Here is a 57,671-nt window from a genome sequence, read left to right as displayed (position 1 = left end):
CGACCCTTCATGACATGGTCGAGGGCCGCCTGAATATGACGCTCGGACTCGGTATCGAGGGCCGAAGTGGCTTCGTCGAGAATCAATAACGGTGCGTTTTTAAGCAATGCTCGCGCAATCGCCAAACGCTGGCGCTGACCACCGGAAAGCAGAACACCGTTCTCACCCACCTGAGTATCCAGGCCATGGGGCAGTTGCTCGATAAAGTCCATCGCATAGGCATCGCGCGCAGCTTTCTCGATCGCTTCACGCGGCGCTCCCGCCAGGTCACCATAAGCAATGTTGTTGGCCACCGTGTCACTGAACAGGGTCACGTTCTGGGTGACCTGGGCAATATGACGACGCAGGTTAAGCAAGCGATAGTCTTCGATCTCCACACCGTCGAGCAGGATTTCACCTGAAGTATGGTGGTAGAAACGCGGGATCAGGTTCGCCAGTGTCGATTTGCCGCTACCGGAGCGACCCACCAACGCCACCATTTGCCCAGGCTCAACCGAGAACGTTACATCCTTGAGTACCTGACGCTCGGTGTCGGGGTAAGTGAAGTTCAAGTTACGCACATCAAGACGACCACTCACCTGGTCACGCTCGATAGTGCCCTTGTCGACTTCCGGTTCTTCGTCCAATTGCTCGAAAATGCTTTCTGCGCCTGCCACCCCTTTCTGGATCGTCGAGCTGACCTCCGACAACTGGCGAATCGGCTTGGGCAGCAAGCCGGCCAAGGTGATGTAGGCAATCATGTCGCCCGCCGAAGCGTCACCACGCAGGTACAGCACCAGAAACATCAAGATGCCCATGGCGACGTAAATCACCAATTGCAGCATGGGCGTATAAATCGCTCCAGTGCGGGTCATGCGCAGCTGCTTTTCGGTGTTGCTGAGGCTGGCCTGAAGGAAGCGCTTTTCTTCGTAAGTCTCGCCACCAAAGCTGCGAACCACGCGATAGCCCTGAATGGTTTCAGAGGCCACGTGGGTTACATCGCCCATCGCGACCTGAATTTTCTTGCTCTGCTTGCGGAATTTCTTGCTGGCCGTGCTCACCATCACTGCAATCAGCGGCAAGATAGCGATCATCACCAGCGTGAGACGCCAGTTCATCCACAGCAAGGATGCAAACAGGAAGATCACCGTCATGCCTTCACGGATAACCACCTTGATGGCATCGGTTGCAGCACCGGTGACCATGGTGACGTTGAAGGTGATTCGCGAAATCAGATGACCCGAGTTGTGCTTGTCGAAATAGCGGTTGGGCAACGTCAGCATGTTATTGAACAACTGAACCCGCAGATCATGCACCAGCCCCAACGACACCTTGGCCAGGAAATAGTTACCCAGAAACGACCCAAAACCTTGCCATGCCGCGATCAGGACGATCAATATCGGCACGGCCTGCAACAAACGCAGATCACGCAGGTAGGGAATAGTCGGGAACAACACCGCATCGGGATTGGACAGGCCGTCGACGAAATACTTGAGGATGTAGCCAAGCATTGGCTGGGTCGAAGCGAAAATCAGAAACCCGACAATACTCAGCAGGAATAGGCCGATGTAGGGTTTGACATAGCCCAAGAGCCGAAAATAAATTTTCAGACTTGAACTCTGTTCCGCTGGTACATCACTCATCGTGGAGCTCACTGAATTAAGGAAAACGCGAAATTTTATCACAGGCGCCACTGCACGCCTTATTCACCGACAAAAGACTCGCAAGGGCTATCGGCAGCCACGTGATGAACCATTCGGCACGCGGAGTTCCCAACAAACTGGCCGCATCAAACTGCATCGCCAGCATTGAAAACACCCAAGCGCCTAGAACACCTTGACCCAGCAAGGTGGCGCGGGCACGCCACGCATAGAAGAACACCGAGAACCAGGCGATGCACCAGAACAACAACCCTGGCAGCCCTAGCTCAATCGCCACACTGGTGAACAGATTATGAGAATGATCAAAGGTTATCCCGACCGCCGTGACGGTGAAGTCAGCGCCCAGGCCCAGCCCAGTCCAGGGGTGCTCCCGGATCATCTGCAGGCTGCCCATGAATATTTCCGGGCGGTAGGAGGCGCCGCGCTCCAACACCAGCGCCTGCATATACCAGAACACGGCCATTGCACAGAGCATCGCCAACACTGAAATGATCACAGTGCGTCGGTCAGGTCGCCACAACGGCATGCAAAGCACAGTGAGCAGCAGCGCCAAGGCCGCGCCACGGCTTTGAGTCAATACAACAAAAAGCCCCAACAAGCCCAACGCAACCAACCACAACGCCTGCATAGCGCGCTGCTGAGGCACCCAGTGCAGCATCAAAATACCTACGATGCCGATCGCGTAAGCGCCCAAAATCGGGTGAGACAACTGGCCGAGCCCCTCGAGGCGGGCTACCCAGGCGTGTCCATCAATAAGGTAAAAGCGAACGATGGCAATCAATGCACTGGCGGCGAGCCCAAGGCCAGCCCACTGCATCAGACGCACAATGCGTTCTGGTCGACCATTGGCCAGAATTGGAAATGACAGAACGAAGACCGCGATATAGGCAAGCGGCTTAGCCTCATTCAGCGGCTGATCACTCCAACTCAAGCTGATCACAGCCCAGGCTGCCAACCCCAAAAGCCCAATACATAAAGCCCGCTGGCCTTGCCAGACCTCGACGATACGCTCTCGCGCCGACCATGCTACCAGCAGCGTCGGCAACCATAGAAAAGCCACCAATCCCTGCTGATACAGCTTATTGGTGGGCGCAAAAGCAATCGCCAACATAAACCACAATACACCTATGGTCATAAGGACTTGCGCCCAGCGACGTTCGTACATAATCCCGCTCCTAAAATCGATCGCCTGCCACCCTGGCATGGTTAAAACCTGTTTTTTTCGGCATCATTGCCGGTCTGACTGCTCGCTAGGGTTTAACGATGCAATGCTCACGGCTTCCACAAGCCGCCTTGAATCAAATGATTGAAGGCGCCAAAGTTCTTGAGGCCGACAGTTACGGCGCGAAAGTCTACCTGCTGAATGACGGAAATATCGTGAAAGTGTTCCGTCGCAAGCGCCTTTTCTCCTCTGCTTTGTTACGGCCTTATTCAAAACGCTTTATCGATAACGCCGCCCAGCTCAAGAAACTGGGCATTCCAACGCTTACCGTGCTGGCCTTTTATCAGCTCGACGAGCCGGGCAAGACGGCGGTGCTGTATGAACCGTTGCCTGGCGAAACCCTGCGTCAAATTGCAGAAAAAAATGGCTTTGACTGGAAAGACAACCTGCCCAAGCTCATCGAGCTGATACGCAGGCTGCACAAAGCCGGCGTTTACTTCCGCTCGTTGCACTTGGGCAATATCGTGATTACCCCGCAAAATGAGTGGGGGTTGATCGACGTCGCTGACATGCGCTTTTTCAAGGGGCCACTCTCCAAGAAACTGGCCCAACGCAACCTGCAACACTTCTTGCGCTACATCCAGAGAGAAAACCTGAGCCACAAATTTCCGGCTCAGGCTCTTGAAAGCGCGTTATTGAACGGCTGAAAGCTCATCAGCGCATGCCAGCCTAAAACGCTGCCATGCGCTTTGCGGATCCAGCTCTGCATACTGGCTTTCTGCCACCTCTTCAGCCACCAGTGAGGAGGTCATATCAATAGCTTTGGCCCAGGCCCCAACATCATCAACGGGTATGTAATAACCCGCGTCGCCTAACTGCTCATGGAACACTGTCAGATTGCTGGCCAGCACCGGTACTCCCGCAATAACCGCCTCTTGTACAACCAGGCCCAAACCTTCTGCTTGCGAAGGAATCACGACCCAATCGAATGCACGATACAAGCTAGCCACGTTCGCCATGTGCCCCGGCAGCAACACCTTATCTTGCAAGCCCAAGGCGCTCACCGTGGCTTCCAGTGCTGAACGGGCGGGACCTTCACCGATGATCAGCAACAACCGATCAGGGCGGGTCTGCAGGCTTTGAGCAAACGCCCTGATCAAGGTGTCAAAACCCTTGGACTCAACCAGTCGGCCAATGGCGCCGAACACCTGTTGATCGAGGGCGTGAGTTCCGAGCTGCTGGCGCGCCTGTTCCCGCGACACCAGTTGCTCCTTGAAGGCTTGCGGGTCCAGCATGCAGCGCAGAGGCACGACCGCGAGCCCCATTCCGGCTTCAATCGAGGACGCCAGTGTCTGCGACACGGCACATAGCGTGAGTTGCTCGGGTGCAAACTGACGAAACAGGTTCACATCCTTGCGGTCAAGCCGCGTTGATCCATGAAACACCACCACGACACGCACCTGCGGCAATGCACGCAAGGCGGGTAACAGCGCACGCGCCACGCCCAAACCATCCAGCAAGACCAGTCGGGCCTGATGCTTGAGTAAAGCATTGTAAAAAAGCCGGTTACGTAGAGGACGGGACGCCATCCAGACCCCACGGCCCTTCAAAAATCGAGACGCTAAATGCCAAGCTTTGACCTCGCCCAGCACGCCCAGGCATGCCGTCGCCTTGTCCTGCAGCAGCCAGGTTTTGATCAATGTTCCAGGAGCTGCCTGAGCGAGAATCTGTAGGTGAACCTTATGTACAGATGCGTAGGCAGGACCTCCAGACCACATCACATTGATGACACTTTTCATACACTTCCTCGCGGCTTCGACATCAAGGCCTTACCCCCACAGGCTTAGCTGATCAGAACACCAATCACCACACCCAACAGCACGGCACCGAACAGTTTTATGCGCTCTCGACGGCTTCGTCGGGCTTTGCGCAGGCGTTCTTCAGGCACCTCGACATGGGTTCCAAACCCTGTGTGCAAGACCGCGTCGGCCTCCAGCGCCATTGCGATCAGATTCAGTTCTGCATAGCGCTTGGATAACGCTTTTTCGCCACCATGGCCGCTAAAGGGCGCACACAATAGGTAATCTTTGTAACGACGTAATCCCGGATTCAGTGAAAAGCTCTGCCATTCAGGCTTATCGGACAACACCGGATAACACGCCACACCGTCGACCACTTCACGTTTGCCGTAGTGCAGATAGGGACTGTGAATACGCAAGTCGTGGGCATAACTGCGCAACCAGACCTGCAAAACGTTCGGTTTGTGCTCAAGGATGACAATTGAATCCTCGACAAAGCCCGGACGGTAGAACTCCCAGTCGTCCTCGCAATGAAAAATATAAGCAGTGCTTACTTTAGAGTAGGCCAGATCAATCGAAGCCAGCTGCCCCAATTTCGGCTTGTTGACCAAGACCGTACAATGCCCGGCCCAGCTGGGCGGAACAACCGCATGCACAGCCTCGTCGCCAGAGTCTTCAGTGATGATGACTTCACGAATCGGCGCAGTGTTGAAGCGGTCAAAACTGTCGAGCGTCAGCTTTAGCAGATCAAAACGACCGCAACTGGTCACGACCAGGGTGACATCACTTTCTTGGCTGAACTGCACGCCCTTCTCCTGTAATAATTGGTAAATCCCTTTCAGGCTATGCTCAAACCCTTGTTAGGCGGGTCTTAAATACCTGATTTCAAACGCACACGGTCCCACCAGGACAGCGGTGGATGAGGCCGTAAAGGCGGCTGCAATGCCTCAACGATACGTTGGCCAATGCGTGCAAAGCTGTAACCTGAAACAGCCAAATCACGCCCTCGACGAGCAATGGCCTCGGCTAACTGCGGATCACTGCGCAAACGGGCGAGTTTTTCCTGCAGCTGGGGAATGGTTCGGTAAAAAACCACGTTTTGCATATCTTCGAAACCCAGCGCGCGGTTTTCTTCTTCGCCCTGATCAAAGGCCAGCAGCACACAACCGCAGGCCATCGCTTCAAAATTCTTGATCATGTATTCACCCATGCCTACATCCGCACTGACAAAAAAGCGGATTCGGTTAAGGGTGTCACGGTATTCATCGCCGGACTTGGTGCGTGTCACCACTAGCGGCTCAACACTGGCCAATTCGTCAAGCAAGGCTTTGCGACCACTGTAGGCCACGCTGTTAGTGCTGCCGACAAAAGCCAGTTCAATGTCGCGTTCGCGCCCGAAGTCCTGCAGCAACGTCTGATCGTACCCTTTAGACACGAAAACAGCGTCAAAGCCTTCCTTGCGCAGGCGCTGAGTGACCATAAAGCCCGAACTGATGACACGAGCCCAGGGCAACTGCCGGTAATGCGCACTGAATTTGCCGGTGTACTTGCATTCGATGTAATTCTGGTAAGCGTCGTGCTCAAGAATCACCAGATTCGGCAACGTACGGATAAAGCCCACCTGACGGATCTCCTGCTTGAAGCGCAGAAAAAAAACAATCCGGTCATAACGGGTGACATCGACCTCACGATGGAAATAGCGGCGCAGATGGCGCTGCTCATCACTGCTCAGCCAGCGGATATCGCAGTCGCAATGCGCCGCAACACCTTCATACAAGCGATCCAGAATGGCCCGCTGGTCTTTCTGTACTAGAAATAGAACTTTCATGGTTTTCCTTGCGGCGCCGCAAGGCGCCAAAACAGCTCATGGCGGCGCACGGCTTTACGAAAGAATTCATTTTCGCCGTAAGGCGAGGGCTTTCTGCCCGCCAAGAGCGTTTGTATCAGACGCCGAAGCCGCCGTTTGAACGGCGCGCGAGGTTGCAGGTCGTGCATCATGCCCAGCGCCATCGCTTTGTCGCGTTGTTGGGCGAGGTTCAGCGACACGCTGTAGGGCTGCAGCTCCTGTTCAGGATCGAAAACCGGGGGCAAGGCGATCCCATCCCCGCTATTGCCCATCGGCCAGCGGTCATTGTCGTGCAAGTGATTGGCATACCCCAGAACAGTGAGCGGCTGCCACTCAAGCCCTTGAAGCGCTTCAAATACTGCCATCTGTGCGCAGACATGATCCGGGTGCGGGTCCAGTGTCGGGTGCGGTAAAACGATCACCTCGGGGCGAGCCTGCGCGATGAGTGCACGCAAGTCCGCCAACAGATTGTTCCAGGTAGGCGCACCATCCCTATCACCGGGCAGCGGGAACGCGTTGAACTGGCGGAACAGACGCGTATCGCACAGATCAGCTTCGCGAGAAGCGATCGGTTCGTCTGGCGCTGCCTGCATGGCCTGCAGTTGCATGCAAAAGTAGCCCAGCTGCGCGCAGTGGGTTTCGGGTACGCCCGCCCAACGCGGTACAGCCAAACTGTCCCATGCGCGCAGACGCCCTTTTAGACGCGCAGCTTCCACATGCCCCAGCCCCATGTCCTGATAATGCTCAGTTTCGATTTCGCCTGCCGTCAGTGTGACAATCCAGGCGTCTTTAGCCTGGCTGTATAACCCATAGGCCGCCAATTCGGCATCGTCGGCGTGAGGCGCAATGACCATGACCCGCTGCTGACGGTAATCAGGTTCGCGAAAAACCCACAGCTGCGGGGTGTGAAAACGACAACAATGTCCGCGAAGACGCAGTGCTCCAGCGCTCAGCGCTGAAGCATTGCCACTCAAATTCAGATAACGCAGGCCATTGACCCCACGTTCGAAGGTCTGCCGATCGCTTGTCTCGCCGCCCGCAAGGTTTACAGACGGGTCGATAAAGCGCCCCAGCCAACCACTTTTAACCTTGAGCGCAAGAATGATCGTTTCGTCGCCGACCAGACAGAGCGGCTGATCCGTATGCAATCGGCCCTTTTCCAGTCTGACCCCGGGTCGCTGGCTGCCCGCAGGAAACTGATACTGGTAATCACCCTTCGGGGAGTAAAACAGATGGTCGGCAAACCAGGCTTCATGGGCCACCCAGCACAGAACCACCACCGCAACGGTTACCCACCAAGGCAACAGCACGGCACAGGCGACTAACACCAATAAGGCCACCAGCAGGCCAAACCGTTTGTTTCGCCGATGACGTTTAAGGAGTTGTTGCTTGCGACTGACAGGTTGGCTCATGAAATGGCTCTTGTAATGTGTCCCGTAGCAGGCGCTGACTGCCGGCGCCTGCCAGTTTTACGTTGCCTCGACTCACACTCGATAGACGGGCACCGGGTTGCACCAACGCTCCTTGTACTCTCGGTCGGCACGGCCGAACGAGAAACGCAGAGGTTTATTAACGTTGCGCGCCTGCTCCCAAGCGGATTGGGTGTTGAGAAAGCTCAACACGCTACCGGGGCTGAAGGCTCGTGTTTCGGGGTCTACACCACCATTGACGTACTCGACGCTGATCCATTGAGGCGACTCGACCCGATACACCAACTGAATGGCAATCGGCGCATCATTGAGGTAAATCACCGAACCGATCAACAGTTCGCGCAGTAACTCGATCACCTCGGCCATACGCTCGGCCCCGGTCGCTACAAACCCCCAACGGCGCAGAAACAGATCGCAGTAGATCGTTGCCAGTTCGGCGCTGGACAGCTCGCTAACAGGACGAATCACGCCGCCGGCCTCTTCCAGCAAACGCAATTCACGCCTTTGGTTGTAACGGAATTTCTTCGACAGCTCTTCCGGAGTGCGTGACATCGCCAATTGCTCGGCTTGCAGCACCAGGTGGCTGAAGCGTCCTTCATTGAGCTGCGACAAATAACGGCCACGATGACGTAACGGCGCGGCTGCATCAGCCGCCGCAGGCAAGATAATCTCGGCATTACCGAGGTCAAACAGGCCTTTTTTGCCCTGACGTTTGAGCACGTCCTTGGACAAGGCCAAATCCCGCCCCCAGGTCGGGATAGCCGCTTTTAGATCGCCGCCTTGCTCCCACGCCAGATAGCGCACCGGGATCCCGGCCAACTGCGCCAAGCGCTCAACAACCATAGGGTGGGTCGCGACGCTGCCGCCAAAACGCTGCCAGGCATCGGCGTAAGCTGAAGCGTCAATCACGCTCCAGCCACGCTCACGCCAGCTTTGAAAACGATTGAGCATCAAGACTCCGCAGTCAGGTCGGTGACTTGCGGCAAGCGCCAAAACGCATCGCGAACGGCTTCATCACTGAATCGCTCATGCAGACGGCCCAGCATGCGCTCGGCGCAGTCTTCACGCTGCTCTTCGGTGAGCATGGCCAGATGTTGCAGGCCTTGGGCCAAACGTTCGGCATCGCCCAACGGGAACAGAATACCCACGCCTTCAACCACTTCGATGGCTCCGCCGCAGGCAGTCGCCAGTAAAGGCACGCCAGCCGCCATGGCTTCAAGCAGCACCATGCCAAAGGGTTCATGATCGGAACTGAGGGCAAATACGTCAAACGCACGGAAATAACGACGAGCCTCGGGAATCTGGCCCAGGAATTTAACCTGATCGCCAATGCCCAGTTCGTTCGCCAGCTCTTTGAGGTCTTGCTCCAGACGGCCCTTGCCGAGAATCGCCAGTAAGCTGCCTTCAGGTAAAGTCGGCAAAGCCTTGGCAAAGCCCTGAATCAGCGTGGCCTGGTCTTTGTCCGGATGCAGGCGCCCAACGTTGCCCACGATAAAGGCATCATCAGGCAGGCCTAATGTTTCACGAGCCTCCAGACGAGGCAGCTGCGCGTCTTGAACGGCATCGATATCGATACGGTTATACAGCGTGTTGATGCGGCCTTTCGGCCACTTGGGCAAGCTTTTACGCATATCGTCGCGCACGGCATTGGACACACCGAGCAGGCTCAAGCGCTTGCGGAACAGGTGCGCCAGCAGCTTGCGGCTGCGACGCTGATAGTCGCCAAAGGCATGATGCACACCAATCACCGGCAACCGCGTCGCCAACAACGCGACATACACCGGCTTGAAGCGATGGGCGATGCAAAAGCTGAAATCGCGTGAAGCTGCGATGTTTCGCAGCTTGCGGATGGCACCCAGCTTCAGGCCACGGATGTCCCTGGAGCTGAATTCCATAAACAGCACTTCGTCAGAAGCGCAGCCCTCGGCCACCTCGGGATCGGCCGCCCCAGTCAGAAAGACCGTAGTGACGCGATACCCGCTGCCTGCAAACAGGCTGGCGTACTGGCGCGCACAGTCCAGAAACGGCCCGTCATAGCCGTGACAGAACTGCAGCACATGACGCTCAGTCGAGCGATTCATAAGTCGGCGCACCTTCTTTAACGACCAGAATGTCTTCCATGATCAGGTACTGAAGATCGGAACCGAAGAACATGTTCAACGCGTCGGTCGGCGAGCAAACCATCGGCTCGCCGCGACGGTTGAGCGAGGTGTTGAGCGACACACCGTTGCCGGTCAAGACTTCAAGCGCCTTCATCATGTCGTAGTAACGCGGGTTATATTCGCGCTTGAGCACTTGGGCGCGGGACGTACCGTCCTCATGCACAACCTCAGGCACGCGGGTCTTCCACTCTTCAGCCACTTCAAAGGTGAAGGTCATGAACGGCGCCGGATGATCGACCTTGATCATCTGCGGGGCCACGGTGTCGAGCATCGACGGGCAGAAAGGCCTCCAACGCTCGCGGAACTTGATCTGCTCGTTGATCCGGTCAGCCACGCCCGAGCTGCTTGGGCAGCCAATGATCGAACGCCCGCCCAACGCACGAGGACCGAACTCCATACGGCCTTGGAACCACGCCACTGGATTGCCGTCGACCATGATCTTGGCGATGTTCTCAGGGGTGTTGTTGATTTTGCGCCAGGCAGGCTTGCCCGGATGACGGGCACACGCTGCGATCACATCTTCGTTGCTGTACGCAGGGCCGAGGTAGACATGCTCCATCTTCTCGACCGGCACGCCACGTGCGTGTGACACATAGGCCGCCGCGCCGACCGCCGTGCCGGCATCACCGGATGCAGGCTGAACGAACAGCTCTTTCACGTCAGGACGGGCAATGATCTTCTGGTTCAGCTTCACGTTCAACGCGCAGCCACCGGCAAAAGCCAACTTGCCGGTCTCTTTGAGAATGTCGCCCAGATAGTAATCAATCATTTGCAGCGACAGCTTTTCAAACAGCGCTTGCATGCTGGCCGCGTAGTGGATGTAAGGCTCGTCGGCGATATCGCCTTCGCGCTTTGGCCCCAGCCACTCGATCAGTTTTGGCGAGAAGTAGAACCCCTTGCCGTTCTCTTTGTAGCGGCGCAGGCCGATGACGTTGGCGTACTCGGTGTTGATCACCAGTTCGCCGTTTTCAAACGAAGCCAGACGCGAGAAATCGTATTTGCTGGCGTCGCCGTACGGCGCCATGCCCATGACCTTGAACTCACCGTCGAGCATCTCGAAACCGAGGAACTCGGTAATCGCGCCATACAGGCCACCCAATGAGTCAGGATCGAAGAACTCCTTGAGCTTGGTGATCTTGCCGTTTTCGCCATAACCGAAGAACGTCGTGGCGTATTCGCCCTTGCCATCGATACCCAGAATCGCGGTTTTCTCTTTGAAACCGGAGCAGTGGTAAGCGCTGGAGGCGTGAGCCAAGTGGTGTTCAACGGGTTCGATCTTGATTTTCTTCGGATCAAAACCCAGTTGCTCAAGGCAGAACACAATCTTGTTGCGATAGCGCTTGTAGCGACGGTTACCCATCAGAATCGCGTCAAGAGCGCGATCCGGGGCGTACCAGTAACGCTTGGCATAGTGCCAGCGTGCCTTGCCGAACAAGCTGATCGGCGCGAACGGAATCGCTACCACGTCAACGTCGGAAGGTTTGATACCGGCTTGCTCAAGGCAAAACTTTGCGGACTCATAAGGCATGCGGTTCTTTGCATGCTTATCGCGTACGAAGCGCTCTTCTTCAGCCGCCGCTACCAGCTTGCCGTCGATATAGAGGGCTGCTGAGGGATCATGGCTAAGGGCGCCGGACAGGCCAAGAATCGTCAATGCCACTGGATTAGCCTCTTAAAAATGCAGGCAGGCGGCGGGCGCCTGAAAAAAGGGTGTGCTGCGCGCAAAGCGCAGAAACAACTAAAGGGCGGGATTATAGCGTAAAGCGCGCGCAAATGACTGTGTGCGATTTTCCGCGCCCTGCCTTCACGACTGGGGCATTCACTCTTTTAACAACAGACATATATAGGCCCAACTCGAAGAGGTATTGCGATTTCCTGTGACAACGCCTTGGCGTGCAGTCAGCACGCGGCAACCCATAGGAGACTGCGTATGTCCGATCATTTGGCAACGTTTAAACGTCTCAGTCACGATTTTCTGAAACTGGCACTCAATACTCCAGACCTCGAACTGTCGCTGGATCATCGACTGCAGGTATTTTTCCCGAAGCTTGCCCAAGACAGTTGCATCCATTTTCTGCATGTCAATCAAGAACTGAGTTCCGCGCGCGGTCAGGCACCCGTCATCACCAGTCAAAGCCTGTACGCGCTCATTGATCAGTGCTGCGTCACACGCCAGGTGCCGACATTCGTTCAGGGATCAACTCATGTTTACAACCTGGATTTCACGCTAGATGAGCGGCATCGAGTCGCGGAAATAAGCCTGCCAGCACTCGAAAAATACCTTGAGTTTGTTATGCACAACATGGATCGGTGCGTTGAAGAGGCTTTGACAGCATTTTGGCAAACACCCAGTGATGATTTTGACCAGCTCACGCCCAAAAACTGGCTGTCTCACTTCACTCAACAGCTGATTTTGGCCGAAGCGGCTCTGCGCCTTGAAGACAAAACGCTCGACTCGCAGACCAAGGACGTCATCGACCAAGCATTCGCCCCGGCCACCGGGCAAGCCCGGCCAATCGGCTTTTATACCGTGTCTCTGACGGATGAATCCGGCCTGCCCGACGTCGCCCTCAATGGCGTGTTTGTCGTCACGGACAACAACCTGCCAATGGCTTTGCCTGATGAAGATGAAACGGCACGTAGGGTCGTGCTTTACACACCCGCCAACGGCCTGGAAGCCTTTGACTCATTGAAAGCCCTGATTCAAGAGTTGAGTGAGCGGCTTGACGATCGCTACCACGGCCAAACATTGCTCGCCTACACGTTTAACCAAGACAGAGCGAACGCCCTGTCGCTTAAAAATGTTCAACTTCAACCTGCCAATCCAGATTTCGCGACGTTCTACAGTTCAGCATTAATTGAGAAACAAATGCGGGATGTAAACACGGCACTGACTCGCGAACGCCCACAAACGATGACCCTGGAGCAGTTGAGTGGTGACATCGACGATGCCCTGACCACGGGCTGCATTCTGGATCCTGGTAGCATTCTGCGATCACGCAATACCCGACTATTGGAAAGCCAACTGCCGACCTGGCTCAAGACAGCGTCCGACACCGACAAGACCCAATGGCGTCTGGCGGTGGAGCGCATGCATCATGAATGGCAAGGTTCGCAGATGGCCGACAGTCAGCCAATCACCGAGGCCGGGCAAAGAAACACCTTGCTCGGCTATGCAAGGCTTAAGCTCAAGCAAAGCATCAAAGCGGATCACGGTCTTGACGTCGACCCCGACGACCTCTTTATTGTGACCACTGAAGCCCTTAAAACCGGCCCATTAATCCTGCCAGGCGGATCCGGGTTTGCCGCAGGGGTCAGCCTGGATAGAACCGGACCACCTATTACCTATCACACTACCCGGCGCACCCTGAGCGAACTCGCGTTGGCCAATGTCGGCGTCTGGGATACCACCTTCGCCCTGACGGCCCGGGTTACGAACGCTGCAGGTGTTAACCATCCGATTCTGACCAGCAGCTACGTAAAAGCACTGGTGCGCGAACTGGACATTGGCGCGCATTACCAAAATCACCTCAAACATTTGCTGATCGATTCCGAACAAGCCAAATGGCGCAAGGACCGCTATATCGCTTTTTATGAGGCCCAACTTCGACTGGATCTGTTGGAAGCCACGCTGGCCGGGACACTGACTGGCGATCAGGCGGCATGGATTCAGGCAGCGCTGGCCCCTCACTCGAACCCCTTGAGCCACAGCGAGCGCATCACCGTCAATTTGTTGATGCTGCGCTACAAGCCATTGCCAGGTGTGCTGGTGTTCAGCTCATCAGCGTCGAAAACCTTGCTGTGCTACACCCCCTGCGCGCCGGAAAACCTATGGTTCTTAGTTGCCCACTCACACAACGAATTGGGCGAGATCTTATCGCGCCCCTCTTTACGCCAGTATGTTTTAAACCGGGTGACCGCCCTGCAGCAGGCTTATATCAAACCGCTGCTGGAGCAAGGGTTGACTGACGCCAACTTGCAACTACAACCCATCAGGCAAAACGTGTTCGAGGATGCATATTTATCTGAAGCGCTATATGCCATCAGGGATGCGGATGAACAGTCAACGTCAACATGGGAAAGCAACCTCAATACCGCAAAAGAAACAGCGCTGTTCGCACTCGATGTCATCTCTTTTGTCTTGCCGTTCAAGGTGCTGCTGCCCATCGTACTGGTGCGTTTTGTCTATCACATCCTGCAAGGTATCGATGCCCTGCAGCGAGATGAACAAAACGAAGCCTTGTTGCAGTTCATGGAGTCCATCACTCATCTCACCGACGCCGCCTCGGATTTTGCCGGTTCCAGCGTGTTCACTCGCTCTATTCGCCAACGTGCCAGGCAACCTCATACCCGCTTGAATCCAAGCGCCGTAAGCCCTCGTTCAAAAGCAGAGCTCACTCTGGTCAAAGGGGAACGCTATGACGCAGGTGTGTACGAGTACACCTCAATGGGCCACACATCACATTACCTTGCAGACAGCAGAGGCAATCTGTACCGCGCCCAGTACGACCACGTGGATCAACTGTGGAGAGTCCTCGACATGCGTAATCCTGCAGCGCCGCACCGCTGGCCCGTCAGTCAGATTTCGCAAGGGCTTTGGGATGTTGTCCCTGCGACGACACCGGCCAACTTTAAACCCGGCATCGACCGCATTGTGCAAAACGCCATAGTCGATGACTTCAACCTCACCCATCAGACCCCGGATATCCGGGGTGTTTACCACGTCAATCAAAGGCATTACATCACGCAAAACAATGTGGTTTTCGAGGTTGTCAGTAATGAGCTGGAATTTGAGTGGTTTTTACAGGTGCCAGGTCAATCAAGTCGAAACCGATTCCTTTACAAGGTCCGATTCGAAGAAGGCCAGTGGAAAATCAAACACCGTCTGCAGGGCGTAAAAAAATGGGAGCCGTTGATCAACAACATCACGCAGCCCTCTGTAAACACATCGTCCGTGCATTACAGCCCCTACGACATACCCAACGAACACAAAAGCGCGCTGCAATATTTGATCAGTAAACGTGCTTTCGACAACACCACTTTCGCCGGGAACCCAGTCATCGACGAGGCCGGTAATGTGTTCATGGCGCTCAAAAACAAACTCTATAAACAAGCACAGGACTTCTTGGCTACAGCACCTGTAAGGCCACGCTTCATGCCTTCTGACATCCCCGCGGATGTCACGCCCGGCACCCTGCTCGACCGTTTCTACGAGCACTCTCAGGGTGTTGTCATCGGCGAAATGCACGCCCACATATCACCTAAAAAATTCCTGATAGATCAAATGCCGGAGCTCGCCCGCCGAGACGTCAAAGTCCTCTACCTTGAGCATTTGCAAACAGATATGCATCAAGCGTATCTGGACGATTTTTTCAGTACCGGCATTCTGCATCCCGAGCTTGATCTGTTTTTGCAAAGGCTCGACAGGGGTCAACAACTGCCCCCTGACACACCCTATACCTATAGTCGCTTGGTGCGTGAAGCCAGAGCACGGGGCGTACAAGTCAAAGCCATCGACTGTGCTGCTTCAGCCTACCCTCAGGGTATTGAAAGCTCGACATACGAACTTATTCGCCAGCAAGTATTCAGTTATTTCGCGACACACACCATCCGCGCACATCAGGCCCAAACCGGTGGGCACAAATGGATAGCACTCACCGGTAACGCTCACTCCAACACCCATGACAGCATTCTGGGCCTGGCCGAGCTTGAAGGTGCCATAGGTCTGCATGTTCGTGACGTAGCCCCGGGGTTCAATCCAGGCTTACGTAAAGAGGTTGGCATGGTCTTGACCCCGGATAAGGAAAACCCTAAATACACGCTGCTAAAAAGCGATTATTGGCTAGAAGTTGCGACTCCTGGCGCCCCCCCTAAAAGACCCGTTCTTAGCGAAATCCAACTGCAAACCAAACTCGGCAAGATAGGCGCCTATACATTTGAGAGCGCCGCGGAGCATGAAGCGCTGCTAATCCACCGCTCAAATAACAACCAACTAATGCGCACGCCAATAAAGACGGACTACGACGGAAAAATCTTTATCGAACGTGACAACTGGCCGCAAGTACACAACAAGCGTTACCCGTTTCTGCATCATTTGATGCAGGACTTGCGCAGGCTGAAGGGGTTGGTATTCATCCCCTGATGTGCGCACTCTCGTCACTGTGGCGCCAGCGTCAACTGTCGCTGTCGCAGCGAAGGTGTTAGATCTCCGGCACAGCCTCGCCACGCTCCGGATTGTTTCGGGCGTAGACCCATCAAATGCTCCACGCGCCAGGTCTGTTCAGGTTTGAAACACTCGCCCAGCAAGCGCCTCATGGCCAAACATGCGCTATAGCGCCTTTGGCAGCCTGTTGCGCTGGCAATAAATATGTAAGCCCAACCCGTAGAGGTTCTGCGATTACCTGTGGGCATACCGTCGCACGCTCTCCCGCGTGTGCTTGCTCACAGGAACCGCTGTATGACCCATCACCTTGAACGGCTCAAAGGGGCAGAGCGCGAATTGCGCACCCTGAGCGACAACATGCCCAACCTGGATTTGTCTCTGGATCATCGGTTACGGGTGTTTTTCCCGCAGTTGCCCGATGACAGCTGCGTCGACTATTTATACGTCAGCTACGAAGCCCCGGCAGAACCCGGCCAATCGCCCGTTATCATCAGTCGCTCCATCAGTTCGTTGATTGACGAATGCTATCTGACACACCAGATACCTACCTTCGTACAAGGCGCAACTAACGTTTACACCTACGCCTATTCTCTGGACACACAAGATCTTGCGACCGGCATCACCTTGGCCGGGCTGGAAAAATACCTGGATTTCGTAATTAAGAACCTGGACCTCTGTGTAAAAGATGCCCTGACCGAATTCTGGCGCACGCCCAACAGTGATTTCAGAGGCGCGACGCCCAACGATTGGCTGAGTACCTATTCACGCAACTTGATCCTGAGCGAAGCCGAACTGCGACACGAAGACAACACGTTGAGCAGCCCTGCCAAAGAGGCAATCACGCAGATGTTGAGCCCAAGCGAGGGTTCGCCTGCGCCGGTTGCCAGTCCTTATGGCTTTTATACCCTGGCCTTGAAAGCCCAGCCTCAGGTCCGCAGGGTGGCCTTCAACGGCGTATTTATCATCACCGATAAAAGCCTGCTCACCCCGCACCTCGACCAAGACGACACCGCCCGCACACTGGTGCTCTTCACGCCCAGCAGCGGCCTGGAAGTTTTCGGGTCATTCAAGGCCCTTTCCCAGGAGTTGGGTGCACGCCTCAAAGACGCCCCCCAACGCCAGACGCTGCTCAGTTACATACTGGCCGAAGATCAGGGCCGTGCCCTTGAGCTTGATCAACTTGAGTACCTGCCCGTCACTGAAGACTTCAACACCTTCTACAGCGCACAACTGATCAATAAACAACAGCGCGATATGGCCTATGACTGGATATACGCGCGCAGCCATCGCGATGACTTTACTGTCGAGCAACTGTCCGAACGGGTGGACGCTTGCCTGTTGGCCAGTGGGGTCCTCAAGCCCGAGCTCATCTTGAGCGCGCGCTATACCCGACTGCTGGAAAGCCAATTGCCCACTTGGCTCAAAGCCGCCTCTGACGACGATAAAAGCCAATGGCGACTGGCGGTGGAGCGCCTGACGCTGGAGCGCCGGGCTTCACAGGTGCCCGACGGCCGTCTGCTGGCAGAGAGCGGGCACCGAAACACCCTCTTGGGCTACGCCAGAATCCAGCTCAAGCACGCAATCAAAAAGGATCATGGGCTGGATATCGACCCCGACAGCGTTTACATCGCCACCACAGAAGCTTTGCAATCCGGCCCGGTGATTAATCCCCTGTCAGGCTCAGGGTTTGCCGCAGGCGCCAGCATCAATACCACCGGCCCGACCATCACCTACCGCACCACCCGCCGTAGCCTCTGTGAACTGGCGCTGGCCAATGTCGGGAGCTGGGACGTGACATTTGCCCTGACGGCCCAGGTCACAGACGCTAACGGCAATCGCCATCCTGTGCTCACCCGCGCCTACCTCAAAGCCCTCGTTCGCCGTTTGGATATAGGGCAAAACTACAAAAGCTTATTGAACACCCTGCTGGTCAACTCCGCACAGGCACGCTGGCGTAAAGAACGCTATGTCGCCGTGAGTGATGCACAACTCAAGCTGGACCTGATAGAAGCCCGTCTGGCCGGAACTTTGGCCGCAGAACATGTGGCATGGATTGAAGCAGCACTGGATCACCCGATTGAAAAAAACCGGCCAAAGGTCAACGGTGCCGATATCAAAGTCCATTTACTGATGCTGCGTTACAAACCGTTGCCAGGGTTGCTGGTGTTCAGTTCGACCGGCTCAACACGGCTGATCTGCTACCTGCCGGGAGCCCCCGACCAGAGATGGTTCATCAACGTCAGCTCACGCAACGACTTGGGCCGAGTGTTGTCATTGGCCTATTTGCGTAATTACGTATTGCGCCGCGTGACCAATGCGCAACAGGCCTACATCACGCCCTTGCTCGACGAAAGGCTCACCGACAAAAACGTACAACTGCAACTCATCCCCCATCACATGCTGCAAGCGTCGTACGACACCGAAGCCTTGCATGCCATTCGTGACGCCGATGAACAATCAACCTCCACCTGGGAAAGTAATCTGAACACGGCCAAAGAGACTGCCTTGAACATCATTGATGTGGTGTCCTTTGTTCTGCCGGTCAAAGTGTTGCTTCCCGTGGCCCTCTCGCGTTTTATCTACACCCTGCTGCAAGGGGTGGATGCCCTGCAACGTGAAGAAAAACACGAAGCGATGCTGCATTTTCTGCAATCGATCACCCACCTCACCGACGGCGCTTCTGATTTCGCCGGATCGGCGGTGTTCGGTGCTGCCATCCGCCAACGCATCAAACTACCCGCCGCAGCGCTGAGTCCCGGCGCGGCGAGCAACCGCCCCAGAGCAGACCTGACACTGCGCCGCAGCGAGCAATTGGGCGCAGGCATTTATGAATCCAGGCCCACAGGTAATGGCCAACCCGACCATTACGTCAAAGACAGCAACGATCATCTCTACCGTTCGCACTATGACAACCTCGATGACGTGTGGCGGGTGAAAGATGAACGTAGACCCGATGCGCTATATGCCACGCCCGTGCGCGAAACATCGGCCGGGTTGTGGGATGTCGATATCACCAGCCCGCTGCTCGGCCAAAAAACCGGCATTGAACGACTCATAGAAAGCGCTCACGTCAGCGATATTGACCTGAGCCGTCATACACCCGATACAGACGGTATTTATAGCCTCAACAACAAGCGCTATATCAATCAGGATGGCAACGTGTTTGAGGTCTATAGCGGCTGGCTAGGGCGTAATTGGTACTTGCAAGTGCCAGGGAGCAGCGGCGCTGGGGGGGCCTATAAGGTCAGGTTTGAATCGGGTCTTTGGAAAATCAAGCATCGCTTGGCCAGCGGAACAAAACGCTGGGAGCCGTTGCTGCGCGATAGCACCCAGATACCGGAGCAGGTGCCGGGCATCACCTACAGCGCTTACGATGTGCCGGCCGAACACAAGGCCAACGTTCAAGACCTGATCAAACATCAACCCGGGTTGCTGGACCCCAACTGGATCGTAGCCGACCCGAACATCACCCGAACGGGGCAGTACTTCGCAACTTTTCGCCAAAAATTACTGACCGACGCCCGTGCTTTTTTTAAAACAGAGGTGATTAGATCCAGGAACACACGCCCCGAAATACCGGTGAACACCTCCCCGAAAGAACTGTTAAAACGCCTTCATGAAGAATCGCCCGGCATCGTCATCGGCGAAAAGCACTCGGAACAAGGAGGCAAAAAAATCCTCATTGACGAAATGGGTGACTTAGCTAAAAACAAGGTGAAAGCTCTGTACCTGGAGCATCTGCAAACCGATGCCCACCAAGCCTTGCTGGACGACTTTTTCAAAACGGGCAAGATGCCCATCATTCTGGATGAGTTTCTGAAAGCTCAGGATGCCGGCCATCAAATGTTGACGTCGAGTACCTACACCTACAGCAAGCTGGTGCGTGAAGCCAGACGGCACGGTATTCAAATCAGGGCCCTTGATTGCATGGCCAGCTACAACACTAAAGGCCTGCGCGGCGAGAACAAACACCTCATTCGCTATGAAATTTTCAGTTACTTCGCATCCAAAATCATTCGTGCTCATCAGGACAGCATCGGCGGCGGCAAGTGGATTGCCCTCACGGGGAACACCCACATCAATACCTTCCAAGGCGTGCCGGGTCTGGCAGAACTGGAAGGTGTCATCGGCCTGCGCATTTCCGACAGCGCGCCCGGCACCAGTCACGGGGTTCGGCAGAACACGCGGGTGGTGGTTGCACCTGAAGGCACGCAGCCGCACGCCACCCTGCTCAACGCTGACTATTGGCTACAAATCGACATTCCCGGCACCCCACCTAAAGCCCAAGCCATGACCCCGGCACACACCAGTCAACGGCTGAACCAGCCCGGTATGTTCAGGCTTGAAAATGCGGCTGAAGGGCGTGTGCATCTGGTCCATCGTGCTTCAAACGATGAAATTGTCCGAACCCCCGTGCAAAGCGACCCCAGCGGTCAGTTTTTTATCGAGCGGGCAAGTTGGGGGCCGATTCACGCCAAGCGCTACGATCACTTGAAAGACCTGATAAGTGACTTGAAGAACCAAGGCATGACTCAAATGATGTAAGCACACCGCCAGGGCAGTCAGGTATCTCCCTGGCTGCCAGCGCTCGCGCAATACAAGGCTGCCGTCGGTCGTTTGTCGATTAATCGTGAAAGGGCCACACCCACATAGCGACAACCGCAGAGGCGATCACATCCCTAAAAAATCTCGAGCATAAAGCCGATTGTTCCGTCATCTCCGGTTGCCCTTCACAAGGGTCAGGCACGCTAGCATTTAGCCTCGCGGTGCCCAATAACATGGCTGCCCACGTGATCGTCAGGCATCCACTTCCTAAAGTGAGCCAAGCAATCCCACGACTCACCCGCTAAACTGCGCGCCCTCTGCTAGCCTGATACCCGTCGCCCAAGACGGGTCGCGTCACACGGAACCCCGATACCCCTCATGAAATATTTTGCACCCGCTCGCCTAGCCGTTTTACTGCCCGGACTCTTCCTGACGCCCTGGAGCCTTGCCGAACCGCTGGAACTCGACCCCAGCGTAATTACCGGCTCACGCAGCGCCAGCCCAAGCTTCGATTTGCCGTATTCGGTAGACAGCATCGACCAGACGCAAATCCAGGACGGTCAACTGGGCATCAACGCCTCTGAAGTGCTGTCCCGTGTACCGGGACTGGTGGTGCAAAACCGTCAGAACTACGCGCAGGATTTGCAAATTTCATCCCGTGGTTTTGGCGCTCGCTCGGCGTTTGGCGTGCGCGGGATCAAGCTGATTGCCGATGGCATTCCGGCCAGCACCCCGGATGGTCAGGGCCAGGCGGCCACCTTTAACCTCGACACCGCCGAGCGCATCGAAGTACTGCGTGGCCCGGCGGCCACGCTGTATGGCAGCAATGCGGGCGGGGTGATTCAAATGTTTTCGCGCGATGGCGAAGGGCCTCCGCGTATTGGCGCCGAAACCCTGGTGGGCAGCGACGGCATGAGCAAAAACCACCTGACGGCCGAAGGTGCGGTTGATGACGTGGGCTTTGTGCTCGACGCTTCGCGCATGGACACCGATGGCTATCGCGACCACAGCGCCGCCCGCCGCGATCAGACCTTTGCCAAGCTCAATCTGAAGCCCGACGAAGACAGCAAACTGGCGCTCATTTACAGCAGCCTTGAACAGAACGGCACCCAAGACCCCTTGGGCCAAAGTTGGGCCGCCTACAAGGCCGACCCGCGCTCCGTGACGCCCAACGCGCTGACCTACAACACGCGCAAAAGCATCGATCACCAGCAAGTGGGCCTGAACTACGAACGCTACATCGGCGACGCGACCTTGCAGGTCAACGCGTACACCGGCACCCGCAGCGTGATTCAGTATTTGGCTATTCCCAAAGGAACGCCGGGTAATGAACAAGGCGGGGGCGTCGTTCAATTCGACCGTAAATTCTACGGCGGCAGCCTGCGCTGGATGCAGCCGGTGTATGGCGTACCGGGTAACCTAACCTTGATCGGCGGCCTAGATTTCGACCAAAGCCAGGATAGCCGCCACGGCTACAACAACTACATTGGCGATCAACTGGGTGTTAAAGGCGCAATGGTTCGTGACGAAGTCGATACCGCCCGCAGCCTAGACCCATACGTGCAAGCAAACTGGGAGCTGGACAACTGGACGGTGCAGACGGGCTTGCGCTACAGCACCATGGAAATGGATGTCGATGATCAGTTCATAACGGCCACCAATGGCGACGACAGCGGCACCAAACGCTACGAAAAAGCCACGCCGTCGATAAGCGTGATGTATGCCTTCACACCTGAACTACATGGTTATGTCAGCGCAGGTAAAGGCTTTGAAACGCCGACTCAGGCCGAGCTGGCGTACTCGCCAAGCGGACAGGGTTTTAACTTCGGCCTCAAGCCGTCTGAAAGCACACAATACGAAATGGGGTTGAAAGCCCAGCTCAACAACACACGAATCAATGCAGCGGTGTTCCAGATCACCACTGAAGATGAACTGGTGGTTTTAGACAACAAGTTTGGACGCACCACCTACCAAAACGCTGGCCGCACACTGCGTCGTGGCTTTGAACTGGGGATCGAAAGCCAGCTTAGCGAGCATTGGACCACTTCCCTGGCTTACACCCGCCTGCAAGCGACCTACGATAGCGATTTTGTTAGCGGTAGCGGAACTTCAAGAAAAGAAGTCGCCAAGGGCAACTACCTGCCGGGCGTGCCGCAGACTACGTTGTTTGCTGAAGTGAACTGGAAACCGGCCGACTGGGTCAGCACGGCGATCGAGGGCATGTACCGCAGCAAAGTCTATGTCGAAGACACCAACACTGCCAAGGCGGCCCCAGCATATAGCGTGTTCAACTGGCGGGCGAAGTTTGAGCAGAAGGTCGAGCACTGGACCTTCCACCAGACGTTACGCTTGGACAACTTGCTGGACCGTCAGTATGTGGGCTCGGTGATTGTGGCGGACGGCAATAGCCGCTTCTACGAAGCCGCACCGGGCCGTTCGTGGTACGCCGGTGCCGGAGCGCAGTACAGCTTTTAATCGCAAAGATAAACAGATCGCAGCCTGCGGCAGCGAACGTGTTCTCGGTCTTTTTGATCTGTTGCTTCACACGTCTTTCGGCAAGCGCTGATCAATCACCTGATACAAGGCACTGCCCGCCGGCCAGTTGCGCATAAAGCGCGCACGGTCACGGGCATACGCCGGGGCGAAGCTGCTCTGTGAGGCGTGCTGGCACATCGAGTCCAAATCAATCAGCGCCCAGCGCCCCTCGTCCCAGAACACGTTATAGCCCTTGAGATCACCGTGACTGATGCGCTCGCGGATCAAGTCGGCAAACAGACGATCCAGCGCCTGTAACTCAGCCTCAGGGGCATCGCCGTTCTCGGTATACGGGGCAAAACGCTCAATGATGTCCGGCCCCGGCAGGTACTCGGTCACCAGATACGCTTTGGCGCGCAACCACAAAAATCGGGTTTCAAGCAGTGCCAGCGGCTTGGGCGTGGCGATGCCAAGGAAGGCCAGCCGATTGCCTTCACGCCACGAATGCCAAGCCCGGCTCGGCCGCCAAAAGCGCGTCAGCCAGTGAGCAAAACTTTTGATGTTGTAGCGTTTGATCACCAGCGAGCGGTCCGCCACCTCAACCTTGCCCACCGTGGCTGTGCCACCGGTTTTGTACAGATGACTGTTATCGAGCAAAGCATCGGCATGCACCAGTACTGGCATCATCGCCGCCTCTTCCTCACGGCGCACGGCGCGCAAGGCAAACGGCCCACGCTGCACACTGAACAAGGTGCAATCACGGCCCGTCTTGTTTAGAAAATTATTCAAGCGCCAACTGCGCACTTTTTCGACCTGTTTTAGCAGGGCTTCAAGTGGCAACGCGTTTTCGCCGTTGCTCAGCAGGTAATGCACGAGCAATTCTTCAGTAAACGGTTCAAGGGATTTGGGCAGCTGCGCAAAAAACACCCCGAGGTTTTCCAAGACTTTGTCACGAGACAGCGGTTTGCCTGCCTGCTCGACATGGATACCGGCCCCATCAATCAGGTACAACTGACCGTTGTGACGCAGCAGGTTGTCCAGGTGCAAATCTTCCTGCCACACGCCCTTGAGGTGCATCTGGCCTATCGCCGCCAAGGCTTGCCCCAGCACCGCTTGCTGTTCATCCGCCAGCACCGGTAAATCCTGCACCGCCTTCCAGGCTTCATCGAGGCTTTGCGCGCCATCCAGAAACTCGAACAACAGCCAGCCGCCCTCGCCGTCCAACAAGCCATCGGCCAGCAATTGAGGGGTGGTCAGACCTTGCTCGGCCAGCAGTTGCACACCGGCCAGCTCACGCCCGAACTCACGTGCGGCTTTGCTGCCGACCATCAACTTGGCCAGCACCGTACGTCCGCGCCACACACCCGCACCCACATAACGCTGACCCGGCAGCACACGCAGCAAGGTCAGCATTTGCAACTGCGCAGGCCCGGCTGCGTCTGCCAGTTCAATGCTCAGCGGCAAGCCCGGCGTACGCCCGGCGTGTTGCAGTTCGGATAAGCGCATCAGCGAGTTTCCTTATGTGTGCGACGACCGTTCAAACGCTCAAGCCAGGTGTTCACCAGAGCGCTGTCATGCGGCTGATCGAGATAGGCGGCCAGCAGGGCGCGCACATCGGACTCATTCCAGGCATGGGCGCGGCGCAGTAACGGCTCGAGGTCTTTGACACGGTCGCGCTGGCCCAGCAGCAATGGCCGGGTTTTCTCCAGGTCGATCAATTGCGCGCGGTAGGCGTCGCCGTCAGCCTGCAAGAAAATATGCTTGGGATAGAAACAACCGTGAACCTGACGCAACGCGTGCAACTGACGCGCCAGTTGGCCACAGGCCAACACAATGGCCCGCTGCTGTTGCTCGGTCAGCTGCGGCCATTGGGCCAACAATGAATCGAGGTCTTTCCAGCCATCCAGCGCACGGGTCATCAGAATGGCCCGACGTTCGCCCGGCACTTTTCGCTCGCCAAAAAAGACCGCTTCAAGCGCAGGAATCCCCAACTGCTGATACCGGCGGATATTACGAAACTCGCGGGCAAAACTGGGCTCGCCCAGTGGGCTGTGCAACGTACGGGTCAAGTAGTTGCTCTGGCGCTTGAGGTAGAAGCCCTGGCCTTCGCAATCCAGTCGGAACACACGGCTCCAGCCATCGCCACGGGTGTTGGGTTCGTCCACTGCATCCAGCTGCACGTTCCACAAGGCGTCAAAATCGGCCAGCCCATTGCGCTCAAGCAAAGCGCGGTCAGCGGGCGCCACAAAGTCAGTCATTCCCGGCCCTCAAAAAAACGCACGATATGGCGGACTCGTTCCTTGTCTGCGGCGTTGAGCGTCGTACGCCCGGTGTATTGGAAATAAAAGCGTAAACGCTGAGTGTAAGAAAGGTGGTATTTAGCCACTTTGTCCAGGCACGCCAGGTCTTTGGTAATGCGGTACTTGAGCCAGAAGCCGCGCCAGAAATCACCGTTCGGGCAATCGATAAAGTACAACGTGGGCTGGTCGTCGATCAGCAGGTTGCGCCACTTCAAGTCATTATGCGTAAAGCGGTGGTCATGCATGGTCTTGGTGCAATGCGCCAATTGGCGACTCACGCAATCGACCCAGGCACGGTCCTTGAGCAACGGATCGTGGTTGTCCGCCAAGTCCGACAGGTCTCGGGTGTTGGGCAATTCGCGGGTGATCAGGGCACCACGAGCGTAGGCAAAGCCACTGCGTTCAAGCCCCCACGCCACCACTTCAGCCGTGGGAATCCCCCACTTGGCGAAGCGTTTGAGGTTCTGCCACTCCGACTTCACCCGTGGGCGGCCCACGTAGCGGCGCAAGCCTTTGCCTGCGCCGGTGTAGCGTTTGACGTAGTAATTGACCCCGCCAAGCTTGACCCGAATCACTTCAGACAAGGGGTCACGGGTCAGGTGCTCGCCCTTTAAGGCAAACACCGCATCCAGGCTGCCAAAGTCTGCGGCCAACTCACTGTAAGCAGGGTTCAGATTCCATCCCGCCATTACAGTGCATCTCCGTGACGCAGCTTACGGGCGTACAGCTTGCTCGCCTTGCCTTCCAGCCACGTCAGCAGGCTGGCTTCATCACGCAGAATCTGACGCAACGGCTGCTGGAAGTAACCCCGCAGGAAGCGCAACTTGTCACGCTGCGTCAGGCCAATGTCCAGTGCCGAGAAATACAGCGCAGCCAGATCCTTGTTGCGCCAGCGGTTGCTGATCACTGTGTGGATTTGCGCACGGTGCAGATCAATGATCGACACGCGCAGATTATTGACTGTGACCGGCGTGTCGGTGTGCAGCAAAAAGTGGCAGATGTAACAGTCGCGATGGTTCACACCTGCGCGGTGCATCATGCCGGTCATGCGGGCCACTTCAGCAATCAGCGCGCGCTTGAGCGGCGGCTGCGGCGGTTGCTTGACCCAATTGAGGGTGAAGTCTTCCAGACTGATCGTAGGCGCCAGTTCTTCGGTGACAATGAACGAATGCTGGGTCGCCGGGTTGCTGCCTTTTTCGCCATACGCGACGGCAGTCATGGTGGGCACGCCGACTTCAGTCAAGCGCTTGATTGCCCGCCATTCCTGGCCAGCTCCCAGAACGGGCAGCTTGGCCGACAGCAGGTTTTTGAACACCTCACCCCAGCCAATGCCACGGTGAATCTTTACAAAATAACCATGCCCGTCGACGACGGTACGCAAGGTACGACGCCCTTCCAGCTCGCGGTACACGTCGCCCTCCAGGCGCTCGACTTCGGCAAACGCATCGCGCCCGGCCCACAGGCTCTTGAACGGTTCTGCCAGTATCAGTTTCATCAGTGTTGCTCCGCCAGAATCACATCCGCAGCATGTTGCGGCATGCTATAGAGGTCGGCCGTCTGCGCGTAGGCCAGGCCATTACGGCTCCAGGCTGCGCGCGCAGCATCATCGGACAACATGTGAGTCAAATAATCGTTGAGTTGCGACTGTTCGAACGGTTCGCCCAGCACACGGCCTGCGTCTGCATCGGCGATGTAATGGGCATAGCCGCACACTGCACTGACCAGCACAGGCAAGCCCGCCACCAACGCTTCCAAGAGTACGGTGCCGGTGTTTTCGTTATAGGCCGGGTGAATCAGCACGTCCGCACCCAACAGGAAGCGCGGAATATCGCTGCGCCCTTTGAGAAACTGCACATGCTCGCCCAGCCCCAGCGTCGCGCTTTGCAGTTGGAAAACCTTGGGGTCGTCCTGACCAATCACAAACAAACGCGTACGCTTTTTCAGCTCCCCAGGCAGCGCCGCCAGTGCTTTTAGGCTGCGGTCGACCCCCTTGGTCTTGAACCCCGAGCCGATCTGCACCAGCAGCAGATCGTCGTCTGCCAGCTTGAATTCGCGGCGAAACTCGGCACGAACCTCGGCCGCATTGGGCGGCGCACGCCGGTCCAGCGCAATACCCGGCGGCAGCAAGTGAAAGCGCTCCGGCGGGGTGTGGTAATGCTTGATGAACAGCGGTTGCTGGACTTCGGAAATCATCAGGATTTGCGTCTTGGCGTCCTTGTCGAACACCGCACGCTCGTACTCGGCAAAATGCTTGTAGCGCTTGAAATAGCGGTAGAACGAATGACGCAGGTTCTGCGCCTTGTCTTCAAAACAACCATCGGCGGCGTAGTACACGTCCAGCCCCGGCATTTTATTAAAGCCAATCAGGCGGTCGACCGGGCGTTTGGCCAGATCGGCCTGCATCCAGGCGAGCATTTTCTCGTTGCGGGTGTGATTGTGGAACGCCTTCACCGGCGCGACCAACACTTCAAAACCGGGCGGAATGTCACCTTCCCAAATCATCGTGTACACACGAATTTGATGGCCACGCTGCTGGCATTCCAGCGCGATGCGCATGAAATCGCGTTGCAGCCCGCCAAACGGGAAATATTTGTACAGTACAAAAGCCAGTTGCATCAGCGCAGTTCCTCAGCCAGTAACAACGTGCTTAATCGACTCGCGACACGCTCAGGGTTCAAACGGGTGAAGCACAAAGGCCACTCGTTTTTCAGATCAAACCGCTGCTGGTCCTGGGCAGTCGGCGTGTAGGTGCATTTTTTTTGCAGGCACGGCGCACACGGAAAATCGCTGGCCAAATGGATTTGCGCCTTGCCATAGGCCCCGGTCAGGCCGGGGTTGGTCGGGCCAAACAGGGAAATGGTGGGCACATCCAGTGCCGCCGCCAAATGCCCCAACCCGGTATCCACCGCCACACACGCGCTGGCACTGGCCAGCACTTTGGCAACGCCCGCCAGGTTCAGCTTGGGCAACACCACGGCATGCGGCATGCCGCTGGCAATGCGCTCGGCGCGAGCTTTTTCAGCCGGGTTGCCCCAAGGCAAACGCACTTCGACGCCCAGATGACCCATGCGAAGGGTTAAATCGCGCCAATACACCTCAGGCCAGTGCTTGGTGTCCCACGTAGTGCCGTGCAGAAACAATACGTAGGGCTTTTTGCGCGGTAATTCAACCAAGCGATCAACGTCGAGGCCGTAATCACCCAGCCCTTTGGGCAGGTCGTAACCCAGCGCAACGGCAAATAACTGACGCAAACGCTCAACCGCGTGCTGCCCGCGAGCCACGGCCAGGCGACGCTGATAAAAACGGCTGGCCAAGGGTTCGCGGGCCGAGTTTTTGTCCAACCCGGCCACCGGTGCGTTGACGTATCGGGTCAGCCACGCGCTTTTTACCAGGCCTTGGGCGTCAATCACGAGGTCGTATTTTTCGGCGCGCAGGCTTTGTTTAAACCGCTTCCACTCACCGCTCTTGAGGGTTTGCCAGATATTTTTGCGCCAGCGACGAATGGCCACCGGGATTACCTTATCCACCGCCGGGTGCCAGGTCGGGATCTCGGCAAAGCCTTCTTCCACCACCCAGTCAAAGGTAATGCCCGGAATCGCCCGCGCCGCATCGGTCAACGCCGGCAGCGCATGAATCACATCCCCAAGGGATGAGGTTTTCACCAACAGAACGCGCACCTAGTTGACCTCGACCACTGAACCCTGCAACCGCTGCAAGGCTTCAAGCACAGGCGCAGGCATCAGTTCACGCAGGCAGTTGTAGTGCCCGAAACGGCAGGTGCGATCAAAACACGGGCTGCATTCGAGCCCCAGACGCACAATCTCGACCTTGTCGGCTAAAGGCGGGGTGAAGCCCGGCGAGGTCGAACCATACACCGCCACCAGTGGGCGATTAAGCGCCGCAGCCACGTGCATCAGCCCGGAATCGTTGGACACCACGGCATCAGCGCACGACAGCAAGTCGATGGCTTCAGCCAGCGAAGTCTCGCCACTGAGGTTGACGGACTCTTCACGCAGGCCGGGAATCAAGCGTGCGCGAATGTCTTCACCCACGCCATGATCGTTTTTGGAGCCAAACAGCCAGACTTGCCAGCCTTCGCGGATCTTTTGCTCAGCCACGGCAGCGTAGTGCTCGGACGGCCAGCGCTTGGACTCACCGAACTCGGCGCCGGGGCACAGCGCCAGCACGGGCCGGTCCATCGTCAGACCAAACTTGTTCAGCGCGCCATCGCGGCTTACCGGGTCAATTTGTAAATCAGGGCGCGGGTACGGCCGGGGCAGGTCTGCGCCCGGCTCATACGCCAGCGCCATGAAACGCTCGATCATCAGCGGGTAACGCGCTTTATCGAGCGTTCGCACATCGTTGAGCAGCCCGTAACGGAACTCGCCGCGCCAGCCGGTGCGTTTGGGGATGCCGGCGAAAAAAGGCACCAGGGCCGATTTCAACGAGTTAGGCAGCAGGATGGCCTGATCGTACTGGCCCTTGAGGGACTTGCCGATCTTGCGCCGCGTAGCCAGTTCCAGCGCGCCGTGGCCGAGCGGAAAGCTCAAGGCCTGGCGCACTTCAGGCATGCGCTCAAGGATGGGCCGGCTCCACTCGGGGGCCAGCACATCGATTGCACACTCTGGGTGACGCTGTTTCAGGCACTGGAACAGTGTCTGCGCCATCACCATGTCACCGACCCAGCTGGGCCCAACGATCAAAATATTCATAAGTTTCCATAAACAAGCAAGGGAGGCATTCGCCTCCCCGCTGTGATGCCATATCGCTTTATTTGACCAGTGTACGCCACTCTGGGTGGTTCGATGTTTTGCCGGTCACTAGATCAAAGTAGGCTTTTTGCAGTTTTTCAGTAATCGGGCCACGACGGCCGATACCAATTTGACGACCGTCCACTTCGCGAATCGGCGTTACTTCAGCGGCGGTGCCGGTAAAGAACGCTTCGTCGGCGATGTACACCTCATCGCGTGTAATCCGTTTTTCAACAAACTTGTACCCGTGCTCAGTGGCCAGCGTCAGGATCGTGCTGCGCGTGATGCCGTTCAGGCACGCCGTCACGTCCGGGGTGTAAATCACACCGTCTTTGACCAAAAACACGTTTTCGCCCGAACCTTCAGCCACAAAGCCTTCCGGGTCCAGCAACAGCGCTTCGTCAGCACCGCCAGAAATCGCTTCCTGCAAGGCCAGCATCGAGTTGATGTAGTGACCGTTGGCCTTGGCGCGGGTCATGGAAATGTTCACGTGGTGACGGGTAAAGGAGCTGGTGCGCACCTTGATCCCGACTTCCAGCGCTTCGGCGCCCATGTAGGCACCCCAGCTCCACGGCGCAATGATCACATGAACCTTCAGACCGGTGGCGCGCAGGCCCATGGCTTCAGATCCGTAGAACACCATCGGACGGATGTAGGCGCTGTCGAGGTTGTTTTCACGCACCGCCAGGCGGGTCGCTTCATTAATTTCGTCTTTGCTGAACGGGATCTTCATGCCCATGATGTGGGCCGAATCGAACAGGCGGTCAGTGTGCGCCTGCAAACGGAAAATCGCCGCACCTTGCGGGGTTTCGTAAGCGCGCACACCTTCAAACACGCCCATGCCGTAGTGCAATGTATGGGTCAGCACGTGGGTTGTGGCATCGCGCCACGGCACCAGCTTGCCGTCATACCAGATCACACCATCACGATCAGCCATCGACATCATTAAGATCCTCATAAGAGCAGCTTCAAGCTGCAAGTTTTAAGCGGCAAGAAGCAGCTTCAAGCGGCAAGCTTAGAGCAGCTTCAAGCCATCGGCAGCAAGCTTTTACTTGCCGCTTGTAGCTTGATTCTTGCCGCTGCTTTCCCACAACCCCAATTGTTGCCAGATACGCCGCACATGGCGACGCTCCATGACAAACTGATCTCCGCCGACCACCCCGGCCTCCTTCTGCAAGGCTTGCCGGTGGGCGACGGCGCGAAAGGCTTTGTAAGCCTCGCGCAACAGACTGGCATCAGCAGCAGGCATCAGCCCGGCGTCTTCCAGCCCTTCCAGAATGCGGATGTTATCGGTGTAGCGCAGTAACGCCGGGTGTTCCCTGGACCACGCCAGGGCCGCGTATTGCACCATAAATTCAATATCGACGATACCTCCAGCGTCTTGCTTGAGATCGAAGGGCACCGTGGGCTGGAAGGCATTTTCCGCCGTACCGGCAACCGTGATGCGAGTGCCCAGGTTGTCACGCATTTTGGCGCGCATCTCGCTGACTTCCTGACGCAGCTTCGGCAGGTCACGCTCACGCTCCAGCACATGGGCGCGCACCTTCTCGAACGCTGCCCCGACCTGTTTACACCCAACTAACACGCGCGCCCGTACCAACGCCTGATGTTCCCAGGTCCAGGCTTCGTTTTCCTGATAACGCTCAAAGGCGCCCAGCGAGCTGACCAACAAGCCCGAAGCCCCTGAAGGACGCAAGCGCATATCAACTTCATACAGCTGGCCGGAGTTGGTTTGCGCGGTCAGTAAATGAATGATTCGCTGCCCCAGACGCGTGAAAAACTGCGACCCGTCGATCGGCTTGGCGCCATCGGTTTCGGCATTGGGGTCACCGTCATGAATAAACACCAGGTCCAGATCCGAGCCATGCCCCAATTCGATCCCGCCGACTTTGCCGTAGCCGACAATAATAAAGCCGGGGTCGCACAAGCTGCCGTCGGTGCGCAGCGGCGTGCCGTACTTGGCCACCGTCTGGCGCCAGGCCAGTGCCAGCACTTGCTCCAAAATGGCTTCGGCCAGCCAGGTCAGGTAATCGCTGACTTTCATCAGTGGCAGACTGCCGGCGATTTCCGAGGCGGCCACTCGCAAACGGTGCGCCAACTTGAAGTTACGCAACGCTTCCATTTGCTGTTCAAGATCGTCTTCGGGAATGCGGGTCAAACGCTCGCGCAGCTCGGCAGCCAACTCAGGCGCCAGCGGCGGCTTGAACAGTCGGCCCTCGTTCAGCAATTCGTCGAGCAACAGCGGAAAGCGGGTAATTTGCTCGGCAATCCACGGGCTGGCTGCGCACAGGGTCAGCAAACGGCGCAGCGCGTCGGGGTTTTCAGTCAGCAAGACTAAATAAGCTGAACGTCGCGCAACCGCCTCAACCAGCGGCAAGACCCGCTCCAGCACCAGATCCGGGTTGGCGTGCTCGACCGCTTGAGCCAAAAGCCTCGGGATAAAGGCATCCAGCCGCTCGCGCCCCAAACGCTGCATCGCGCGCAACTGCGGGCTGGCACGCAGCGCGGCCAGTTGCTTCAATGCTTTGGGGGCATCGACAAATCCCGCTTCTTCAAGCTGGACACAGGCAGCAGCGTCGTCTTGTACTTCCTCCCACAAGGGCAGCCACTCACCGCCGACGATCAGTTCGCCCTCGTCGATGTCTTCTTCATCATCCGGGTCGGCGATGACCTGACGGAAATGCCAGTCAATTCGTTCACGCCACGCCATGAGCTGCGCGTGGAAGGCGGCCCAACTGTCGAAACCCATCATGAAGGCGATACGCGCCTGATCCTGTTCGGTGTCCGGCAGCATCTGGGTCTGGCGATCAGCAATGGCCTGTATCGCGTGCTCGGTGTAGCGCAAGAATTCGTAGCCTTCGCGCAACTCACCCACCACCGCGGCGGGCAAATAGCCCTGCCCTTCGAGGATTTTCAGCACTTTAAGCAGCGGACGCTGCTGCAAGCTGAGGTCGCGTCCGCCGTGAATCAGCTGAAACGCCTGAGCAATAAACTCGACTTCACGAATCCCGCCCGCCCCCAGCTTGATGTTGTCGGCCATGCCTTTGCGCCGCACTTCCTGCTGAATCAACTGCTTCATGGTGCGCAACGCTTCAATGGCGGAGAAGTCGAGGTAACGCCGATAAACGAAGGGGCGCAGCAAGTCGAGCAACTGCGCGCCCATCACTTGATCACCGGCCACCACACGGGCCTTGATCATGGCGTAGCGCTCCCAGTCGCGCCCTTGGTCCTGGTAATACTGCTCCAGTGCGTTAAAGCTCAAAACCAACGCACCCGACGAGCCATAGGGGCGCAACCGCATGTCTACGCGAAATACAAACCCGTCGACCGTCATGGGGTCCAGTGCTTTGATCAGACGCTGACCCAGGCGGATAAAAAACTCCTGATTATCCAGCGGGCGCTTGGCACCGACCGTCTCCCCGCCCTCGGGATAGGCAAAAATCAGGTCGATGTCCGACGACAGGTTCAGCTCGACTGCGCCGAGCTTGCCCATGCCCAGAATCACCATCTGCTGCGGCTCGCCACTGCGGTGCCCAGTAGGCGTACCGAATTGCTGGCAATGGCGCTGATACAACCAGCGGTAGGCCTGGTCGATAGAGGCGTCAGCCATGTCCGATAGGTCGCGACAGGTTTCAATCAAATCGGCCTGACGGGTGAGGTCACGCCAGATAATCCGGATTTGCTGGCGAGTGCGCTGACGGCGCAGCTCACGGCCCAATTCATCATCAGTGCCAGCCTGTTCAACGGCAGCGCCAATCTGCCCGCACAGTTCACCCGGGGCAAAGCTGCGCTCCAGCTCACCGGAACTCACCAGCGCCAGAAACATCAACGGGTCACGTGAAACGTGCTCAATAAAAAAGTCACTGGCCGCACTGACCCGATGAAAGTCAGACCAACGATCCGACGACCAGTCATCCAGCCCGAGCCCGCCCGCAAGGTCAGCGACTGCTGCACGCCACGCGTGTTCTGCGCGACTGGCAAGTGGCAACAAAAGGCTTGGGAGGGGGACTAGCGAGGGAAGGCTCATGGTCTATCCTTGATCGGCGACAGGGTTGCCGGGTACGGTGACAGGAAGAAACAGCGGTTAAATCCGACTGTCTAACAAAGGTTGTAAATAGCTTAATTTTGGTTTTTATTGGCAGCAAACATCTACGCCAATGGCCTAATAGTCAATATCTAACCAACATTATCGATTTTTCCCACAAGGCAACAGACCGCCAGCAGAGCACTTCATGTAGTTTTACTACTGACCTGCAGAGTCGAAAGGCTGAAATGGCCGACGATTTGTAGTAAAACTACACAACGCCGGAAAACAACCTTTCGGCGATCCAAGAATTTATGTCGTCTGCCCACAAGGCCAGTCGCAAACTCAGGCAACCGATTCTGGAAGCCTTTCCGCCCTGGAGCAAGCCATGCAAGACCTCGATCCCGTCGAAACCCAGGAATGGCTGGACGCCCTGGAATCGGTTCTCGACAAAGAAGGCGAAGAACGCGCTCACTACCTCATGACCCGTATGGGTGAGCTCGCTACCCGCACCGGTTCGCAACTGCCGTACGCCATCACCACGCCATACCGCAACACGATTCCTGTTACCCACGAAGCACGCATGCCTGGCGACCTGTTCATGGAACGCCGCATTCGCTCGCTGGTACGCTGGAACGCCATGGCGATGGTTATGCGCACGAACCTGAAAGATTCTGACCTGGGCGGTCACATCTCCAGCTTCGCTTCCAGCGCAACCTTGTATGACATCGGCTTCAACTACTTCTTCCAGGCTCCGACCGAAGAACACGGCGGCGACCTGATCTACTTCCAGGGCCACACCTCCCCAGGCGTTTACGCCCGTGCGTTCATGGAAGGCCGCATCACCGAAGACCAGATGAACAACTTCCGTCAGGAAGTCGACGGTCACGGTTTGTCGTCTTACCCGCACCCTTGGCTGATGCCTGATTTCTGGCAGTTCCCTACCGTCTCGATGGGCCTTGGCCCGATTCAGGCGATCTACCAGGCACGCTTCATGAAGTACCTGGAAGCGCGCGGCTACATTCCAGCCGGCAAGCAAAAAGTCTGGTGTTTCCTGGGCGACGGCGAGTGCGACGAGCCGGAATCCCTGGGCGCCATCTCCCTGGCTGGCCGTGAAAACCTCGACAACCTGATCTTCGTCATCAACTGCAACCTGCAGCGCCTCGATGGCCCGGTTCGCGGCAACGGCAAGATCATCCAGGAACTTGAAGGCGTGTTCCGTGGTGCTCACTGGAACGTGACCAAAGTCATCTGGGGCCGTTTCTGGGACCCACTGCTGGCCAAAGACGTCGACGGCATCCTGCAACGCCGCATGGACGAAGTCATCGACGGCGAATACCAGAACTACAAAGCCAAAGACGGCGCGTTCGTACGTGAACACTTCTTCAACACGCCAGAACTCAAGGCGATGGTTGCTGACCTGTCCGACGACGAAATCTGGAAACTCAACCGTGGCGGCCACGACCCGTACAAGGTCTACGCGGCGTACCACGAAGCGGTCAATCACAAAGACCAGCCAACCGTCATTCTGGCCAAGACCATCAAAGGTTATGGCACAGGCGCCGGCGAAGCGAAAAACACCGCGCACAACACCAAGAAGGTTGATGTTGAAAGCCTGAAGCTGTTCCGCGATCGTTTCGACATTCCGGTCAAAGATGAAGAGATCGAATCCCTGCCATTCTTCAAACCCGAAGAAGGCAGCGCTGAAGCACGCTACCTGATGGAGCGTCGCACAGCACTGGGTGGCTTCGTGCCTCAGCGTCGCGCCAAGAGCCTGAGCATTCCGACGCCGCCACTGGACACCCTCAAGGCTATCCTTGACGGCTCCGGCGACCGTGAAATCTCCACCACCATGGCCTTTGTGCGCATCCTGGCACAGCTGGTGAAGGACAAGGACATCGGTCAGCGCATCGTTCCGATCATCCCGGACGAAGCCCGTACCTTCGGTATGGAAGGCATGTTCCGTCAGTTGGGCATCTACTCGTCCGTTGGCCAGCTCTATGAGCCAGTCGATAAAGACCAGGTGATGTTCTACAAAGAAGACAAAAAAGGTCAGATTCTCGAAGAAGGCATCAACGAAGCAGGCGCCATGAGCTCCTTCATCGCGGCCGGTACTTCGTACTCCAACCACAACCAGCCCATGCTGCCGTTCTACATCTTCTACTCGATGTTCGGCTTCCAGCGTATTGGCGACCTGGCTTGGGCTGCTGGCGACAGCCGCACCCGTGGCTTCCTGATCGGCGGCACCGCCGGGCGTACCACGCTCAACGGTGAAGGCCTGCAACACGAAGACGGTCACAGCCACATTCTGGCTTCGACCATCCCGAACTGCCGCACCTTCGATCCGACCTACGGCTATGAGCTGGCGGTGATCATTCAGGACGGCATGAAGAAGATGACCGAAGAGCAACAGGACGTCTTCTACTACATCACCGTGATGAACGAGTCATACCAGCAGCCTGCCATGCCGGCCGGTGTTGAAGAAGGCATCGTCAAAGGGATGTACCTGCTTGAAGAAGACACCAAGGAAGCGGCTCACCACGTACAACTGATGGGCTCCGGCACCATCCTGCGTGAAGTGCGTGAAGCGGCGAAAATCCTGCGTGACGAATTCAACATCGGTGCTGACGTATGGAGCGTGACCAGCTTCAACGAACTGCGTCGCGACGGCCTGGCCGTAGAGCGCACCAACCGTATGCACCCGGGCCAGAAGCCTAAGCTGAGCTACGTTGAAGAATGCCTGACAGGCCGTAAGGGTCCGGTTATTGCTTCGACTGACTACATGAAGCTGTTCGCTGAACAGATTCGCCAGTGGGTACCGGTCAAGGAATTCAAAGTGCTGGGCACTGACGGTTTCGGCCGCAGCGACAGCCGCAAAAAACTGCGTCACTTCTTCGAAGTAGACCGTCATTTCGTGGTGTTGGCAGCCCTGGAAGCACTGGCTGACCGTGGCGACATCGAACCTAAGGTGGTTGCAGAAGCCATCGTGAAGTTCGGTATCAACCCGGAAAAACGCAACCCACTGGACTGCTGAGGAGAATATTTGTGAGCGAACTCATTCGAGTACCTGACATCGGCAGCGGTGACGGTGAAGTCATCGAACTGTTTGTAAAAGTCGGCGACCGTGTAGAAGCGGACCAGAGCATTCTGACGCTGGAATCGGACAAGGCGAGCATGGAAATCCCTGCTCCCAAGGCCGGTATCGTCAAAAGCCTGAAAGTAAAGCTGGGCGACCGTTTGAAAGAAGGCGATGAATTGCTGGAGCTGGAAGCCGAAGGCGACGCTGCGGCACCTGAAGCGCCAGCCGCTGCCCCAGCGGCCGCTGCTGAAAAGCCAGCTGCCGCGCCAGCTGCCGCGCCAGCTGCTGAGGCCCCAGCGGCCCCGGCTGCTGCACCTGCACCTGCACCTGCACCTGCACCTGCAAGCTCGACTGTTCAGGACATTCATGTCCCGGACATCGGCTCGTCGGGCAAAGCCAAAATCATCGAGATTCTGGTCAAGGCTGGCGACACCGTTGAGGCTGATCAATCGCTGATCACCCTCGAGTCCGACAAGGCCAGCATGGAAATTCCATCGCCGGCTGCCGGTGTGGTGGAAAGCATTGCGGTCAAGCTGGACGATGAAGTTGGCACTGGCGACTTCATCCTCAAGCTTAAAGTGGCGGGCGCTGCGGCGCCTGCAGCACCGGCCCAAGCCGCGTCAGCACCTGCTGCCAACGCTCAAGCGCCTGCCGCTGCTCCAGCACCTGCGCCAGCCGCCAAAGCCGAGGCTGCTCCTGCCCCGGCCGCAGCGCCTGCACCAAAAGGCGGCAAGGTTCACGCCGGCCCTGCTGTGCGTCAACTGGCCCGCGAGTTCGGTGTCGAGCTGAGCGCCGTGCCGCCAACCGGCCCGCACGGGCGCGTCATCAAGGAAGACGTACAGGCTTACGTCAAAGCCATGATGCAGAAGGCCAAGGAAGCGCCGGCTGCCGGTGCAACCGGTGGTGCTGGCATCCCGCCAATTCCGACCGTCGACTTCAGCCGTTTCGGTGAAGTGGAAGAAGTGGCCATGACTCGCCTGATGCAAATTGGCGCGTCGAGCCTGCACCGCAGCTGGCTGAACATCCCGCACGTGACTCAGTTCGATCAGGCTGACATCACTGAGCTGGAAGCCTTCCGCGTTGCGCAGAAAGCTGTCGCCGAAAAAGCCGGTGTGAAACTGACTGTGCTGCCTCTGCTGCTCAAGTCCTGCGCGCACCTGCTCAAGGAAATGCCGGACTTCAACAGCTCGCTGGCGCCAAGCGGCAAAGCGATCATCCGCAAGAAGTACGTCAACATCGGCTTCGCCGTAGACACCCCGGATGGCCTGCTGGTACCTGTGATCAAGAACGTTGATCAGAAGAGCCTGCTGCAACTGGCAGCCGAAGCCGCGGCACTGGCTGCCAAGGCCCGTGACAAAAAGCTGACTGCTGACGACATGCAAGGCGCTTGCTTTACTATTTCCAGCCTCGGCCACATTGGCGGCACCGGCTTCACGCCGATCGTCAACGCGCCGGAAGTGGCGATCCTGGGTGTTTCCAAGGCCACCATTCAGCCAGTCTGGGATGGCAAAGCCTTCCAGCCGAAACTGATGCTGCCTTTGTCGCTGTCCTACGATCACCGTGTGATCAACGGCGCCGCGGCTGCACGCTTCACCCAGCGTCTGAGCCAGTTGCTGGGCGACATCCGCACGATCCTGCTGTAAGCCACGTCCCGGCCTTCCTCACCGAAGGCCGGGATAGCGCACTGTTTTCCGAGCGCCACGCTCGTACCTCAACCCCGCTCTTTTGGCGGGGCTTTTTTTGCCTGCGATTTATGAAAGCCCCTCACCCTAACCCTCTCCCAGAGGGAGAGGGTTGGGGTGAGGGCCAAGGTATAAAGAAACTCCAGAATCCTGAACACCAGCCGATAGCCTTCTATAGCACTTAGCCTCCTTGTTCACTTGTCAGCGCAGTGTGCTTGATGCAACCTTGCCGATAACCACATGATAAGGGCATCCGCCCGTGCGCCATCAGCATTTGTGAAGCGAGTGTTCAATGAAAAGCCAACCCGATGCTGCCGTGCGCATGGCATCCGAGGTCGTGACCCAGTTACCCGTGCCTTCGCGGCTCGGCATGCTGCGTTTCGAGCGGCTTAATGACGCCAGTTGGGCACTGCTTTATCTCGATCCTAACTGCGAACGCCATTTCGGCGCTTCAGCGAATGAGCTGTGCACTCAGGTCACGTCACCCTATGCCAGCTTGATGGAGCCTAAAGCCCGCCATCAATTGCATGAGTCCATTACCCGCCAACTCATCAGCGAGCCTCACTACGTCGTGCATTACACCTTGCACACGCAACAGGGCCCACTGAAGGTGATGGAAGCGGGCGAAACCTACAAACACCATAGCCGCCACTTGCTACGGGGCTACCTGTTGGTGCTTGAAAACGCACCGTCTTCAGCCTTGACCGAACCAGAATCCCAGAACAGCCGACTGCATATGGCGTTGGAGCTCAACCAGCGTGCCCAGCAAGAACAACTCCAGCACCTGGAGCGCGTTCGCGCTCAACAGGAGTTAATTCTGTTGCTCGCCCGTCACCGCTACAGTCAGCACAACTCACTGCAAGAAGCGGCCGAACTGATCACCCGCAGCGCTTGCGACATGTATCAAGTCGATGGCGCGAGCCTGTGGAACCTTGAAGGCAACGCCTTGCACCCCGTTTCGGCCTTCCTGCGTGAAAGCCAGAGCTTTGTGTTGCTCAACACACTCGATATCAGCCAGTTCCCTGACTACCTTGAAGCCCTGCACACCAGCCGCTCCATCGATGCGCACAACGCCAACCGCGACCCGCGCACCCGTGAACTCATCGCCACCCAGAGCCGCCACGAGACCAATGCCATGCTGGACGCCAGCATCCGCATCGACGGACAGGTCGTGGGTGTACTGTGCCTTGAGCAAACCGGTACAAGCCGGGTGTGGCAATCGGATGAAATAGCCTTTGCCGGCGAACTGGCCGACCAGTTCGCGCAAGTCATCAACAACCACAACCGACGCACAGCCACCAGCGCCTTGCACCTGTTTCAGCGGGCTGTCGAGCAAAGCGCCAACGCCTTCTTGCTGGTCAACTGCGAAGGTGTGGTGGAGTACGTCAACCCCAGCTTTACCGCTATCACCCAGTACAGCTCCGACGAAGTGCAGGGCCAGAAGTTAAGCGAGCTGCCCGCACTGGAGAACCTCAGCGACCTGTTGTTTGATGCGCATTCGAGCCTGAGCAAAGGCAACAGTTGGCAAGGCGAGTTCAAAAGCCGACGCAAAAACCTCGAACCGTACTGGGGCCAAATGTCGATCTCCAAGGTGTACGGCGACCACCGGGAACTGACCCACTACATCGGCATTTACGAAGACATCACCGAAGCGAAACTGGCGCAGCAGCGCATAGAACGCTTGGCCTATACCGACAATTTGACCAGCCTGGGCAATCGCCCTGCGTTTATCCGCACCCTTGATGAGCGCTTTGCCCGCACCAGCACCGGCCCTATTTGCCTGCTACTGGTCGACATCGATAACTTCAAGCGCATCAATGACAGCCTCGGCCATCAAACGGGTGACAAACTGCTGATCAGCCTGGCACGACGCCTGCGCAATACCCTTAGCCCCGCTGACATTCTGGCGCGCTTCGCCAGTAATGAATTTGCTGTATTGCTTGACGACACCGCAGTAGAAGCCGGCCAAGACACCGCCAACCAACTGCTCATGACCTTGGACAAACCCATGTTTGTCGACAATCAGCTCATCAGCGTGACCGGTTCTGTCGGCGTTGCCTGCGCTCCTTTGCACGGGCTCGACCCGCAAACGCTGATGCGCAATGCCGGGCTGGCGCTGCACAAAGCCAAAGCTAACGGTAAACATCAGGTTCAAGTCTTCACTGAGGCCCTGAACGCTGAAGCCAGCTACAAACTTTTCGTCGAAAACAACCTGCGCCGAGCCCTCACGCAAAACGAACTCGACGTGTTCTACCAACCCAAGCTATGCCTGCGCTCCGGGCGATTGCTCGGCATGGAAGCCTTGCTGCGTTGGAACCACCCTGAAAAAGGCATGATCCGCCCGGACCAGTTCATCAGCGTGGCTGAAGAAACCGGGTTGATTATTCCAATTGGCAAATGGGTGGCACGTCAGGCCTGCCGCATGAGCAAGCACCTGAGCGACAACGGGCTGGGCAACCTGCAAGTGGCGATCAATCTGTCGCCCAAGCAGTTCTCCGACCCCGATCTGGTGGCCTCCATCGCCACCATCCTCAAGGAAGAACAACTGCCTGCTGGCCTGCTGGAACTCGAACTGACCGAAGGTCTGCTCCTCGAAGCCACAGATGACACGCGTTTGCAGCTCGACCAGCTGAAAGAGATGGGCCTGACCTTGGCCATGGACGATTTTGGCACCGGCTATTCTTCGCTCAGCTACCTGAAAAAATTCCCGATCGACGTCATCAAAATTGACCGCAGCTTCGTCAAAGACATTCCCGACAACCAAAACGACATGGAAATCACCTCCGCAGTGATTGCCATGGCCCATAACCTCAAGCTCAAAGTGGTCGCCGAAGGCATCGAAACGGCTGCCCAGCTTGCTTTTCTGCGTCGCCACCGGTGCGATGTGGGTCAAGGTTATTTGTTCGACCGCCCTATCCCCGGCGATGAACTGATGGAAAAACTCAAACGCTATCCACGCGGCCCTTTGGCCTGACAGCATTGCAACACTCGGGCACACTGCTAGCCTGACTTCCTACACTCACTCTGACTGAGAGGACATGAACAATGGTCTTGCGCTCGGAAATTCTGGTGAATAAAAACGTGCTACCTACTCAAGAACAAGCCCTGCCGGGCCGCGAAACACCGATGCAACTGCCTGAATACCACTATGTATTCAAAGAGACCCCCTTGCTGGGGCCGTTTCTGGGCAATGTCGGCTTCGCCATTTTTGGTCTGGGCTGCTTCTGGGGTGCAGAACGCAAATTCTGGGAGCGCGAAGGCGTGGTCAGCACCGTCGTTGGCTACGCAGGGGGTTACACACCTAACCCGACCTACGAAGAAGTGTGTTCGGGCCTGACGGGCCATACCGAAGTGGTGTTGGTGGTCTACGATCAGGACAAAGTCAGCTACGCCGACCTGCTGAAAATGTTCTGGGAACTGCACAACCCGACGCAAGGCATGCGTCAGGGCAACGACATCGGCAGTCAATACCGTTCAGTCATCTACTGCACTACACCGGAGCAGCTGGACGAAGCAAAGAGGAGCAAAGACGCTTATCAGGCAGAACTGGACAAAGCCGGCCTTGGCGAGATCACAACAGAAATCGAAGAAGCGCCAACGGTCTACTTCGCTGAGGCATACCACCAGCAATACCTGGCGAAAAACCCCCAGGGTTATTGCGGCATTGGCGGCACCGGGGTGGTATGCCCTCTTTGAGGGGAGCGGCAAGCTAAAAGCAGCTACAAGCGGCAAGCTATAAGCAAAGCGACCTAATACAAGGTTTGTGCTTTTGTCTTGCAGCTTGCAGCTTGCAGCAGACCACTGTCCTCTGCTACTCAGCGATCAACCACTCCATCTGCCAGCCACCCTGGGTTTGCCCCAGTTTCTTGGCCAGCCAAGGCATCAGCTCGCGTAACTCTTCTTCCAGACCCCACGGTGGATTGGCAATCGCCAAGCCCGAGCCATTAAGGCTGTTGGGGGTGTCCAGCGGGTGCACGAACAATTCGACCTGCAACAGTTTCGGCGCGCCGGAACCCGCAAGGTCTTGGTAAAAACGACGCAGCTGACGTTTGTCCTTGATCGGATACCAAATTGCTACCACGGTCTGACGCATGCGGCTGATCGCATCTTTCAATGATTCGGCGCAGCGTTTCATCTCGTCCAGCTTTTCAAACGGCGGGTCAATCAGCATCAGCGCACGTTTTTCCGCCACGGGCAGCAACGCCCGCGGCACATGCCAGCCTTCGCCCAAATGCACGGCCACACGACGGTCGCCTTTCATGTTGTCTTTGAGCATCACACCGTCTTCGGGGTGTTTTTCGTTCAGCAAGATGCGGTCCTGCGAACGGGTCAAGCGCCGCGCCCACTCAGGCGAACCAGGGTAATAGCGCAACTCGCCATCCGGGTTCATCTTGTGCAACACCTGCATGTAATCCGCGGTGATAGCGGGCAGGTTTTTTTGATCCCACAAGCGGGCGATGCCTTCCAGGTACTCGCCGGTGCGGTTGGCCTGATCACCTTTAAGATCATACAAACCAATCCCGGCATGGGTATCCAGATAAGCGAACGGCTGCTCTTTACGCGACATCAAGGCGATCAGTCGGGTCAAGACAATATGTTTGAACACGTCGGCGTGGTTGCCGGCGTGGAAGGCGTGACGATAGTTCATGGTTGCTCCTGCGCAGGGGGCGAAGTTTACCCTGTGCAGCTCATAACGTCAGGGGTAAAGCCTCGCTCCGCGCCAAGCGGTGTTTTAATCAAATCGCTTGAGGCTCAAGCACCAGGTTATGAACGCTGTCCATTGAAGCAGCTAGCCAATCAATCGAGAACTGCTCGGTGGCATCTGCTATCAGCACGTGCTGATCCAGCACCTCGACACGAATTTTGTAACCTTCAACCAGGCTGGGTGATTCGTCGTCATCCAAGTGAAAGGCAAATGTCCAGGGAGCGGGAATCGCGTAGAAACCACGTGTCTCAAGCAATAAACGTTCTGAGCCTCCCGGCTTCACGGCGAAGAGCGATAGGGTCCAGACATAATCGCTGCGCAGCGAAAACGGCAAGTCACGAGGGGAAATATTTCCGAGGAATATCTTTTTTCGCATGTTAAGTGTCCTGGGTTATGCGCTCAAAACCGAGCACTCAACCAAGGCTAATACGTCTTCAGCAGGCCATTAACGCTTCAGAAGAACCCTCACAACACATGAGAAATGTCAGGTCTAAACGGGCAAACCATCCGACTCATGATGTGCTTTCCATGGATCCCCAAACAAAACGGCCCGCCTCCAACGAGACGGGCCGTTTTTTTTGCACGGCTTGATTGAGCCGCGGCTCAGACCAATCAGCTGTTCTGCTGGAAGTCTTTCTCGGCAGCGTCGAAACGCTCGATCATCTTCTTGCTCGGGCCTTGGCCCATCGCGCTAACCAGCCAAATGGCCAAGCTGGCGAAGATAAAGCCCGGAATGATTTCGTACAGACCGAACAAGGCAAAGTGCTTCCACACGATCACAGTGATGGCACCGACCAGAATACCGGCCAATGCGCCCTGACGGGTCATGCCTTTCCACAGTACAGAGATCAGGACCACCGGGCCGAATGCAGCCCCGAAGCCTGCCCACGCGTAGCTCACCAGACCCAACACACGGTTTTCAGGGTTAGCGGCCAATGCAATGGCGATCAAAGCAACCACCAGCACCATGATCCGACCTACCCACACCAGCTCGAGCTGGGAGGCATTTTTGCGCAGGAATGCTTTGTAAAAGTCTTCAGTCAGGGCGCTGGAGCACACCAGCAACTGGCAGCTCAAGGTACTCATCACCGCCGCGAGAATAGCCGACAGCAGCACGCCCGCAATCCACGGATTGAACAGCAACTTGGCCAGCTCGATGAACACCCGCTCAGGGTTTTCAGTCACAGGGCCGGCCAGTTCCGGATGGGCCGAGAAGTAGGCAATACCGAAGAAACCTACCCCAACCGTACCGGCCAGACACAGAATCATCCAGGTCATGGAGATACGACGCGCCTTGGCGATCGACTTGACCGAGTCCGCCGCCATGAAGCGGGCCAGGATATGCGGCTGACCGAAGTAACCCAGTCCCCAGCCCATCAGCGAGATGATGCCAATAAAGGTGGTGCCCTTAAGCATGTCGAAGTTGCTTGGGTCTTGTGCTTCGATGGCCAGGAAGGTCGTGTCCACACCGCCAGTCGCCAGCAACACGATGATCGGCGTAAGGATCAGCGCAAAAATCATCAGTGTGGCTTGCACCGTATCGGTCCAGCTCACAGCCAGGAAGCCGCCAATAAAGGTGTAAGCAATGGTCGCAGCAGCACCGGCCCACAACGCTGTTTCGTACGGCATGCCGAACGTGCTTTCGAACAGACGAGCGCCGGCCACGATGCCAGAGGCGCAGTAGATGGTGAAGAACACCAAAATCACGATGGCCGAAATAATCCGCAGCAGCCCGCTGTGATCTTCAAAACGGCTCGAGAAATAGTCGGGCAGCGTCAAGGCGTCGCCGTTGTGCTCGGTTTGTACGCGCAGACGACCCGCCACAAACAGCCAGTTCAAGTAGGCACCGGCCACCAGACCGATGGCGATCCAGCTTTCGGACAGGCCGGACATATAGATTGCACCGGGCAACCCCATCAGCAACCAGCCGCTCATGTCGGAAGCGCCAGCGGACAATGCAGTCACAACACTGCCTAAGCTACGGCCGCCCAAAATGTAGTCAGAAAGATTGTTGGTGGAGCGATAGGCCATAAGGCCGATGAGGACCATTGCCGCGATATAGATCACAAACGTGATCAGGGTTGGGTTACTCACACTCATTACATTAAGCCCTGGCATTGTTTTTATGTTTAGCAGCGGTCTGGTTGAACGCTCACAAACGTCCTGTTTGAGACGATGAACAAAGCCCTGCATTTAAACTGACGTTCCCCCAGGAAAACCATCAGCTGGCGCCCCGGCATTAAAGCGGTTGCACCTTGGCTGCGAATGCTATGCAACAAAGCAAATAAGGTGCAACCAGTTTTTGCCGGGCAAGTTGCACCTTGTCGCCATTTCGTCTCAATTCAGGGGTTTTGCGCCTTTTCGGAGCAAAAAACCCCCAAGACCGATCCAAAAGCACCAGAGGTGTGCGCGCGATTATCCGACTTATAAAAATCCTGACAAAGCGCAGATAAAACGGGTTGCACTAGGTTGCACCTCTTTCGGCACAGCGCTAATCTTGCCGCCAGCTGCTGCCGCGCAACTGCGGCACCCATGAGGATAAAAATATGGCTACCACCACCCTTGGGGTCAAACTTGATGACCCAACCCGCGAGCGCCTCAAAGCTGCCGCGACCTCGATTGATCGCACGCCTCACTGGCTGATCAAACAGGCAATTTTCAATTACCTGGAAAAACTCGAGGGTGGTGCAACCCTGACCGAGTTAAGCGGCGTGCCCGGCGGCGACGATGCTGACGACGCCCCCACCGATCACACGCATCAGTGCTTCCTGGAGTTTGCCGAAAGCATTCTGCCGCAGTCCGTTCTGCGTGCGGCAATCACCTCGGCCTACCGCCGTCCAGAACCTGAAGTCGTGCCCATGCTCATCGAACAGGCTCGCCTGCCTGCGCCGATGGCTGCGGCCACTCAAGCCCTTGCTGCCTCGATTGCCGAAAAACTGCGCAATCAGAAGAGCGCGGGGGGTCGCGCCGGCATCGTTCAAAGCTTGCTGCAAGAATTCTCCCTGTCGTCCCAGGAAGGCGTAGCCCTGATGTGCCTGGCCGAAGCGCTGCTGCGCATCCCGGACAAAGGCACCCGTGACGCCCTGATCCGCGACAAGATCAGTACCGGCAACTGGCACCCGCACTTGGGCAACAGCCCGTCGTTGTTTGTAAACGCCGCGACGTGGGGCCTGCTGCTGACCGGCAAACTGGTCTCGACCCACAACGAAGCCGGCCTGACCTCTTCGCTGAGCCGCATCATCGGTAAAAGCGGCGAGCCGATGATCCGCAAGGGCGTCGACATGGCCATGCGCCTTATGGGCGAACAGTTCGTTACCGGTGAAACCATCGGCGAAGCCTTGGCCAACGCCACGCGCTTTGAAGCCAAGGGCTTTCGTTACTCCTACGACATGCTCGGTGAAGCGGCACTGACCGAGCATGATGCACAGAAATACCTGGCCTCCTACGAGCAAGCTATCCACTCGATTGGCAAAGCGTCCAACGGCCGTGGCATTTATGAAGGCCCGGGCATCTCGATCAAATTGTCGGCCCTGCACCCTCGTTACAGCCGCGCCCAGTACGAGCGCGTGATGGACGAGTTGTACCCGCGCCTGCTGTCACTCACCGTGCTGGCCAAGCAATATGACATCGGCCTAAACATTGACGCCGAAGAAGCCGATCGCCTCGAAATCTCCCTCGACCTGCTTGAGCGCCTGTGCTTCGAACCGCAACTGGCGGGCTGGAACGGCATCGGATTCGTCATTCAGGCGTATCAGAAGCGTTGCCCGTACGTGATCGATTACGTGATCGACCTCGCGCGCCGCAGCCGCCATCGTCTGATGATCCGTCTGGTAAAAGGCGCGTACTGGGACAGCGAAATCAAACGCGCCCAAGTCGAAGGCCTGGAAGGCTACCCGGTCTACACCCGCAAGGTGTACACCGACGTGTCCTACCTCGCTTGCGCGAAAAAATTGCTGGCCGTGCCCGAAGCGATTTACCCGCAGTTCGCCACGCACAACGCCCAAACCTTGTCGGCGATTTACCATATTGCCGGTCAGAACTACTACCCCGGCCAGTACGAATTCCAATGCCTGCACGGCATGGGCGAGCCGTTATACGAGCAGGTTGTCGGCAAGTTGGCCGAAGGCAAGCTGAACCGTCCGTGCCGCGTGTACGCACCCGTCGGCACCCACGAAACACTGCTGGCGTATCTGGTGCGTCGCTTGCTGGAAAACGGCGCGAATACCTCGTTCGTTAACCGCATCGCCGACCACACCATTTCGATTCAAGAGTTGGTCGCCGACCCGATCTCGCAGATCGAGCACATGGCAGCGCAAGAAGGCGGTTTTGGCCTGCCGCACCCGCGCATTGCCCTGCCCCGTGACCTGTACGGCAGCGAGCGCGCCAACTCCAGCGGCATCGACATGTCCAACGAACATCGCTTGGCGTCGTTGTCCTGCGCCTTGCTGGCTACCGCCCACAACCACTGGAAAGCGGAACCGATGCTCGGTTGCGCCTCCAGCAGCGAAACGCCTGCGCCGGTGCTCAACCCGTCCGACCTGCGTGACGTCGTTGGCCATGTACAAGAAGCCACTGTTGAAGATGCCGATAACGCCATCCAGTGCGCACTGAACGTCGCCCCTATCTGGCAAGCCACACCACCGGCCGAACGTGCGGCGATTCTGGAGCGCGCTGCTGACTTGATGGAAGGTGACATTCAACCCCTCATGGGCCTGTTGGCACGTGAAGCGGGCAAGACCTACGCCAACGCCATTGCGGAAGTCCGAGAAGCCGTCGATTTCCTGCGTTACTACGCAGTGCAGGCGCGCAACGACCTGACCAATGACGCCCACCGCCCTCTGGGCCCAGTGGTGTGCATCAGCCCGTGGAACTTCCCGCTGGCGATTTTCAGCGGCCAGGTCGCTGCCGCGCTGGCTGCCGGTAACCCGGTATTGGCCAAACCGGCCGAGCAAACCCCGCTGGTGGCGGCTCAAGCCGTCCGCATTCTGCTGGAAGCCGGTATCCCTGAAGGTGTGCTGCAACTGCTGCCGGGACGTGGCGAAACGGTGGGCGCACGCCTGGTGGGCGATGATCGCGTCAAAGGTGTGATGTTCACGGGTTCCACCGAAGTCGCGCGCTTGCTGCAACGCAATATCGCGGGCCGCCTGGATGCACAGGGCCGCCCCATCCCGCTGATCGCTGAAACCGGCGGCCAGAACGCCATGATCGTTGACTCTTCGGCGCTGACTGAACAAGTGGTCATCGACGTGGTGTCCTCGGCCTTCGACAGCGCCGGTCAGCGTTGCTCGGCCTTGCGTGTGCTGTGCCTGCAGGAAGATTCTGCAGATCGCGTCATCGAAATGCTGAAAGGGGCCATGGCCGAATCGCGCATGGGCAACCCGGAGCGGTTGAACGTGGACATTGGCCCGGTGATCGACGCCGAAGCCAAGGCCGGTATCGAGCAACACATTCAGGGCATGCGCAGCAAAGGCCGTAGCGTCTACCAAATGGCAATCACCGACCTTGAAGAGTGCAAACGCGGCACCTTCGTCATGCCGACCCTGATTGAACTGGAAAGCTTTGACGAGCTGGAACGCGAAATCTTCGGCCCGGTGCTGCACGTGGTGCGTTACAAACGCAAAGATATCGACCAACTGATCGCACAAATCAACGCATCGGGTTACGGCCTGACGCTGGGCGTACACACCCGCATCGACGAAACCATTGCCAAAGTGGTCAACAACGTCAATGCCGGTAACGTCTACGTTAACCGCAACATCGTCGGCGCCGTGGTCGGCGTGCAGCCATTCGGCGGCGAAGGTTTGTCGGGCACAGGCCCTAAAGCTGGCGGCCCGCTGTACTTGTTCCGCCTGTTGTCGACCCGTCCCGCTGACGCGATTGAGCAATCATTCGCCAAAACTGACGCCGTCACTGTGACGGACACTCAAGCTCGCGAAGCGCTAAGCAAACCGTTGAAGGCTCTGCAAGACTGGGCCAACAACACTCAACACGCGGCGCTGGCCCAGTTGTGCGACGAGTATGCCGCCCATTCGCAAAGCGGTATCACTCGCCTGCTCAATGGCCCGACCGGCGAGCGCAACAGCTACGCCATCCTGCCGCGCGAACATGTGTTGTGCCTGGCCGAAGTCGAAAGCGACCTGCTCACCCAACTGGCGGCTGTGCTGGCCGTGGGCAGCTCGGCGGTAGTGCCGGACAATGAACTGAGCCAAACCGTGATAGCGCGCCTGCCTCAAGCCGTGCAAGCACGCATCAAGCGGGTTGCAGACTGGACGAGAGACGATGTGATGTTTGACGCCGTTCTGCACCACGGCGATTGCGATCAACTGCGTGAGGTCTGCCAGACAGTGGCCAAACGCGCAGGCGCTATTGTCGGTGTGCAAGGTCTGTCCCAAGGCGAAACGTCTATTGCTCTGGAACGCCTGGTGATTGAACGCGCACTGAGCGTTAACACCGCAGCAGCGGGTGGTAACGCAAGCTTGATGACCATCGGTTGATCGCAGGCTGAAACATCAAGAACCGGGCACCTGAAAAGTGCCCGGTTTTTTTGTGCGCCCCATTCGGGAACTTACCCCGTGCGCACCAACACAGAAAACGCCAGAAGTACCACTGAAACGACGCCGATTAACGCCCACACCACATTGCTCACACTGAAGCTGCAATTACTGCACCCCAAGCTGTCAGCCGCCAGAAGATTGATAGCGCGCTGGGCGCCGACAAACAAAAACACACTCACCGTGATCAGCAGTGCATTGGCAATAAAAACCACCCCGGCGTCATCCGGGCTATCAAAAAACATCGCAAACAGGGTCGAGATCATGACCATTAACATAATCAGTAGCGCGCGGGGCTCGGGGTGCCACCGGCATTGCCTGCCGGCCAGCTCCAGACCGTTCTGAATCTTGTCGAACAGATCAAGAATGAAAAACGGCCACAACACAGCGCGCACTAAAGGGAGGATGTCAGCCCCTACTCGTTCTTTATAGGTTGCCCAGTTGCGGTATGACCAATAGACGATGTACCCACCGCCCGTGAGCAAATACAGCACTACAAACTTGGTGACAGACACGACATACAACTCGCTTGGACCCAGACCCAATAGTCGATTTACATCTGACACCGGATCTCTGGTCAAAGGGGTAGGTTTCATGACTCATCCATTGGTTAATAGAAATGTGACATAGAGATACAATTTGCCGGGCCAAAAAAATGCAGGCTAGATCCTTCTCTCTTGTAAGAAAAAGCCTCAGACCTCGCGACAATCACCATGCGAAGCCGTCAGTGCAACCCGTTCAATGAGTGTAAAAAAACGCTGTGCGCACTCGAATTCATATCCTGAAAACCTTTTTGACAGCTGGCCAATCGCGCAGGTTAGAATCGCTGGCACGTAGACTGCATAGACCGTCTACGCCTTGTCTTTTATGTCTTCAGGAGTACTGCCTTTGAATGCAACAACCATCAACAGCCTGTTCTTGATCGGCGCGTTGCTGGTAGGTGCAAGCATTCTCGTCAGTTCACTCTCCTCGCGCCTTGGGATCCCGATCCTGGTCATTATCCTGGCGGTGGGTATGGCCGCAGGCGTCGATGGCGGCGGAATCATTTTCGACAACTACCCCACCGCCTACTTGGTCGGCAACCTCGCTCTGGCGGTGATCTTGCTCGACGGCGGCTTGCGCACACGGGTGTCGAGCTTTCGCGTCGCATTGTGGCCGGCGTTATCGCTGGCGACAGTCGGGGTGATGATCACCACGGGCCTGACCGGTTTGATGGCTGCCTGGCTGTTCAACCTCAACCTGATTCAAGGCCTGCTGATCGGCGCTATCGTCGGTTCAACCGATGCGGCAGCCGTGTTCTCGCTGTTGGGCGGCAAAGGCCTGAACGAGCGGGTGTCAGCCAGCCTTGAGATCGAGTCCGGCAGCAATGATCCGATGGCGGTGTTCCTCACGGTCACCCTGATCGACATGCTCGCCAGCGGCGAAACTAACCTGCACGCCAGCCTGCTGCTTAACCTGCTGCGAGAGTTCGGTATTGGCGGCGCGGTCGGTCTGGCCGGGGGCTGGCTATTGCTGCAAATGGTCAACCGCATCCACCTGGCCAACGGTCTGTACCCGATTCTGGTCATTGCTGGCGGACTGGCGGTCTTTGCCCTGACCAACGCCCTGCACGGCAGCGGCTTCCTTGCGGTTTACCTGTGCGGTCTGGTGATCGGCAACAGCCCGATTCGCAGCCGCCACGGCATTTTGCACATGCTTGACGGCATGGCCTGGCTGGCTCAGATCGGCATGTTTCTGGTATTGGGCCTGCTGGTCACGCCTCATGACTTGCTCCCCATCGCCATCCCCGCGCTGGCCTTGGCGCTGTGGATGATTCTGTTCGCCCGGCCCCTGTCTGTATTCGTCGGCCTGCTGCCGTTCAAGGCTTTCCACGGCCGCGAAAAAGTATTTATCTCCTGGGTGGGGCTGCGCGGTGCCGTGCCTATCATTCTGGCGGTATTCCCGTTGATGGCCGGTTTGCCCAACGCGCAGCTGTATTTCAATTTGGCGTTCTTTATCGTGCTGGTGTCCCTGCTGGTTCAAGGCACCAGCCTGCCGTGGGTGGCCAAGTTGCTCAAAGTCACCGTGCCACCTGATTTAGCGCCGGTGTCTCGCGCCGCCCTCGAAGTTCACCCCACCAGCGAGTGGGAACTGTTCGTCTACCGGCTCGACGCACAAAATTGGTGCGTCGGTGCTGCGCTGCGGGAACTGAAAATGCCCGACGGCACCCGCATCGCCGCCCTGTTTCGCGATCAGAAACTGCTCCACCCGTCGGGTAGTACCACCCTCGACGTCGGCGATTTACTCTGCGTAATCGGTCATGAACACAACTTGCCAGCCCTCGGCAAACTGTTCAGCCAACCCCCTACTCGCGGCCTCGATCTGCGCTTCTTCGGCGACTTCGTCCTGGAAGGTGACGCCCAGCTGGGCGCGGTCTCTGCCCTGTATGGCTTGCAGCTCAACGGCGTTGACCCCAACCTGCCCCTCAGCCGCTTTATTGCGCAAAAAGTCGGCGGTGCTCCGGTGGTCGGCGATCAGGTGGAATGGAACAACACCATCTGGACCGTTGCGGTCATGGACGGGAACAAGATAGGCAAAGTGGGCGTCAGATTCCCCGAAGGAAGTGCCCCGGGTCCCGGGTTGTTCCTCTAAACTCCAATTTTCCTACGCTCGTCTGACCGGTACCTATGTCACTACTGCGCACGTTATTCGTCACCGCATTGCTCGGCCTGAGCCTTTCTGTTGGCACACTCCAGGCCGCTGAGCCCCCGTCGCCCGAGTCGATACAGCAAAGCCTCGACAAAATTGCCGAGCGAAAACTGCCAGAAGCCGACCAGAAAGCCTTGCAAGGTGTGTTGCAGCAGACCCTCACGCTACTGGGGGACAAAGCTGACTACGAGCAGCGCCTGACCGATATCAAGCAGCTACTGGCCACGGCGTCAGACCAGACAGAAGAAAATCAGCGCGAACTGGCCCGCCTCAAAGCCAGCCCGGCCGTGCCCGTCGCTCAACGTTACAAAGACCTTTCCGTTGCGCAATTGGAACAAATGCTGGCTGATCGCACGACGCAACAAGGTGAACTGCAAAAAGCCCTGGGCATTGCCAACAGCCAAAGCATTGCCGCCCAGACTCGCCCAGAGCGGGCGCAAGCCGAAATCAGCACCAGTCAGACACGCATTCAGCAGATCAACAACATCCTCAAAACCGGCCGCGACAATGGCAAATTGCTAAACGCCGATCAACGCAATCAGCTCAATGCCGAAATCGCCGCACTTAACGCACTCATCGCCTTGCGTCGCCAAGAGCTGGCAGGTAACAGCCAACTGCAAGACTTGAGCGGCAGCCAACACGACCTGCTGCTGGAAAAAACCACACGTCAGGACCGAGAAATTCAGGACCTGCAAACCCTGATCAACCAGAAGCGTCTGGCTCAATCGCAACAAACGGTGACTGAACAATCCATCGAAGCACAGAAGTCAGGCAGCAGCAGCCTGCTGGCCACCGAAAGCGCGATCAACCTGAAGCTCTCTGACTACCTGTTGCGCAGTACCGACCGCCTCAACGAAGTCACACAGCAAAACCTCGAAACCAAGCAGCAACTGGATAACGTGACCCAGAGCGATCAGGCGCTGGACGAGCAAATCAGTGTTCTAAAGGGCAGTTTGCTGCTGTCCAAGATTCTCTACAAACAGAAACAAGCACTGCCCCGTTTGCAGAAAATGGACAAAAACCTGGCGGACGAGATTGCTGACATTCGCCTGTATCAGTTCGAAATCAACCAGCAGCGCGAGTTGATCAGCAACCCGACCACCTACGTCGACAATCTGCTCAAAACCCAGCCTGCTGATCAGGTCAACCCGCAACTTCGTAAAACCCTGTTAGATCTGGTCAATACCCGCGGTGACCTGCTCGACCGCCTGAACCGCGAGCTAAGCTCACTGCTCAACGAGTCAATCACCCTTCAGCTCAACCAGAAACAATTGCTTAGCACCGCGCAAAGCCTGCGGGCCACGCTTGATGAGCAAATGTTCTGGATCCCCAGCAATAAACCGCTGGATTTGGAATGGCTCGAAGGAGCGCCCCGTCAGCTCAAGCAGCAAGTCCTCACCCTGCCCTGGACCTCCAGTTTCAGCGAATTGGCTGATGGCTTGCGCCAACGCCCGCTGTTGTTTTTACCGCTGGTGCTGCTGATTGTTGCCCTGCTGTGGAAGCGCAAATACCTATACGGCAAATTGAACGAAATCCATCAGGACATTGGCCACTTCAAACGTGACAGCCAATGGCACACGCCGCTGGCCATTTTGATCAACGTCTTGCTAGCCATGCCGATTGCGCTGGCGCTGGCGCTGTGCGGGTACGCCTTGCAAACCGACGCCCGCGGCATGAACGCCAACATGGGAGCGGCCTTGATACAAATGGCTGAAGCCTGGCTGGTGTTCTATACGATCTACCGCATTCTGGCGCCGGGTGGCGTGGCCGAGCTGCATTTTCGCTGGGAAAAGCCGCTGGTCGAGTTCCTGCAAAAATGGATCCGCAAACTGGGCTTCGTGGTGCTCGCGCTGGTGGCCGTTGTTGCCTTTGCCGAACAACAGCCGGCGGCGCTGGCTGATGACGTGCTGGGCATCCTCGTCGTTCTGAGCTGCTACGCGGCCATGAGCTGGCTGCTGTTTCGCCTGCTGCTCAACGATCAGGGCGACAAAAAAGCCTATCGCGTGCGTAAAACGCTGGGCTTTTTGTTTGCCCTGCTGCCGCTCGCCTTGTTTGTCGCCGTGTGTTTTGGCTATTACTACACCGCACTCAAACTCAGCGACCGGTTGATCAACACCCTCTACCTCTTGATGTTCTGGCTAGTGATCGAGGCTGCTTTCGTACGCGGCCTGGCGGTCGCAGCACGACGCCTGGCCTACCAGCGCGCACTGGCCAAACGCCAGGCCGCCAAAGAGGCCGGCGAAGGCAACGACATCGTGATTGAAGAACCGACGCTGGACATTGAGCAGGTCAATCAGCAATCGCTGCGCCTGATCCGTCTGGCCTTGCTCGCAGGTTTTATCGGGGTGTTGTATTGGGTATGGTCTGACTTGATCTCGGTATTCTCCTACCTGGACAACATCACCCTCTACGAATACACCAGCGGCACCGGCGCCAACATGAGCATGGTACCCATCAGCTTCGGCGACCTGATCGGAGCGCTGGTCATCATCGGCATCAGCATTGCGCTGGCGCGTAACCTGCCCGGCCTGCTGGAAGTACTGGTGCTGTCACGGCTCGATCTGGGCCAGGGCAGTGCCTACGCCACCACGACCCTGCTGACCTACGTGATTATCGGCGTCGGCTTTGTGTCCACCCTCTCGACCCTGGGCGTGAGCTGGGACAAGTTGCAATGGCTGGTGGCCGCGCTGTCGGTAGGGCTGGGCTTCGGCATGCAAGAGATCTTCGCCAACTTTATCTCCGGCATCATGATCCTGTTTGAGCGCCCGGTGCGTATCGGCGACACCATCACCATCGGCAACCTGTCGGGCACGGTGAGCAAGATCCGCATCCGTGCGACCACCATTACCGACTTCGACCGCAAAGACATTATCGTCCCGAACAAAACCTTCATTACCGGGCAACTGATCAACTGGTCGCTGACCGACACCATTACCCGCGTCACCCTGAAACTGGGGGTCGATTATGGTTCCGACCTGGATCTGGTCAAACAGCTGCTGCTCAAGGCCGCGCAAGAAAACCCGCGTGTGCTCAAAGACCCTGAGCCACATGTGTTCTTCCTCAGCTTCGGCCAAAGCACACTGGACCACGAGCTGCGTATGCACGTGCGTGACCTGGGCGACCGCAACCCGGTTATCGATGAAGTAAACCGCTTTATCAACCGCGAATTCAAAAACCACAGCATCAACATCTCGTTCCAGCAGATGGAGGTGTACCTTAAAAACCTTCATGGTCAGGAATACAAGTTGGTGCCTGTCGACCCGCAAGCACCGGCCGAAAAGCTGACGCTGGATAAGCCCAACCCGACGTAGCAGTTGCCGAAGGCGACGTCCGATTGCGAAGCGATCGTAAACCTTGAGTGTCAGATTCAACTGATTCACTGAGGCGTCTGAATGTACGACGGCTGCGCCGCCGAACGCAGCCTCGTACCTCGGCAGCTGCTACAGAACCTGTTGCCCCCACTGCTGGAGCCACCCCTTGAAAACGCTGAACGAACTGACCTTCGATAACCGCTTTGCCCGTTTGGGCGACGCGTTCTCGACTCATGTGCTGCCCGAACCTGTCGACGCACCGCGCGTCGTCGTGGCCAGCACCGCAGCCCTGGGTCTGCTCGATCTCGACCCCGCCGTGACTCATGACCCCGTCTTCGCTCAGCTGTTTGGCGGCCACACCCTATGGGCCGATGCCGAACCCCGCGCCATGGTCTATTCGGGCCATCAGTTCGGCTCGTATAACCCGCGTTTGGGCGATGGCCGTGGTTTGTTGCTGGGCGAGGTGTACAACGACGCGGGTGAGCATTGGGACTTGCACCTCAAGGGCGCCGGCATGACCCCTTACTCGCGCATGGGCGATGGCCGCGCGGTACTGCGCTCCTCTATTCGCGAATTCCTGGCGTCCGAAGCCTTGCACGCGCTGGGCATCCCCAGCAGCCGTGCCTTGTGCGTGATCGGCTCAGACACCCCAGTGTGGCGTGAAAAACAAGAACGCGCCGCCATGGTGTTGCGCCTGGCCCCGAGCCATATCCGTTTCGGGCATTTCGAATATTTCTACTACACCCAACAACCTGAACAGCAAAAGCAGTTGGGCGAACACGTATTGGCCCTGCACTTTCCCGCATGCCTGGAACAGCCCGAGCCGTATCTGGCGATGTTTCGCGAAGTGGTCGAGCGCAACGCTGAACTGATCGCCAAATGGCAGGCATACGGCTTTTGCCACGGCGTGATGAACACCGACAATATGTCGATTCTGGGCATCACCTTCGACTTCGGCCCGTTCGCCTTTCTGGATGATTTCGACGCCAACTTCATCTGCAACCATTCCGATAACGAAGGCCGCTATTCATTCAGCAATCAAGTCCCGATAGGTCAATGGAACCTCAGCGCACTGGCGCAGGCACTGACGCCGTTTATCAGTGTTGAAGCCCTGCGAGAAACCCTTGGCCTCTTCCTGCCGTTGTATCAGGCTCATTACCTTGACCTGATGCGCCGCCGATTGGGCCTGACCACCGCCGAAGACGGTGATCAACAGTTGATCGAAACCCTGTTGCAACGCATGCAAGGCAGCAGCATCGACTACACCTTGTTCTTCCGCCGTTTGGGTGATGAGCCCGCCGCCAAGGCCGTTGCGCGATTGCGTGACGAATTCGTCGACCTCAAGGGGTTTGATGAGT

34 protein-coding genes (2 of these 34 only partly in view) are annotated in these 57,671 nt (G+C 57.1%); 12 read left to right on the top strand and 22 right to left on the bottom strand.

The window, feature by feature from the left end:
• Together msbA and ACI7MX_RS04070 are read right to left on the bottom strand one after the other, a co-directional pair.
• Positions 1 to 1,622, bottom strand: partial view of a lipid A export permease/ATP-binding protein MsbA gene (gene msbA, locus ACI7MX_RS04075; RefSeq protein ID WP_314484337.1) — the 5' portion only. Its footprint begins 184 nt before the window's first position; the window shows 1,622 of its 1,806 coding nt (coding positions 1-1,622); the start codon lies at positions 1,620 to 1,622; its stop codon lies beyond the left edge, outside the window.
• A 16-nt stretch (positions 1,623 to 1,638) separates the two neighbouring features.
• Positions 1,639 to 2,805, bottom strand: coding sequence for an O-antigen ligase family protein (locus ACI7MX_RS04070; RefSeq protein ID WP_314484334.1), 1,167 nt, complete (start codon positions 2,803 to 2,805; stop codon positions 1,639 to 1,641).
• Positions 2,806 to 2,903: 98 nt separating this feature from the next.
• Here ACI7MX_RS04070 and ACI7MX_RS04065 point away from each other — a divergent pair, with 98 nt between their 5' ends.
• Positions 2,904 to 3,509, top strand: a complete 606-nt coding sequence (locus ACI7MX_RS04065; RefSeq protein ID WP_405585139.1) for a toluene tolerance protein — start codon at positions 2,904 to 2,906, stop codon at positions 3,507 to 3,509.
• Here the strand turns inward: ACI7MX_RS04065 and ACI7MX_RS04060 are convergent.
• The 7 genes from ACI7MX_RS04060 to ACI7MX_RS04030 all read right to left on the bottom strand — a co-directional run bounded on the left by ACI7MX_RS04060 (position 3,495) and on the right by ACI7MX_RS04030 (position 11,699).
• Positions 3,495 to 4,601: a glycosyltransferase gene (locus ACI7MX_RS04060; protein WP_405585136.1), complete on the bottom strand. Its 1,107-nt coding sequence runs from the start codon at positions 4,599 to 4,601 to the stop codon at positions 3,495 to 3,497. The genes ACI7MX_RS04065 and ACI7MX_RS04060 overlap by 15 nt on opposite strands.
• Positions 4,602 to 4,645: 44 nt before the next feature.
• Entirely contained in the window at positions 4,646 to 5,407 is a 762-nt protein-coding gene (locus tag ACI7MX_RS04055) for a glycosyltransferase family 2 protein (RefSeq protein ID WP_314484325.1), read from the bottom strand.
• 65 nt (positions 5,408 to 5,472) lie between these two features.
• Positions 5,473 to 6,429, bottom strand: coding sequence for a glycosyltransferase (locus tag ACI7MX_RS04050; RefSeq protein ID WP_405585132.1), 957 nt, complete (start codon positions 6,427 to 6,429; stop codon positions 5,473 to 5,475).
• Positions 6,426 to 7,859 carry a PIG-L deacetylase family protein gene (locus ACI7MX_RS04045; RefSeq protein WP_405585129.1) on the bottom strand — a complete coding sequence of 478 codons (1,434 nt, stop codon included), beginning with the start codon at positions 7,857 to 7,859 and terminating at the stop codon, positions 6,426 to 6,428. The genes ACI7MX_RS04050 and ACI7MX_RS04045 overlap by 4 nt, the downstream gene beginning before the upstream one ends.
• A 72-nt stretch (positions 7,860 to 7,931) precedes the next feature.
• Positions 7,932 to 8,828, bottom strand: coding sequence for a GNAT family N-acetyltransferase (locus ACI7MX_RS04040; protein WP_314484317.1), 897 nt, complete (start codon positions 8,826 to 8,828; stop codon positions 7,932 to 7,934).
• Positions 8,828 to 9,958, bottom strand: a complete 1,131-nt coding sequence (locus ACI7MX_RS04035; protein WP_405585125.1) for a glycosyltransferase — start codon at positions 9,956 to 9,958, stop codon at positions 8,828 to 8,830. Before ACI7MX_RS04035 ends, ACI7MX_RS04040 begins: the two co-directional genes overlap by 1 nt.
• On the bottom strand, positions 9,942 to 11,699 hold the full coding sequence (locus ACI7MX_RS04030) for a carbamoyltransferase (protein ID WP_314484311.1): 1,758 nt from the start codon (positions 11,697 to 11,699) through the stop codon (positions 9,942 to 9,944). Before ACI7MX_RS04030 ends, ACI7MX_RS04035 begins: the two co-directional genes overlap by 17 nt.
• 270 nt (positions 11,700 to 11,969) lie before the next feature.
• Between ACI7MX_RS04030 and ACI7MX_RS04025 the strand changes: the two genes are divergently transcribed.
• The 3 genes from ACI7MX_RS04025 to ACI7MX_RS04015 all read left to right on the top strand — a co-directional run bounded on the left by ACI7MX_RS04025 (position 11,970) and on the right by ACI7MX_RS04015 (position 23,222).
• Positions 11,970 to 16,181: a dermonecrotic toxin domain-containing protein gene (locus tag ACI7MX_RS04025; RefSeq protein WP_405585121.1), complete on the top strand. Its 4,212-nt coding sequence runs from the start codon at positions 11,970 to 11,972 to the stop codon at positions 16,179 to 16,181.
• Between the two features lie 315 nt (positions 16,182 to 16,496).
• Positions 16,497 to 20,747 (top strand): dermonecrotic toxin domain-containing protein, encoded by a 4,251-nt coding sequence (locus tag ACI7MX_RS04020; protein ID WP_405585118.1) that lies wholly within the window; start codon positions 16,497 to 16,499, stop codon positions 20,745 to 20,747.
• A 378-nt stretch (positions 20,748 to 21,125) separates the two neighbouring features.
• The gene (locus tag ACI7MX_RS04015) at positions 21,126 to 23,222 is read left to right on the top strand and encodes a TonB-dependent receptor family protein (protein WP_405585115.1); all 2,097 of its coding nucleotides are present in this window, start codon (positions 21,126 to 21,128) and stop codon (positions 23,220 to 23,222) included.
• 66 nt (positions 23,223 to 23,288) lie between these two features.
• On the opposite strand, the gene ACI7MX_RS04010 is transcribed toward ACI7MX_RS04015, so the two are convergent.
• The 9 genes from ACI7MX_RS04010 to glnE form a co-directional block, all read right to left on the bottom strand.
• Positions 23,289 to 24,728 (bottom strand): lipopolysaccharide kinase InaA family protein, encoded by a 1,440-nt coding sequence (locus tag ACI7MX_RS04010; RefSeq protein ID WP_405585113.1) that lies wholly within the window; start codon positions 24,726 to 24,728, stop codon positions 23,289 to 23,291.
• Positions 24,728 to 25,480: a lipopolysaccharide kinase InaA family protein gene (locus ACI7MX_RS04005; RefSeq protein WP_314484298.1), complete on the bottom strand. Its 753-nt coding sequence runs from the start codon at positions 25,478 to 25,480 to the stop codon at positions 24,728 to 24,730. Before ACI7MX_RS04005 ends, ACI7MX_RS04010 begins: the two co-directional genes overlap by 1 nt.
• The gene (locus tag ACI7MX_RS04000; RefSeq protein WP_314484295.1) at positions 25,477 to 26,211 is read right to left on the bottom strand and encodes a lipopolysaccharide kinase InaA family protein; all 735 of its coding nucleotides are present in this window, start codon (positions 26,209 to 26,211) and stop codon (positions 25,477 to 25,479) included. Before ACI7MX_RS04000 ends, ACI7MX_RS04005 begins: the two co-directional genes overlap by 4 nt.
• The gene (gene rfaP, locus ACI7MX_RS03995) at positions 26,211 to 27,017 is read right to left on the bottom strand and encodes a lipopolysaccharide core heptose(I) kinase RfaP (protein WP_405585108.1); all 807 of its coding nucleotides are present in this window, start codon (positions 27,015 to 27,017) and stop codon (positions 26,211 to 26,213) included. Before rfaP ends, ACI7MX_RS04000 begins: the two co-directional genes overlap by 1 nt.
• Positions 27,017 to 28,138 carry a glycosyltransferase family 4 protein gene (locus tag ACI7MX_RS03990; protein ID WP_405585105.1) on the bottom strand — a complete coding sequence of 374 codons (1,122 nt, stop codon included), beginning with the start codon at positions 28,136 to 28,138 and terminating at the stop codon, positions 27,017 to 27,019. The genes rfaP and ACI7MX_RS03990 overlap by 1 nt, the downstream gene beginning before the upstream one ends.
• Positions 28,138 to 29,199, bottom strand: coding sequence for a lipopolysaccharide heptosyltransferase I (gene waaC / locus ACI7MX_RS03985; RefSeq protein ID WP_405585102.1), 1,062 nt, complete (start codon positions 29,197 to 29,199; stop codon positions 28,138 to 28,140). Before waaC ends, ACI7MX_RS03990 begins: the two co-directional genes overlap by 1 nt.
• Positions 29,200 to 30,234 (bottom strand): lipopolysaccharide heptosyltransferase II, encoded by a 1,035-nt coding sequence (gene waaF, locus ACI7MX_RS03980; RefSeq protein ID WP_122785133.1) that lies wholly within the window; start codon positions 30,232 to 30,234, stop codon positions 29,200 to 29,202. It abuts the gene before it with no gap.
• A 58-nt stretch (positions 30,235 to 30,292) separates the two neighbouring features.
• The gene (locus ACI7MX_RS03975) at positions 30,293 to 31,216 is read right to left on the bottom strand and encodes a branched-chain amino acid transaminase (RefSeq protein WP_122785134.1); all 924 of its coding nucleotides are present in this window, start codon (positions 31,214 to 31,216) and stop codon (positions 30,293 to 30,295) included.
• 105 nt (positions 31,217 to 31,321) lie between these two features.
• Entirely contained in the window at positions 31,322 to 34,300 is a 2,979-nt protein-coding gene (glnE, locus tag ACI7MX_RS03970) for a bifunctional [glutamate--ammonia ligase]-adenylyl-L-tyrosine phosphorylase/[glutamate--ammonia-ligase] adenylyltransferase (RefSeq protein WP_405585098.1), read from the bottom strand.
• Positions 34,301 to 34,685: 385 nt separating this feature from the next.
• On the opposite strand from glnE, the gene aceE reads away from it, so the two are divergent.
• The 4 genes from aceE (at position 34,686) to msrA (ending at position 42,754) form a co-directional block, all read left to right on the top strand.
• Positions 34,686 to 37,331, top strand: a complete 2,646-nt coding sequence (aceE, locus tag ACI7MX_RS03965; protein ID WP_405585095.1) for a pyruvate dehydrogenase (acetyl-transferring), homodimeric type — start codon at positions 34,686 to 34,688, stop codon at positions 37,329 to 37,331.
• Positions 37,332 to 37,342: 11 nt separating this feature from the next.
• Complete coding sequence (aceF, locus tag ACI7MX_RS03960) at positions 37,343 to 39,019, top strand: dihydrolipoyllysine-residue acetyltransferase (protein WP_405585092.1); 1,677 nt, start codon at positions 37,343 to 37,345, stop codon at positions 39,017 to 39,019.
• A 331-nt stretch (positions 39,020 to 39,350) separates the two neighbouring features.
• Positions 39,351 to 42,032: a putative bifunctional diguanylate cyclase/phosphodiesterase gene (locus ACI7MX_RS03955; RefSeq protein ID WP_405585089.1), complete on the top strand. Its 2,682-nt coding sequence runs from the start codon at positions 39,351 to 39,353 to the stop codon at positions 42,030 to 42,032.
• 71 nt (positions 42,033 to 42,103) lie between these two features.
• Complete coding sequence (gene msrA / locus ACI7MX_RS03950; protein ID WP_314483772.1) at positions 42,104 to 42,754, top strand: peptide-methionine (S)-S-oxide reductase MsrA; 651 nt, start codon at positions 42,104 to 42,106, stop codon at positions 42,752 to 42,754.
• Positions 42,755 to 42,869: 115 nt separating this feature from the next.
• Here the strand turns inward: msrA and ACI7MX_RS03945 are convergent, their stop codons facing one another.
• From ACI7MX_RS03945 to putP, 3 genes are all read right to left on the bottom strand, one after another.
• Complete coding sequence (locus ACI7MX_RS03945) at positions 42,870 to 43,706, bottom strand: 23S rRNA (adenine(2030)-N(6))-methyltransferase RlmJ (RefSeq protein WP_122785140.1); 837 nt, start codon at positions 43,704 to 43,706, stop codon at positions 42,870 to 42,872.
• A gap of 88 nt (positions 43,707 to 43,794) precedes the next feature.
• On the bottom strand, positions 43,795 to 44,139 hold the full coding sequence (locus ACI7MX_RS03940; protein WP_405585084.1) for a hypothetical protein: 345 nt from the start codon (positions 44,137 to 44,139) through the stop codon (positions 43,795 to 43,797).
• Positions 44,140 to 44,375: 236 nt separating this feature from the next.
• Positions 44,376 to 45,863 carry a sodium/proline symporter PutP gene (gene putP, locus ACI7MX_RS03935; RefSeq protein WP_405585082.1) on the bottom strand — a complete coding sequence of 496 codons (1,488 nt, stop codon included), beginning with the start codon at positions 45,861 to 45,863 and terminating at the stop codon, positions 44,376 to 44,378.
• 446 nt (positions 45,864 to 46,309) lie between these two features.
• Here putP and putA point away from each other — a divergent pair, with 446 nt between their 5' ends.
• A complete protein-coding gene (gene putA, locus ACI7MX_RS03930; RefSeq protein WP_405585080.1) occupies positions 46,310 to 50,257 on the top strand; it encodes a trifunctional transcriptional regulator/proline dehydrogenase/L-glutamate gamma-semialdehyde dehydrogenase in 3,948 nt (1,315 codons plus the stop codon).
• Positions 50,258 to 50,328: 71 nt separating this feature from the next.
• Here the strand turns inward: putA and ACI7MX_RS03925 are convergent, their stop codons facing one another.
• Positions 50,329 to 50,910 (bottom strand): hypothetical protein, encoded by a 582-nt coding sequence (locus ACI7MX_RS03925; RefSeq protein WP_405585077.1) that lies wholly within the window; start codon positions 50,908 to 50,910, stop codon positions 50,329 to 50,331.
• Positions 50,911 to 51,202: 292 nt separating this feature from the next.
• Between ACI7MX_RS03925 and ACI7MX_RS03920 the strand changes: the two genes are divergently transcribed.
• The 3 genes from ACI7MX_RS03920 to selO form a co-directional block, all read left to right on the top strand.
• Positions 51,203 to 52,945 (top strand): potassium/proton antiporter, encoded by a 1,743-nt coding sequence (locus ACI7MX_RS03920; RefSeq protein WP_314483762.1) that lies wholly within the window; start codon positions 51,203 to 51,205, stop codon positions 52,943 to 52,945.
• 35 nt (positions 52,946 to 52,980) lie between these two features.
• The gene (gene mscK, locus ACI7MX_RS03915) at positions 52,981 to 56,313 is read left to right on the top strand and encodes a mechanosensitive channel MscK (RefSeq protein ID WP_405585073.1); all 3,333 of its coding nucleotides are present in this window, start codon (positions 52,981 to 52,983) and stop codon (positions 56,311 to 56,313) included.
• A gap of 166 nt (positions 56,314 to 56,479) precedes the next feature.
• Positions 56,480 to 57,671 carry the 5' portion of a protein adenylyltransferase SelO gene (gene selO / locus ACI7MX_RS03910; RefSeq protein WP_405585070.1) on the top strand. It continues 272 nt past the right edge of the window, so the window shows 1,192 of its 1,464 coding nt (coding positions 1-1,192); it begins with the start codon at positions 56,480 to 56,482; the stop codon falls past the right edge of the window.

The sequence above is a fragment of the Pseudomonas sp. 2024-210 genome, from assembly GCF_045062345.1.
GTDB lineage: Bacteria > Pseudomonadota > Gammaproteobacteria > Pseudomonadales > Pseudomonadaceae > Aquipseudomonas.
The sequence above is the reverse complement of the archived record's forward strand: the minus strand, read 5'-3'. Positions and strand labels throughout refer to the sequence as shown.

What these genes read in the sequence shown, in the direction of transcription:
- ACI7MX_RS04070 (WP_314484334.1), bottom strand. Translation starts at nt 2,805, where the DNA reads ATGTACGAACGTCGCTGGGCGCAAGTCCTTATGACCATAGGTGTATTG.
- ACI7MX_RS04065 (WP_405585139.1), top strand. Translation starts at nt 2,904, where the DNA reads ATGCAATGCTCACGGCTTCCACAAGCCGCCTTGAATCAAATGATTGAA.
- ACI7MX_RS04060 (WP_405585136.1), bottom strand. Translation starts at nt 4,601, where the DNA reads ATGAAAAGTGTCATCAATGTGATGTGGTCTGGAGGTCCTGCCTACGCA.
- ACI7MX_RS04050 (WP_405585132.1), bottom strand. Translation starts at nt 6,429, where the DNA reads ATGAAAGTTCTATTTCTAGTACAGAAAGACCAGCGGGCCATTCTGGAT.
- ACI7MX_RS04045 (WP_405585129.1), bottom strand. Translation starts at nt 7,859, where the DNA reads ATGAGCCAACCTGTCAGTCGCAAGCAACAACTCCTTAAACGTCATCGG.
- ACI7MX_RS04040 (WP_314484317.1), bottom strand. Translation starts at nt 8,828, where the DNA reads ATGCTCAATCGTTTTCAAAGCTGGCGTGAGCGTGGCTGGAGCGTGATT.
- ACI7MX_RS04035 (WP_405585125.1), bottom strand. Translation starts at nt 9,958, where the DNA reads ATGAATCGCTCGACTGAGCGTCATGTGCTGCAGTTCTGTCACGGCTAT.
- ACI7MX_RS04025 (WP_405585121.1), top strand. Translation starts at nt 11,970, where the DNA reads ATGTCCGATCATTTGGCAACGTTTAAACGTCTCAGTCACGATTTTCTG.
- ACI7MX_RS04020 (WP_405585118.1), top strand. Translation starts at nt 16,497, where the DNA reads ATGACCCATCACCTTGAACGGCTCAAAGGGGCAGAGCGCGAATTGCGC.
- ACI7MX_RS04015 (WP_405585115.1), top strand. Translation starts at nt 21,126, where the DNA reads ATGAAATATTTTGCACCCGCTCGCCTAGCCGTTTTACTGCCCGGACTC.
- ACI7MX_RS04010 (WP_405585113.1), bottom strand. Translation starts at nt 24,728, where the DNA reads ATGCGCTTATCCGAACTGCAACACGCCGGGCGTACGCCGGGCTTGCCG.
- ACI7MX_RS04005 (WP_314484298.1), bottom strand. Translation starts at nt 25,480, where the DNA reads ATGACTGACTTTGTGGCGCCCGCTGACCGCGCTTTGCTTGAGCGCAAT.
- ACI7MX_RS04000 (WP_314484295.1), bottom strand. Translation starts at nt 26,211, where the DNA reads ATGGCGGGATGGAATCTGAACCCTGCTTACAGTGAGTTGGCCGCAGAC.
- rfaP (WP_405585108.1), bottom strand. Translation starts at nt 27,017, where the DNA reads ATGAAACTGATACTGGCAGAACCGTTCAAGAGCCTGTGGGCCGGGCGC.
- ACI7MX_RS03990 (WP_405585105.1), bottom strand. Translation starts at nt 28,138, where the DNA reads ATGCAACTGGCTTTTGTACTGTACAAATATTTCCCGTTTGGCGGGCTG.
- waaF (WP_122785133.1), bottom strand. Translation starts at nt 30,234, where the DNA reads ATGAATATTTTGATCGTTGGGCCCAGCTGGGTCGGTGACATGGTGATG.
- ACI7MX_RS03975 (WP_122785134.1), bottom strand. Translation starts at nt 31,216, where the DNA reads ATGTCGATGGCTGATCGTGATGGTGTGATCTGGTATGACGGCAAGCTG.
- glnE (WP_405585098.1), bottom strand. Translation starts at nt 34,300, where the DNA reads ATGAGCCTTCCCTCGCTAGTCCCCCTCCCAAGCCTTTTGTTGCCACTT.
- aceE (WP_405585095.1), top strand. Translation starts at nt 34,686, where the DNA reads ATGCAAGACCTCGATCCCGTCGAAACCCAGGAATGGCTGGACGCCCTG.
- ACI7MX_RS03955 (WP_405585089.1), top strand. Translation starts at nt 39,351, where the DNA reads ATGAAAAGCCAACCCGATGCTGCCGTGCGCATGGCATCCGAGGTCGTG.
- msrA (WP_314483772.1), top strand. Translation starts at nt 42,104, where the DNA reads ATGGTCTTGCGCTCGGAAATTCTGGTGAATAAAAACGTGCTACCTACT.
- ACI7MX_RS03945 (WP_122785140.1), bottom strand. Translation starts at nt 43,706, where the DNA reads ATGAACTATCGTCACGCCTTCCACGCCGGCAACCACGCCGACGTGTTC.
- ACI7MX_RS03940 (WP_405585084.1), bottom strand. Translation starts at nt 44,139, where the DNA reads ATGCGAAAAAAGATATTCCTCGGAAATATTTCCCCTCGTGACTTGCCG.
- putP (WP_405585082.1), bottom strand. Translation starts at nt 45,863, where the DNA reads ATGAGTGTGAGTAACCCAACCCTGATCACGTTTGTGATCTATATCGCG.
- putA (WP_405585080.1), top strand. Translation starts at nt 46,310, where the DNA reads ATGGCTACCACCACCCTTGGGGTCAAACTTGATGACCCAACCCGCGAG.
- ACI7MX_RS03925 (WP_405585077.1), bottom strand. Translation starts at nt 50,910, where the DNA reads ATGAAACCTACCCCTTTGACCAGAGATCCGGTGTCAGATGTAAATCGA.
- mscK (WP_405585073.1), top strand. Translation starts at nt 52,981, where the DNA reads ATGTCACTACTGCGCACGTTATTCGTCACCGCATTGCTCGGCCTGAGC.